At 40.9% G+C, this 57,671-nt stretch carries 50 protein-coding genes and 2 tRNA genes (2 of these 52 cut by a window edge); 38 read left to right on the top strand and 14 right to left on the bottom strand.

Translation table 11 applies throughout. The annotated features are described in order from the left end of the window. The 15 genes from PR699_RS09755 to PR699_RS09685 all read left to right on the top strand — a co-directional run. Positions 1 to 211, top strand: the 3' end of a protein-coding gene (locus PR699_RS09755) for a helix-turn-helix transcriptional regulator (protein ID WP_014656847.1). Its footprint begins 560 nt before the window's first position; the window shows 211 of its 771 coding nt (coding positions 561–771); its start codon lies beyond the left edge, outside the window; the stop codon is at positions 209 to 211. A 236-nt stretch (positions 212 to 447) separates the two neighbouring features. Next, positions 448 to 1,752: an FAD-binding oxidoreductase gene (locus tag PR699_RS09750; protein WP_004926527.1), complete on the top strand. Its 1,305-nt coding sequence runs from the start codon at positions 448 to 450 to the stop codon at positions 1,750 to 1,752. Between the two features lie 46 nt (positions 1,753 to 1,798). Beyond that, the gene (locus tag PR699_RS09745) at positions 1,799 to 2,167 is read left to right on the top strand and encodes a cupin domain-containing protein (protein WP_004926531.1); all 369 of its coding nucleotides are present in this window, start codon (positions 1,799 to 1,801) and stop codon (positions 2,165 to 2,167) included. A 27-nt stretch (positions 2,168 to 2,194) separates the two neighbouring features. Beyond that, positions 2,195 to 3,688 (top strand): aldehyde dehydrogenase family protein, encoded by a 1,494-nt coding sequence (locus PR699_RS09740; protein WP_004926533.1) that lies wholly within the window; start codon positions 2,195 to 2,197, stop codon positions 3,686 to 3,688. A 1,258-nt stretch (positions 3,689 to 4,946) separates the two neighbouring features. After that, a complete protein-coding gene (locus PR699_RS09735) occupies positions 4,947 to 5,234 on the top strand; it encodes a helix-turn-helix transcriptional regulator (RefSeq protein ID WP_004926536.1) in 288 nt (95 codons plus the stop codon). A gap of 265 nt (positions 5,235 to 5,499) precedes the next feature. Continuing rightward, positions 5,500 to 6,042: a fimbrial protein gene (locus PR699_RS09730; protein ID WP_004926539.1), complete on the top strand. Its 543-nt coding sequence runs from the start codon at positions 5,500 to 5,502 to the stop codon at positions 6,040 to 6,042. Positions 6,043 to 6,100: 58 nt separating this feature from the next. Next, positions 6,101 to 6,643 carry a fimbrial protein gene (locus tag PR699_RS09725; RefSeq protein WP_004926542.1) on the top strand — a complete coding sequence of 181 codons (543 nt, stop codon included), beginning with the start codon at positions 6,101 to 6,103 and terminating at the stop codon, positions 6,641 to 6,643. Between the two features lie 14 nt (positions 6,644 to 6,657). Further along, the gene (locus tag PR699_RS09720; RefSeq protein ID WP_272572888.1) at positions 6,658 to 9,132 is read left to right on the top strand and encodes a fimbria/pilus outer membrane usher protein; all 2,475 of its coding nucleotides are present in this window, start codon (positions 6,658 to 6,660) and stop codon (positions 9,130 to 9,132) included. 9 nt (positions 9,133 to 9,141) lie between these two features. Beyond that, positions 9,142 to 9,849 (top strand): molecular chaperone, encoded by a 708-nt coding sequence (locus tag PR699_RS09715; RefSeq protein ID WP_014656845.1) that lies wholly within the window; start codon positions 9,142 to 9,144, stop codon positions 9,847 to 9,849. A 28-nt stretch (positions 9,850 to 9,877) separates the two neighbouring features. Next, complete coding sequence (locus tag PR699_RS09710) at positions 9,878 to 10,276, top strand: hypothetical protein (protein WP_014656844.1); 399 nt, start codon at positions 9,878 to 9,880, stop codon at positions 10,274 to 10,276. Then, a complete protein-coding gene (locus tag PR699_RS09705) occupies positions 10,269 to 10,769 on the top strand; it encodes a fimbrial protein (protein ID WP_004926555.1) in 501 nt (166 codons plus the stop codon). The genes PR699_RS09710 and PR699_RS09705 overlap by 8 nt, the downstream gene beginning before the upstream one ends. 14 nt (positions 10,770 to 10,783) lie before the next feature. After that, positions 10,784 to 11,317 carry a fimbrial protein gene (locus PR699_RS09700; RefSeq protein ID WP_004926558.1) on the top strand — a complete coding sequence of 178 codons (534 nt, stop codon included), beginning with the start codon at positions 10,784 to 10,786 and terminating at the stop codon, positions 11,315 to 11,317. Positions 11,318 to 11,335: 18 nt separating this feature from the next. Continuing rightward, on the top strand, positions 11,336 to 12,358 hold the full coding sequence (locus PR699_RS09695; protein ID WP_014656843.1) for a PapG chaperone-binding domain-containing protein: 1,023 nt from the start codon (positions 11,336 to 11,338) through the stop codon (positions 12,356 to 12,358). A gap of 600 nt (positions 12,359 to 12,958) precedes the next feature. Further along, entirely contained in the window at positions 12,959 to 13,756 is a 798-nt protein-coding gene (locus PR699_RS09690; protein WP_014656842.1) for a methylenetetrahydrofolate reductase, read from the top strand. A 140-nt stretch (positions 13,757 to 13,896) separates the two neighbouring features. Then, complete coding sequence (locus PR699_RS09685) at positions 13,897 to 14,667, top strand: N-acetylmuramoyl-L-alanine amidase (protein ID WP_014656841.1); 771 nt, start codon at positions 13,897 to 13,899, stop codon at positions 14,665 to 14,667. A gap of 239 nt (positions 14,668 to 14,906) precedes the next feature. Here PR699_RS09685 and PR699_RS09680 read toward each other — a convergent pair whose 3' ends face one another. Continuing rightward, a complete protein-coding gene (locus tag PR699_RS09680; RefSeq protein WP_014656840.1) occupies positions 14,907 to 15,578 on the bottom strand; it encodes a LuxR C-terminal-related transcriptional regulator in 672 nt (223 codons plus the stop codon). A gap of 398 nt (positions 15,579 to 15,976) precedes the next feature. Here PR699_RS09680 and PR699_RS09675 point away from each other — a divergent pair, with 398 nt between their 5' ends. From PR699_RS09675 to PR699_RS09645, 7 genes are all read left to right on the top strand, one after another. After that, complete coding sequence (locus PR699_RS09675) at positions 15,977 to 17,470, top strand: APC family permease (protein WP_014656839.1); 1,494 nt, start codon at positions 15,977 to 15,979, stop codon at positions 17,468 to 17,470. After that, on the top strand, positions 17,445 to 18,050 hold the full coding sequence (locus PR699_RS09670) for a DUF3156 family protein (protein ID WP_060560948.1): 606 nt from the start codon (positions 17,445 to 17,447) through the stop codon (positions 18,048 to 18,050). Before PR699_RS09675 ends, PR699_RS09670 begins: the two co-directional genes overlap by 26 nt. Positions 18,051 to 18,106: 56 nt before the next feature. Next, entirely contained in the window at positions 18,107 to 19,693 is a 1,587-nt protein-coding gene (locus PR699_RS09665; protein WP_237713179.1) for an alpha/beta hydrolase-fold protein, read from the top strand. A gap of 201 nt (positions 19,694 to 19,894) precedes the next feature. Beyond that, complete coding sequence (gene phoA / locus PR699_RS09660; protein WP_014656836.1) at positions 19,895 to 21,334, top strand: alkaline phosphatase; 1,440 nt, start codon at positions 19,895 to 19,897, stop codon at positions 21,332 to 21,334. 415 nt (positions 21,335 to 21,749) lie between these two features. Beyond that, on the top strand, positions 21,750 to 23,402 hold the full coding sequence (locus tag PR699_RS09655; protein WP_004926590.1) for a Na/Pi cotransporter family protein: 1,653 nt from the start codon (positions 21,750 to 21,752) through the stop codon (positions 23,400 to 23,402). Continuing rightward, entirely contained in the window at positions 23,386 to 23,919 is a 534-nt protein-coding gene (locus PR699_RS09650; protein ID WP_004926592.1) for a GNAT family N-acetyltransferase, read from the top strand. The genes PR699_RS09655 and PR699_RS09650 overlap by 17 nt, the downstream gene beginning before the upstream one ends. Before the next feature lie 112 nt (positions 23,920 to 24,031). Next, complete coding sequence (locus PR699_RS09645; RefSeq protein WP_004926595.1) at positions 24,032 to 24,292, top strand: DUF1435 family protein; 261 nt, start codon at positions 24,032 to 24,034, stop codon at positions 24,290 to 24,292. Positions 24,293 to 24,372: 80 nt separating this feature from the next. Here the strand turns inward: PR699_RS09645 and PR699_RS09640 are convergent. The 3 genes from PR699_RS09640 to rsmC all read right to left on the bottom strand — a co-directional run bounded on the left by PR699_RS09640 (position 24,373) and on the right by rsmC (position 25,782). Then, positions 24,373 to 24,458 (bottom strand) — tRNA-Leu (locus PR699_RS09640). A 69-nt stretch (positions 24,459 to 24,527) separates the two neighbouring features. Next, positions 24,528 to 24,613, bottom strand: a tRNA-Leu gene (locus PR699_RS09635). 155 nt (positions 24,614 to 24,768) lie between these two features. After that, positions 24,769 to 25,782, bottom strand: coding sequence for a 16S rRNA (guanine(1207)-N(2))-methyltransferase RsmC (gene rsmC, locus PR699_RS09630; RefSeq protein WP_014656835.1), 1,014 nt, complete (start codon positions 25,780 to 25,782; stop codon positions 24,769 to 24,771). Between the two features lie 208 nt (positions 25,783 to 25,990). Between rsmC and PR699_RS09625 the strand changes: the two genes are divergently transcribed. Together PR699_RS09625 and rimI are read left to right on the top strand one after the other, a co-directional pair. Next, positions 25,991 to 26,401, top strand: coding sequence for a DNA polymerase III subunit psi (locus tag PR699_RS09625; protein WP_004926599.1), 411 nt, complete (start codon positions 25,991 to 25,993; stop codon positions 26,399 to 26,401). After that, a complete protein-coding gene (gene rimI, locus PR699_RS09620; RefSeq protein ID WP_004926602.1) occupies positions 26,370 to 26,822 on the top strand; it encodes a ribosomal protein S18-alanine N-acetyltransferase in 453 nt (150 codons plus the stop codon). The genes PR699_RS09625 and rimI overlap by 32 nt, the downstream gene beginning before the upstream one ends. Positions 26,823 to 26,901: 79 nt before the next feature. Here rimI and PR699_RS09615 read toward each other — a convergent pair whose 3' ends face one another. After that, complete coding sequence (locus PR699_RS09615) at positions 26,902 to 27,954, bottom strand: hypothetical protein (protein ID WP_040132763.1); 1,053 nt, start codon at positions 27,952 to 27,954, stop codon at positions 26,902 to 26,904. Between the two features lie 211 nt (positions 27,955 to 28,165). After that, positions 28,166 to 29,734, bottom strand: a complete 1,569-nt coding sequence (locus PR699_RS09610) for a BCCT family transporter (RefSeq protein WP_004926609.1) — start codon at positions 29,732 to 29,734, stop codon at positions 28,166 to 28,168. 291 nt (positions 29,735 to 30,025) lie between these two features. Here PR699_RS09610 and PR699_RS09605 point away from each other — a divergent pair, with 291 nt between their 5' ends. Genes PR699_RS09605 through PR699_RS09595 form a run of 3 tightly spaced genes read left to right on the top strand, consistent with a single transcriptional unit; the run spans position 30,026 to position 33,599 of the window. Further along, positions 30,026 to 31,153 carry an aromatic ring-hydroxylating dioxygenase subunit alpha gene (locus PR699_RS09605; protein WP_014656833.1) on the top strand — a complete coding sequence of 376 codons (1,128 nt, stop codon included), beginning with the start codon at positions 30,026 to 30,028 and terminating at the stop codon, positions 31,151 to 31,153. Positions 31,154 to 31,168: 15 nt separating this feature from the next. Next, positions 31,169 to 32,617 carry an NAD-dependent succinate-semialdehyde dehydrogenase gene (locus PR699_RS09600; protein WP_014656832.1) on the top strand — a complete coding sequence of 483 codons (1,449 nt, stop codon included), beginning with the start codon at positions 31,169 to 31,171 and terminating at the stop codon, positions 32,615 to 32,617. 28 nt (positions 32,618 to 32,645) lie between these two features. Beyond that, positions 32,646 to 33,599: a PDR/VanB family oxidoreductase gene (locus PR699_RS09595; RefSeq protein ID WP_004926619.1), complete on the top strand. Its 954-nt coding sequence runs from the start codon at positions 32,646 to 32,648 to the stop codon at positions 33,597 to 33,599. Between the two features lie 32 nt (positions 33,600 to 33,631). Here the strand turns inward: PR699_RS09595 and PR699_RS09590 are convergent, their stop codons facing one another. Next, positions 33,632 to 34,531, bottom strand: a complete 900-nt coding sequence (locus tag PR699_RS09590; protein ID WP_004926622.1) for a helix-turn-helix transcriptional regulator — start codon at positions 34,529 to 34,531, stop codon at positions 33,632 to 33,634. Positions 34,532 to 34,552: 21 nt separating this feature from the next. Beyond that, positions 34,553 to 35,476: a LysR substrate-binding domain-containing protein gene (locus PR699_RS09585; protein ID WP_004926625.1), complete on the bottom strand. Its 924-nt coding sequence runs from the start codon at positions 35,474 to 35,476 to the stop codon at positions 34,553 to 34,555. A gap of 108 nt (positions 35,477 to 35,584) precedes the next feature. Between PR699_RS09585 and PR699_RS09580 the strand changes: the two genes are divergently transcribed. The 10 genes from PR699_RS09580 (at position 35,585) to deoD (ending at position 47,704) form a co-directional block, all read left to right on the top strand. Next, entirely contained in the window at positions 35,585 to 36,652 is a 1,068-nt protein-coding gene (locus PR699_RS09580; protein WP_004926627.1) for a tartrate dehydrogenase, read from the top strand. Positions 36,653 to 36,922: 270 nt separating this feature from the next. Beyond that, the gene (prfC, locus tag PR699_RS09575; protein ID WP_004926630.1) at positions 36,923 to 38,512 is read left to right on the top strand and encodes a peptide chain release factor 3; all 1,590 of its coding nucleotides are present in this window, start codon (positions 36,923 to 36,925) and stop codon (positions 38,510 to 38,512) included. 279 nt (positions 38,513 to 38,791) lie between these two features. After that, on the top strand, positions 38,792 to 39,202 hold the full coding sequence (locus PR699_RS09570) for a BON domain-containing protein (protein ID WP_004926633.1): 411 nt from the start codon (positions 38,792 to 38,794) through the stop codon (positions 39,200 to 39,202). A gap of 201 nt (positions 39,203 to 39,403) precedes the next feature. Continuing rightward, complete coding sequence (locus PR699_RS09565; protein ID WP_014656831.1) at positions 39,404 to 40,558, top strand: patatin family protein; 1,155 nt, start codon at positions 39,404 to 39,406, stop codon at positions 40,556 to 40,558. Beyond that, positions 40,551 to 41,333: a metal-dependent hydrolase gene (locus tag PR699_RS09560; protein WP_014656830.1), complete on the top strand. Its 783-nt coding sequence runs from the start codon at positions 40,551 to 40,553 to the stop codon at positions 41,331 to 41,333. The genes PR699_RS09565 and PR699_RS09560 overlap by 8 nt, the downstream gene beginning before the upstream one ends. A 304-nt stretch (positions 41,334 to 41,637) precedes the next feature. Then, positions 41,638 to 42,912: a NupC/NupG family nucleoside CNT transporter gene (locus PR699_RS09555; RefSeq protein ID WP_169342151.1), complete on the top strand. Its 1,275-nt coding sequence runs from the start codon at positions 41,638 to 41,640 to the stop codon at positions 42,910 to 42,912. A 477-nt stretch (positions 42,913 to 43,389) separates the two neighbouring features. After that, positions 43,390 to 44,169 (top strand): deoxyribose-phosphate aldolase, encoded by a 780-nt coding sequence (gene deoC / locus PR699_RS09550; protein WP_004926644.1) that lies wholly within the window; start codon positions 43,390 to 43,392, stop codon positions 44,167 to 44,169. Positions 44,170 to 44,222: 53 nt separating this feature from the next. Further along, complete coding sequence (gene deoA / locus PR699_RS09545; RefSeq protein ID WP_004926646.1) at positions 44,223 to 45,545, top strand: thymidine phosphorylase; 1,323 nt, start codon at positions 44,223 to 44,225, stop codon at positions 45,543 to 45,545. Positions 45,546 to 45,606: 61 nt separating this feature from the next. Next, a complete protein-coding gene (gene deoB, locus PR699_RS09540) occupies positions 45,607 to 46,830 on the top strand; it encodes a phosphopentomutase (protein ID WP_014656829.1) in 1,224 nt (407 codons plus the stop codon). 157 nt (positions 46,831 to 46,987) lie between these two features. Continuing rightward, positions 46,988 to 47,704 (top strand): purine-nucleoside phosphorylase, encoded by a 717-nt coding sequence (deoD, locus tag PR699_RS09535; protein ID WP_004926652.1) that lies wholly within the window; start codon positions 46,988 to 46,990, stop codon positions 47,702 to 47,704. Positions 47,705 to 47,798: 94 nt separating this feature from the next. Here the strand turns inward: deoD and PR699_RS09530 are convergent, their stop codons facing one another. The 6 genes from PR699_RS09530 to PR699_RS09505 all read right to left on the bottom strand — a co-directional run bounded on the left by PR699_RS09530 (position 47,799) and on the right by PR699_RS09505 (position 57,404). Next, positions 47,799 to 48,302 (bottom strand): GNAT family N-acetyltransferase, encoded by a 504-nt coding sequence (locus PR699_RS09530; protein WP_169342152.1) that lies wholly within the window; start codon positions 48,300 to 48,302, stop codon positions 47,799 to 47,801. Between the two features lie 159 nt (positions 48,303 to 48,461). Continuing rightward, the gene (locus tag PR699_RS09525; RefSeq protein ID WP_014656828.1) at positions 48,462 to 51,251 is read right to left on the bottom strand and encodes a pitrilysin family protein; all 2,790 of its coding nucleotides are present in this window, start codon (positions 51,249 to 51,251) and stop codon (positions 48,462 to 48,464) included. Then, a complete protein-coding gene (locus tag PR699_RS09520; RefSeq protein WP_004926661.1) occupies positions 51,241 to 52,947 on the bottom strand; it encodes an ABC transporter ATP-binding protein/permease in 1,707 nt (568 codons plus the stop codon). Before PR699_RS09520 ends, PR699_RS09525 begins: the two co-directional genes overlap by 11 nt. 48 nt (positions 52,948 to 52,995) lie before the next feature. Then, positions 52,996 to 55,764, bottom strand: a complete 2,769-nt coding sequence (locus PR699_RS09515) for a secretin and TonB N-terminal domain-containing protein (protein WP_036941908.1) — start codon at positions 55,762 to 55,764, stop codon at positions 52,996 to 52,998. Positions 55,765 to 55,881: 117 nt separating this feature from the next. After that, positions 55,882 to 56,868, bottom strand: coding sequence for a FecR domain-containing protein (locus tag PR699_RS09510; protein ID WP_004926667.1), 987 nt, complete (start codon positions 56,866 to 56,868; stop codon positions 55,882 to 55,884). Next, positions 56,868 to 57,404: an RNA polymerase sigma factor gene (locus tag PR699_RS09505; RefSeq protein ID WP_272577837.1), complete on the bottom strand. Its 537-nt coding sequence runs from the start codon at positions 57,402 to 57,404 to the stop codon at positions 56,868 to 56,870. Before PR699_RS09505 ends, PR699_RS09510 begins: the two co-directional genes overlap by 1 nt. Before the next feature lie 179 nt (positions 57,405 to 57,583). On the opposite strand from PR699_RS09505, the gene PR699_RS09500 reads away from it, so the two are divergent. Beyond that, positions 57,584 to 57,671, top strand: partial view of an energy transducer TonB gene (locus PR699_RS09500; RefSeq protein WP_004926672.1) — the beginning only. It continues 695 nt past the right edge of the window; only the first 88 of its 783 coding nucleotides appear in the window; its start codon is at positions 57,584 to 57,586; the stop codon falls past the right edge of the window.

The following is a 57,671-nucleotide window of genomic DNA, read 5'->3' as shown; positions in this document are numbered from 1 at the left end:
TTTAACGCCAAGAGAGTGTGAAATAGTGGAGCTGATCCTTGAAGGTAAAGGCTCTCCGCAGATTGCGCAGTCTCTCTTTATTAGTTTAGGCACAGTAAAAAACCATCGTAAGAATATCTATCAAAAGTTGGATATTAATTCTCAAGCAGAATTGTTTAACTTATTAATGAATCATCGAAACCACCCTTCTTATCGTCGCTGTTTGTGTTGAAATTTCTAACATCAAGCATGACTTTAAAATTGTGATTATTAATATAAAAATAATACGTAATATTATGATTTAATTTGTTTTTGTTCTATTTTTAAATTAGTTGTTTATATCGAAATATTCTACCTGTGTCACAAATGTTAAATCAATGTTTCAAATATCCCTAAAGGGCTATGTAAATGTTAAAGCAAGGTTAAGATAATCGAGGTTATCGAAAGATACTAAATAGGGTATCCATTATGAATAACCAAGTAGAATCATTAACTTATTACGCTGCTACTAAAAAGTATGACCTACGTTTTCCAACATTGAGAGAAGACTTAGATGTTGACGTTGTGATCATTGGTGGTGGCTTTTCCGGTATCCATACGGCACTTGAATTATGTGAAAAAGGCATCACCAATATCGCGATTTTAGAAGGGCGTTATTTGGGATATGGCGGTTCAGGGCGTAACGGTGGACAAGTCATGGCGGGAATCGGTCATGATATTGACGCCATTAAAAAATATGTTGGCAAGGAAGGTTTAGAAACTATTTTTAAGCTTAGCAACATGGGGGCGGGGATCATGCGCGACCGTATTGCTAAATATAATATTGATGCCGATTTTTGTCGTGGTTACGCCTACTTAGGGAGTAACAAACGCCAAGAAAAAACGTTACGCAGTTGGTTGAATGATTTTAAAGCCGTCGACCCAGATGAGGAAATTGAGTTTTACTCAGGCTCTGATCTTAAACAGATCATTGGTTCGGATGCATATACCTGTGGCATCAAACATATGGGCGGTGGTCATGTTCACTCCTTGAATTTACTCTTGGGTGAAGCAAAAGCTATTAGCGAAGTCTATGGCGCGAAAATTTTCGAAAACAGCCAAGTCGTCAATGTGGAATATGGTAATACCATCACAGTGCGTACGGCAATGGGATCTGTGCGAGCGCAAAAAATGCTATGGGCTTGTGACTCATTCCTTAATGGTCTTGAACCCACAATTTACCCAAAAACCATTAATACCTACGCTTATCAATTAATGACAGAAGAGTTACCTGAAGAACTCATTGAGCAAATTAGCCCTATTCGTGGTGCTTACAGTGATATTCGCCCTGTCATTGATTATTACCGAGTGACAAAAGAAAACAGGCTGCTGTTTGGTAGCTCAACGCATTTTCTTGAGTATATCCCGTCTGATCTAAAAGCTTGGAACCGTAATTTGATGCTAAAAGTTTTCCCCTATCTAAAAGATGTCAAAATCGAATTAGCATGGGGCGGACCGATGGCATGTAGTGCGAACCTATTCCCGCAAATAGGAACATTGCCACAACATAAAAATGTATTTTATGTACAAGGCTATTCCGGTTTTGGTGTGACGCCGAGCCAGATCGTGTGCAAAGTGCTTGCAGAAGGTATGGTCGAAGGGTCAAGCCGTTATGACTTAATGAGTTCTATTCCTCATGCCAACATCATTGGTAAGGACAAACTGCGTAATGTCATCGTATCACTGGCAAAAATTATGCACCAAACATCGGGTTACTGGCAGGGGCGCCGCTAACTCAACTATTTTGTACCATCGTGTTAATAAATAAAAAGGTGAAGTCATGATTAGTCCACTACTGTTAAACAAACCACTTCCTGATTTACTGAATATTGGTAGTGTAACCAATTTAGGATCAGAGGTTGTTGAAGGTGACCCACAAGCTAGCGTTGCGATGATCCATGGTGAGCCAACAGATAACCTAACGTGTGGTATTTTTGCCTGTACTAAAGGTAAGTTTAAAATGGTTTACCCATTTGATGAAATGGCGACAGTATACGAAGGCTCAGTCAAACTGACTGATGTCAAAACAGGTAAGACTGTTGAATATCATAAAGGTGACACTTGGTTTGCTGCTAAAGGCACTGAAGTCCTATGGGAGATCACCGCTGAGCGTTTTGTTAAGCATTATCTTGCTTGTGTAAACGCATAATTTATTTTTAAAAGTGGAGTGATAACGATGAATCAATTAGCCCTATTGCCGGAAGTTAGTGCGTTTTTGCAACGTCAACATGGACATTTTATCAACGGCCAGCCAGTTTCCGGTGAGGGGGATGCCTTCTTTGAAGTCGTTAACCCTGCCACAGAGCAAGTTATCGCGAAAGTGAAAGAAGGCACTAAGGCCGAAGTGGATGCTGCTATGCAGGCTGCTTACACCGCTTTTCGTGGTGCTTGGGCAAAAACAACGCCGATGGAGAGAGGTAACTGCCTCAATCGCTTAGCGGACTTGCTCGAAAAACATCTTGAAGAGCTGGCGCAGTTAGAAACCTTATGTTCAGGGAAAACCATCCAATTATCGCGTTTTCTTGAAGTTGGCTCTGCTGCTCAGTTCTTACGTTATTTTGCAGGTTGGGCGACAAAAATTAGCGGTGAAACACTGAATGTCTCTCTACCATCATTTAAAGGTGAACAGTATTCAGCCTTTACCCAGCGTGAACCAGTAGGGGTTGTTGCCGGCATTATTCCGTGGAACTTCTCAATTATGATTTCCATTTGGAAGTTGGCAGCGGCGCTGACTTGTGGCTGTACTATTGTTTTAAAACCGAGCGAATTTACACCGTTAACTATGCTGAGAGTGGTTGAATTAGCCAAAGAAGCTGGGATCCCTGATGGTGTTATTAATATTGTTAACGGCGGTGGTCGTGAAGTTGGCCCAGCGTTAATTAGTCACCCATTATGTTCGAAAGTGACCTTTACGGGGTCAGTACCCACAGGACTTGCCGTAGGCCGAGCTGCAATGGAAGGGAAACTCACCCGTGTAACCCTCGAATTAGGCGGTAAGAATGGGGCGGCTTTCTTGGCTGACCTGCCTGTTGAAAAAATTGTTGATGGCATTATTGAAGCGGGTTACCTCAATCAAGGCCAGATTTGTGCGGCAGCGGAGCGTTTCTATATCCCATCTTCTTTGATGGATGAAGTATTAGCTCAGCTTAAACAGCGTTTATCTACCTTGAAAATTGGTTCTCCGTTGGATGAAACAACCGAAATGGGGCCATTGGCGAATAAAGCCCATTATGAAAAGATTTTAGGGTTATTTGAGAAAGCGCGTAAAGAAGGCAATGAAATTGTCTACGGTGGTCAGCCGATAGCTGGTGCGGGTTATTTCGTACCGCCAACCATTATCCGTGCGAACAGCCCAGATGATGCGTTAATGAAAGAAGAAACATTCGGTCCAGTGGGTACTTTCTTAAGTTACGATGATGAAGAAGAGTTGATCGAACAGATGAACAGTACGCCATTTGGTTTGGCCGCGAGCCTTTGGACTAACGATCTGAGTAAGGCGATGCGTATGATTTCACGTATCGAGGCAGGAACCGTTTGGGTCAATATGCACACATTCCTTGACCCTGCCGTACCTTTTGGTGGGATTAAATCCTCGGGTATCGGTCGTGAATTCGGCAGTGCGTTTATTGAACATTACACAGAACTGAAGTCGGTCATGGTTCGTTATTAATTGTTAATGTTGTTGTATTCAGCATGCCTCCAATGCAGTGTTGCCAGTAGTTGTATTTGGACGTGTTGTATCGAGTATTTTTTGAGTCAATTTTATAGTGGTTGCCCAGCTAACGCTGGGTTTTTTTTATCTCCAAAAAGTCAGGCGCAGCTTTTCTAACATTAGCCTTAAAGGGACGTTGAGACTCGGCTGGAGAAAATTATCAGTGGAGGTCACTCATGAAAACCCGTGCTCCCTGAGCTTTTGTTATCTTTTTCCTCTTGGTAACGTCGGTATCACAATCTTCGAAGAGAGTGCCTTAACAACGTACATAACCCAGTGTTAGGTAGGGCACAGAATGCCCTTTAGATAGGTTAGAACGTTTTCTGATATTGATTGTGAGACGATGCAGGATACCGCTTATCCATTAATTATTTTTAGTCTAAAGATAGATATCAAATCGCCGTAAACTCATTTTAGTTTCAGTGTCACGTTCAAAAGCCACCTAGCAAGAGCGAGTTATCAATGTACAGGTAACCGATTTGAAGGTTATTTGTAACGGCATTCACTATTAACTCTCAAACGACAAATTCTCGATATGGTTTTGTGTTGGTTTTTGGGAAACATATTAAAAATTAACACGAAAAGAGAGTTTACTTGAATTTACAAAAATCGATGAGTGAGATACAAGATAATTTAGTAGATAATGCTTTGATGGTAGGGGTAAATAATCATAAAGACAATTAAAATGTTTATTTTTTAATTTTAAATATTATAAAAAATAATGAAACTCATTTTCGTTGTTTTTGCTTTTGGTTATTTTATTTACGATAATGTTATTAAGTTTGTTTTTGTCTAAAAAATTATTTTAGCGAAAAACATGAGAAAAGGGTATACGTATTTTTTAATGTTTTCATATGTAAAAATTTATTTTAATAATAATATGTAAATATACGTATATTGATTTAATGGGATTATTAAAATATAAAGTAATCATTTAAAGTGTATTATTCAAAAAGTCTTTTTAATCATTTGGTTAGTTGTGAAAATCCAGTAGTTGTATTTATATTATTATTTAATTCATGGAACAATTTACGTCACTTGATAGGTCTAACCTATCGTAAGTGGTTTGTTCGATCGAAATAAACTTCTTTAATCGAATATAGATAAGAGTTAGATTACATGCAAATAAAGAGTATTTAATTATCTAATAATTTATTTCTATTTGGTTTTTCATTTTTTTTATTCTGATAAATACTTGCACTAGAGAGATTGTTTTATGGTTTCACAAGAAAAAGAACATTTTGATGTGATTAACTCTGAAATTGGTGAATTTATAAGAATGATTAGAATAAAAAAAGGGTTAACGGGAGCTGAGCTTGGTAAATTAATAGGTGTAAGTCAACAGCAAATTTCACGGTATGAAAGAGGTTATCATACACTCTCATTATCAGATTTTACATTTATACTATCAGTGATGAATGTGTCATTTTTAGACTTTATTTCATATTCGTCATTCTTTAAGTCTGATGATTGCCATATAACGCCAAAAGACTACATGTTATGAAATGATAACCTATTTCTGTTTAAAGAATCTTTATAGTATAGATAAAAGTTAAACTAGTTTTAGCTGTATTTTCTTTCTAATATATTAAATTAACCTATTAGCTTTATAGCTAATGAGGATGGACTTCGTGAATTTTTATGTATTAGAAAGTGTTTTATCTAAAATGCTTTCTAATACAGATATGTTTATCTGTGTTGAGTAATTAAATAGTCTTAATTTTATTATTCAATTTATAATTAAACTTAAAACATCGATAGGAAATAGTATGAAATTAAATAAAGCTATGGCTGTATTAGCAGCGGCTATGTTAACCACATCTTTCGCTTCACTTGCAGACGTTAACTCAGGCACCGTGACTTTCAAAGGTGAAGTTCGTGATACTCCTTGTAACCTAGATGCGGGTCAAGGCGGTACGGCAACGGTTGTTGATTTTGGTCAGCTATCTCTAAGCCAATTAAATGCGGGCGATTCAAAATACAAAAATTTTGAATTGAACCTGAAAAATTGTTCTTTGACTTCTATTGACGATACAGATCCACAAAACCCAGTCACAGTTACTAAGACCGCAACGATTACTTTTGATGGTGTTAGCAAAATTGCAGGTCAAAATCTTTTAGCAACATCAGGTAGCGCAGCAAACGTTGCAGTTGGTATCCAAGATATTACTTTTGGAACCCCTGCGGCACTGAACCTACGTGATGGTGATAATACATTGACTTATTCTGCTTTCGTTAAGAAGGTGGGTGCTAATGCTGTAACAGCAGGTGATTTCTCAACGATCTCTACTTTCGAAATCGCATACCAGTAAGTTATACAGGCTCCTTCACTATTAGGCGAAGGAGCCTATAATTTGAAAAATTAATACTATGAAAAGCTTGCTGATTATTACTCTGTTATTCTCACCTATTTTCAGTATGCCAGTCTTTGCTGCAATGAATTGGGGACAGGCAACAGTAAAAGGAGAGGTACTCGCTTCTGGTTGCTCAATTCAATTGACGAGTAAAGACCAAATTATTGATTTTGGTGCCTATGCCTTAAGCAAGTTAGAAGAAAATAAGATAAAGAAACCATTTAAAATAATTTTAAATAATTGCCAATTATCAAATTCTTACTTCAATGATGAAAAATCGCCTGTACGAATAAAGTTTACAGGTCCAGCAACAAATAATTTTAATGGCTTTAAATTTAATGATGCCGATGGTTTAGCTATTTATATATTAAGTGGAAACGATGTTGTTAAACCTAATCAATACTACCCAATTTATAAATTAAAAAGAATATCCGGGAAAACAAAATCGATTAATGAACAGCAATTAGACTTTTTATCTGAGGTTATTGTTGTTGATAAGCTAAAGCCTCAATTAGGAGAATTCTCAAGTATCATTACATTTGATATCGATTACTATTAATCTAATGAGTATTTATGATGTTATCAACAAAAGAAAAAATAACGATATTCATGGTATCGATGCTTTGTTTGACTAAAGTGTCTTACGCTGTAGAGTTTAATACCGATATACTTGATAGCGAAGATAAAGCTAACATTGACGTCTCAAGATTTAAAAATCCTAATTTCATTCTACCGGGAACTTATTTCTTTAACATCATTATAAATAGTACTCAATTGACGCAGTCTACAGTTCCTATTCAAATTATTGGTGATAGTACAGATGCCTCTGTCAGTGATGTGTGCATTGATAAGTCATACATTAATAGCTTAGGTATTAAAGAAAAGTATATTGACCAATTAACCTATTGGAATGATGGGGCGTGTATTGATTTTTCGGCATTAAAAGGGGTCAGTGTTGTCCCTAATTTATCCGAAGGCACTGTGACGCTGAATATACCACAATTATATCTCGAATATATGGATAATAACTGGTTACCGAAATCATTGTGGGATGAAGGTATCAGTGGGTTGTTATTAGACTATAATGCAAACTATCAATATAGTGATCGGGATAGCTTAAAGAATCAGATTGCTTCCATTAGTGGATATCTTGGCGCCAATATGGGAGCATGGCGCCTACGTAGTGAATACTATGGTAATTATCAAAGACAAAATTCCAATGGTAAAACATCGACAATACGTAATTTTTTATTTAATGCCATTTATTTATATAGAAATATAAAAGCGCTAGATTCTAAATTAGTGATTGGTGAGAGTACAACCCCCTCACAAATTTTAGAGCCAATTAAATTTACAGGATTATCATTATTCACTAATGATTCCATGTTACCACCAAGGTTACGTGGATATGCACCAGAGATAACAGGTATAGCTAAAACGAATGCACGAGTTGTCATTACACAACTTGGACGTGTATTGCACGATGGAAATGTACCTGCTGGACCATTTAAGATTCAATCATTAAACAGTGGAACTTGTGGTGAGCTTAACGTAAAAATTATTGAGCAGGATGGTACTGAACAACAATTTACAGTGAGTAGTTCGAATGTTCCGTATTTAACGCGTCCGGGCACCACACGATATAACGTATCTGCGGGGCAACCGACAAAAGTGGATCATTCGGTATATCGTGGTGTGTTCTTTTTTAGAGCAGAGGCTTCTCACGGTTTAAATAACAATTGGTCGTTAAACGGTGCAACAGATATTAGCCAAGGCTATCAACAGGTTTCATTAGGTGTTGGTCGTTTTATGAATCGGTTTGGTGCACTTTCTGTGAACATTACGCGTTCGTTCGCACAATTAGATCATGATAGTCCTTCAGGTAACTCATACAGTGTTAATTACTCGAAAACATTCGATGACTACGATATGGACTTAACTTTTGCAGGGTATCGATTTACTGATAGAAAATACTATACATTATCCCAATATTTAGATTTAAGAGATGATAGGGTTGTTGATAGCGAAAAAGAACGTTATCAAATAACGCTTTCTAAGCGCTTAGGTGAGTTTAATATAAACTTAAATTATCAATTGCAACAATATTGGGATAGAGGTCAAACTCATCAATATGGTCTTAATATAGGTAAAAGTATCAATCTTCCTTACTTAAAACTACAGGGAGGAAGCATTACATTATCAGCAAATAGAAGCTATTATCAAAATAAATATGATGACCAAATTAGCTTAATGCTTTCTGTGCCATTTGGTAAGCAGTTTTATACTTTTGATACAATGAAATATAACGATACTTATAATTCGCGTGTTTCAGTGTCTAATTTAACAGATGATAATGACTACTATAATATAAGTGCATCGACAAGCTACGGTAAAGATGCCAAAAAACAAAGTACACTTGCTGGAATGTATGATTTACCGACACGCTATGCATCTATCAATAGTAATATGTCTATCTCGGATAAAGGGGATAGTAGTTTAGGCTTAGGACTCAATGGTGGGGTGACATTAACGCAACATGGTGTAGCTTTACACAGTTCATCATATTCTTCTGCCTCAAGGTTAATGATAGACACAAATAATATCGCGGATGTTCCTTTAAATAATGGTACAACCGTGACGAATGGATTAGGTATTGGCGTTATTCCTAACATGACTAACTATTATAAAAATAGTTACAATGTGGATATGAGTAAATTACCAGATAATATTGAATCATCAAATACAATTTATGATATCGCCTTAACAGAAGGCGCTATTGGATATAGAAAAATAAGTGCAGATAAAGGTTTTAAATTATTTGCAACGATTAAAATGTCTGATAACTCAGGGGCACCACCATTTGGTTCTCAGGTATTAAATGAAAAAGGGAGAGAGGTCGGGATTGTAAGCGATAATGGATTAGTTTGGTTAACAGCGGTTCAATCAGAAGAAAAGTTAAATATCAACTGGTCTAATAAAATACAATGCAGTACGACCTTACCAACCTTAGATAATGTAAATCAAATTATTTTAATTTGTGAGAAATAGAGAGTTTTTATGAAATATAAGTTATTGTTAATTCCACTATTATTTATAGCACATAACAGCATGGCCGCGGTTTCTCTTGATAGAACAAGAGCGATAGTAGAAGGGAGCTCTAATCCAGTTATTATTAATATTGAGAATCAAAGTGATACTTTGCCCTATTTAGCTCAGGCTTGGATTGATGATAAAGATGGTAATAAATTAACAACAGGGCCGTTAATTGCAACACCATTGGTTCAACGTTTGGAACCAAACGTAAAAAGTATGATTCGAATCTCGACGACGGATGTATCTCAGTTACCGAAAGATAGAGAGTCTGTTTATTACTTTAATTTAAGAGAGATCCCGCCTAAAAGTGATAAACCGATTGTTATGCAGGTCGCATTACAGTCAAGAATTAAATTATTCTATCGCCCAGAGGCGATTTTAGATAAGGCAAAAACCAATTGGGCTTTAGATTTAGAATTACAATCTGTCAGTAATGGTTATGTGGTTAAAAATACATCACCTTTTTATTTGACCGTGATAGGCTTAGCCGGTGATAGAAATAAGTCAGAAAATGGTGCCTTTGATTCGTTTATGATCGAACCTTTTGGTTCTTATCAAGTCAAGACTGCTCATTTTCAAAAGCCTTATCTTACTTATATTAACGACTATGGCGGAAGGCCAACAGTTTCATTTAACTGTGATGCATCCGTCTGTAAAGCAGATAAACAATAAATTTCAGAGCTAACAAAGTGAGAGTACAATGAAGTATTTTTATTTAGTGTTTTACACTTTATTTATTTCATTTAGTAGCATGGCCACTCAGTATGAGGAAAACAATTATTTTCCTTCGAATGATGTGACATCTGCAATGAAGATGAATGAATTAAGTGGAAAACTGAATTTTAAAATAAGTTTAATGTACTCTCCGTGTGTCATTTTAGCTAATGAATATGTTGGAAGTTTCTTTTTTATTGAGTTAGATAAATGCTTGTTTAATGATAATAATATAAAAATTCCATTACAGGCAAAAGCGAAAGTGTTTGAAGGTAATCAGCAAGTGATGGCATCTCAGAAGCTATTCTCAGGTAGAAATAATGTTTATCTACAGACTAAAAAAATTAAGGGTAGAGCAGTGATTATGGAGCTAGATTATGATTAAAAAAATACTGGTCATATTACTTAGCTTGATGGTATCTCCCGCTTTTGCCAGTGAATTGGTTATTAATTTTAATGGTAATTTAGTTGATAAAAAGTGTGAAATTAAACAATCAGATATAACAGTTCAATTCATACCTTATTCATTAGGCTATATTGAAATCGGTGGCAATATCTCGGATAAAAAATCATTTGCAATTGAATTTCAAAATTGTACGCCAACACTGATGAATAAGATTATAAAAATTTCATTAGACTCTACTAATGTATATAGGCGAAATGGCGTTGATTATTTGAAAACGCAAGGTGGAACCGGTCTCATTGTCGGCCTAGAAAGCATGAGTGGAGAGCCTATATCATTTAATCAACCTTTAGAAGTACAGGTTACTAATGATAGTAAAGCAGAATTAGTTTTAAATGCATTTTTAACTAAAGGTGATTTCGCTAAACCTGGCACTATTCATGGCACAGCAAGTGTTATGGTTAATTATAATTAATAAGAGGAAATAATATGATAAAGACAAGACAGCTACTCTTATTATTATTGTTTCTATCCAATTGGAGTCTTGCCGCTGATTTTAATAGCGGTCGTGCAGATGTCAGAATAAATATTAGTGCAACGATTGTTGCTCCGGTCTGTACCGTTTTAGGCAATAATAATCAATCACCCTTGTTTGTGAACTTTGATAACATTGATTTTTCTGACGTAGAGAGTGGAACTGCTTATCAAGATATTCAACTTAAATATAACTGCGCTGGTAGTTCAGTACCCGCTAACAAAGTGATGAGCTTATATTTATATCCGACAAAATATGGCATTTATACACAGGTAGGTAATAATGTATTACGCACATCAAAGGAGGGATTAGGAATTTCGTTGACAAAAGAAAATACTAATCTTGATTTAAATAAGTGGATCCCTTTTGGGAGTAATGAGCTAGAAGGCTCATTTATTCTTCGTGCATCTTTAATTACACCTGATAAATCACTATTAACTGAAGGTAGCTTTGACAGTACGGTGGCTATTTTGATGAGTTATTTATAATCTGAATTAGGTCTTATGATGAAAAAATTTTTTTCTTTACTACCGGTCGTATTATTTGCTTTTTCAAATATTAGCTCCGCTGGAGACCCTGATGATTGGACTGTCATGGGATATAATGGCACTCAGTTTACCGCAAATACAACTTGGACAGGGGCTAATTTTAATGGTGTAAACTTAACGTTGAATGCCATTTTAAGTAGCTCTGGCGGGAGAATGACAGAATATGCTTGGGGGACTCGTGCCTGTGCTCCTTATGGTGGTTCTCCTAATTCAATTAACGTGCAGTATGTTATCGTACCAAATACAGTGAGATATGTTGATCCTGTAACGCGGAAGGCATTTGATTTTAGAATTGTTTTACCTCAATCTTTGGGATCAATTTCGGGATATCCTAATGCTCAATACGCAAAAATAGGTCAAAGTGCAGGTAATGTCGGGCGTGCAACGTGCAATTCAGTACCTTATACACCGATGGCTTTTAGTGGGCAAACGGCAGTAACTTTAATTAGTAATACAAATTTACCGATTAGAAGTACACCGCATATTATTCAAGTGGATACAACTTTGTTTGGGGTAAGGAATCCGGAGGTACCTAGTAAATGGTTAAGTTCTGTTGCGCTAATCCAGCCTAAAAACTCAGCAAGGTTAAACTTTTATGTCACGGTGGTGAATACGTGTCGAGTCGATAAAACTCAATTAGATTTTAATTTTGGTACATTACCTCAGTCATTAGCAGAAGGTAAAAATTTGACTAAAACAATAACGGTTAGTTGCACTCATCCCGGCAATATTAAAATGACTTACCGACCATCAAAACCAATTGATAGTGCTAATCCAACTCGTACTAGTTTAGATTTAGGTAACACGTCATCGGGTTGGTATGGTGAGCTATCCGTGGATAATAAAAAACAGTTAATTACCACTTTACAAGGCATTACAAATAAAACATTAGATATTGGTATGACATTAGGAAAAAATAGGGCTAATGCATCGGTAGGTAATATGAGTGGTGGTGGTGTATTAATTTTTGAGTATATTTAATTTGAATTACGTTTGGCGATGGTGAAAATCAATGGATTGATTTTTACCATTTTTTATTGATGTTAACACGCATAATGAGTCATTATACGTGTTAATATATGCTTTGTTTTATGATTCTCTTCATCTTCTGAGTTCACTATCACCATTTTTAATTCTCAAAATAATAAGCATCAATAATAATGAAATTAATCGTTTGATTTCCTATATCAACCTCGTAATCAATTAAATATTGATTGATTCTGTCTGTTCGATGAGTTCGTGAATATGCGCCATGACTGAGTTGATAGAAAAATACCACTCGTTTTATGCGTATTTTGTTTGTTGAAGTATTTTAGTTGTTCTCCTATGATGAACTATAATTTAAATAAAAGGATAAAGTTATTGAATATAAAATTAAAATAATTCAGTGTTTTCTCTATAGAATAGTGAGTTGAGGAACCGTGGTTCAAGTCATCTATAAACGTTTAATAAAATGATTAAAGGTATAAGATGTCCTCTATTTTAAATGTTCGATTGTTTTGTTTTTTGGGATGCTGTTACTTATGATTAATGAATGAGTGAAGCTTTAGTGGCGAAATGTTAGAGAGCGAGGGTATGTATATGGAAACAGCCTTGAGCTTTGAAATCAGTGCTATGTCTAAAATAGATAATACATTAGAACATTTGCTAAAAAATACTGAAGAGCTAACGCCCTTATTCTATACAGTGAATACTGAGATAGGTAAAACTGAATGGCGAGATACCTATAATACGTGTTGTGAATTAAAGAACCTTACTCATGTAAATGTGGTTCCTCATATTGCGATTAATAATAAAGATGAATGTGAGTTATGTTTTATTATTGAAGAGTATTTGAAGAATGATATAACAGAATTGTTTGTTATTAGGGGGGATAGACACCGTTTTGATGAGGAACTCCCATTTAATTATGGCATAGAACTTATTGATTTTATTCGGAGGAGATACCCTGAAGTGATGATAAAATCCAGTATTTATCCTGATTATCACAAAGAGAGTATCATACCTGAAATAGAAATTGATTGGCTAAGAAAAAAATTGCAATTAGGCGTTACAGAGCTTATTAGTCAATTATGTTTGAATAAAAATGCATTTTCTTATATGAAAAAGCAATTGGGGAATGATATTCCTATCACAATATCAATGATGCCTATGCTTAACTTTAGTTTTATTGAGTCGTTTTTTAAAAATAATGCGATCGATTATCCATTATGGATAAAGAAACACATAAGGCCGAGTAATATTAATAACCATAGGGCATTTGGTATTCAGCTTACTCAATTTCTCATCGGAGAGTATATAAAAGAAAACAAGCGATTGCATTTTTTTACATTAAATAATGCACAGATGGTCAAAAAGCTATTTGATAAATTGAGATGAATCATCTGAATATCGCTGATAGATTGAACTATTTTTTCCAGCGAAATTAATATTGGTTTTATCCCGACAACAATAGGGGATGATAATCAGTTTTAATTTTATCCTTGTTAGGCTAATTCAGTATCAATGAGGGTATGATAATGTTAAAAGTCGATTACAATGCGTACCGTTCAATAAAAGGTTTTAATCGTAGAGTAAGGTTTTTAGTCATGCATTACACTGCTTTGAATTTTCAAGGTTCAGTTAATGCATTATCAGGAAATGCCGCTGTAAGTGCTCATTATTTAGTTCCCGACCCAACAGATAAAATGTATACAGATGCTGGGTTTAAGGAGATGAGAGTCTTTAATTTAGTTGATGAAAATGAAAGAGCTTGGCATGCAGGCGTGAGTGCATGGGCTGGTAGAACTAACTTGAACGATACTTCGATAGGTATTGAAATTGTTAATGAAGCTCAAGATAACAACGGGAATTTTCTTTTTCCGCCATATAATGAAGTGCAAATTGAAGCAATCAAACAATTAGCATTAAATATTATCGAACGTTACCCTGATATTATTCCTACCAATATTGTCGGGCATGCGGATATTGCACCTGATGGGCGTAAAAGTGATCCCGGTGCAGCGTTTCCTTGGAAACAACTTTATGATGCAGGAATTGGGGCTTGGTATGATGAGGCGACTAAATCTTGTTATATGCAGAAATATAACGGGGGATTACCAGAAAAAGCAGAAATTTTAGAGAAGTTAAAACGCTATGGGTATGACGTTTCAAAAGCGAATACAGATAATGGCTATAAAATGTTAATTCGAGCTTTTCAGCTTCACTTTAGACCAGAAAACTATGATGGTATTGCGGATGTTGAGACGGTTGCGATCATTTATGCCTTAGTTGAAAAGTACTTCCCTTAATGTAATTACGTTAGTTGAATAACAGGACTTTGCCTAATACTTCATTGAGTGTGATAGTGAACGTATTTATTTAAGAATGAAATGCATTGGTGTTCAATCCTATTTGGAGAGCAATGTAATAGGGGCGTTGCCAATGCATTTACTCCCAGTTGTATTATTAAATAAACAAATAATTATATGGTTAATGAATCAAATATATTGGTTTTTCCATGAATTTATTAAGGGCTGTGTCTAAGCACTCACAGCATCTTTTCTTGGCGAATAATAAAACCGGATGAAACCAGTTCTGTGCGGTTGCTGACATTCGCCTTAGTAAAAATATTGCGTAAATGGGTTTTCACCGTAGACAGTGAGACCCCAAGTTGCAAAGCGATACGTTTATTGCTTGCGCCTTCTCGGACTAAGTGAATGATCTCTTGCTCCTTCGGGGTATAAGAAACCAGAGAATCAGGCAAAATGTCAAAAGTCATTAATTCAGCAATAGGTAAAATCGCGTTAAGCCGCATAACTTCTTGTTGTTGAAAGGGAGCATCCCGCAATACGGAGATCCCTGCGATGATCTTGTTTTTACGACGGATAAAAATCTCTGCCATATCTGTAATATTATTTGGCCTCATAAAGTCGTTATAAAACTCTTGGCTTTGTTGTTTCATGTCAGGTGCCATTCTGACTAATCGTAAATCATCACCTCGGAATTTATCGGGGTGTAACGGATCTAACTGATAAAAATGCTTTAAATAATCTTGATGCATACGTGAGCTAATACCATAGAGCACATGGTTATCAGGCTGCCAAAAATCATCCACCAAGTAATAAACGGATGCCGAAACAGGAATAATATGAGCAATTGTGTTCAAGCAACAGTTGATTAATGTTCGCTGGTGGTAGCACAAAGGGGGTGTCTTCATCATATTACCTTCCGTAGTGGGTCCAATCATTATCATGCAACTAATTTTTGTTAACATAAAATAAACATGTTAATAACGTGAGCTTGATTACAATATTTAAACTTCATCGGTGATAAGCCAACTCACTCAATTCGCCAATCTGTATCTTTCGTTACTACTTTATTAACATATTAATAATCTAGCTGTCTGTTATTTGTTGATTTTTAATGTGTTATTTGTTTTTTTTGCAATTTATCCGGTACTTTTCGCGGCTATCCCCTTTATTCCCTCCCCCTATGGGTATCGTCCTTTAGGACGATAGCGGCAAGATTATGCTTATTTCTATAGTGGCAATGCAGTCACTCTATTTTTACAAAAAATTCACAATCATGACTGTGTTCTGAGAAAGAGAGGGAAGCAAAATGAATATATCCTCAAAATTAACCTCACATATTGAAAAGGGGAAAGTAGGGTTTCCAACGACCCTAGCTAGCTCTGTGGGTGTAATTATGGCAAGCCCTGTCATCTTGACGGTGACAAGCGGTTTCGGGATCGGCGGTGATACTTTTGCGTTAGCCGTACTGCTGAGTTTTATCATGATGCAAGCTCAGTTGACGACATTCTCTGAAGCAGCGGCGATTTTGCCAACATCAGGTTCTGTCTATGATTATATTTCATGTGGTATGGGGCGTTTTTGGGCAATTACGGGGGCATTATCAGCCTATTTGATTGTGCATGTGTTTGCAGGAACGGCGGAGACAATTCTGTCGGGTATCATGGCATTGGTAAACTTTGAAAGTCTCAATACCGTGATGGAAACCAGTAATACTTCTTGGATGGTTGGGGTTGGCTTAGTGATCACATTCGGCCTACTCAATGCCTTTGGTATCGAAGCTTTCAGTAAAGTGGAAGTGGTGCTCACGTTTGCGATGTGGAGTACTTTAGTCATATTTGGTATTGCCGGATTATTAATGCCATTCCATGCATCAGCTGAAGGCTGGTTTGGTCTTGGATTAAATATTTCAGACCCAACACTCGTGTTAAGCTTTGTGGGGATGGCGATGTTTATGTTTGTCGGTTGTGAATTGGTCACACCGATGGCCCCTGAAATTAAAAATTCAGCAAAAGTTATTCCTCGCGCCATGGCAACGGGGCTGTGTGGTGTGGCTTTTTGTATGTTCTTATTTGGTGCTTCAATGACACACCAAGTTGAAAACATCATTGTTGATCCCGCGAACAATGTTAGCTTGTTAGAAACACCAATGGCGATCCCTGCTTTCGCGGGGCAAGTGTTTGGGGATATTGGTAAATATTGGATTGGTATTGCGCTGTTATTAGCGGGTGGTGCAACGATTAACACATTGATGGCGGCGGTGCCACGGATCCTTTATGGTATGGCTCTTGATGGCGCATTACCTCGCATCTTTGCTTACCTGCATCCACGTTTTAAAACACCAGTATTTGGTATTTTTGTGGCGGTGATGATCCCTTGTCTACATACTTTCGCGATCCAAGGTGATTTAGACCGGATCATTCCATTAGTTTTAGCGGCAGTATGTTCTTGGGGAACGGCGTATTTGTTGGTGACTATCTCGGTTACTCTATTACGTATTCGTCGTCCTGATTTACATCGCGCTTATCGTTCACCGTTTTTCCCACTTCCACAAATTATTTCTAGCGTCGGCATTATCTTGGCGATTATTTATATTACGCCGCCGGGAATGAATAAGTCTGATGTCTACATTCCTTTTATTATTATGTTAAGTCTGACAGCAAGTTACGCTTTAATTTGGACTGTCTTTGTGCAGAAAGTAAATCCATTTAAACCTGTTCCAGTTGAGCAAGTGCTATCAAGCACCTTTACTGAGGAAGAGTTGAAGGGGGTGAAAATTGAGCCACTACGCAACCTCGCCTAAGGGCAACATTTGGCAGCGTTTAAATAAAAAACGGTTGCCAGCAGGTTATCAACAAGGGTTAACCTTGAATAGGGTAGAGCGTGATATTTTACCGTATCAATGTGAATGGGGAGCTCCAGGGGAGCTCCTAATACACCCGCAGGCGTCATTGACTATTCGAGTGACTGAACGTGTTAAAACCTTATTTATGGCGTTTATTGTATTTAGCCGTTTTTCTGTGACAGGGCGCTGTGGTTCAGCTATCAATGCAAAAATTACGGTGAAAACCCGCGGGAGCTTAAAGCAAAAACATGTTCATTTCATCTCGAAGGATGAAGAAGGGCAAGCCGTCGTTAATTTATTGAAAGAGTACCCCATTATTGCTCAAACACTTGAAGAGTTAGACTTTAATTATTTTCACTTAGTGATCAAAGATGGGGTTTGGCATTGTGAAATAGAGCCTTTTACCGCTTCCGAGATGGTGTGTCGAATGCCAGCAATCCGCCGTTATTTACGTTTAACACCAGAACAAAGGCACCGCCTATTAAGTGCATTGCAATTATTCCAGCAATTTATGGAAAAACATTATGGTAATCATTGAGTTTGAAATGTTAATTTGATAGTAATGTTTGCTATTGAAACTCTTTCTCAATGGAAATGGATGTGAAATCGTTACCGTTATTAGGCTGTATCTTACTTTCATCGGCAGCTATGGCAGCCGTTCCAGATTGTATTCGCTTGGATGAATTATCTCCTTCTATTGAGGGGATTCATAATAGCGAAGGTCATAGCTGTTTGCTGGTTGAAATCTCAAATAAACAGTACATTCGCCAAGAGGGGGATGGTATTTCAGAAGCTGTGCTTTCAGGGAATGATAAGCAACCCATTCGCGTGTTAGTACAACATTTACCACAAACAGAGCCGCATTCTGTCTCTTATATTGTGCCCAAGCAGGGGCAATATTACCTCAATTTACAAGGTGCACCGGAGCAGCCTTGGCATCTCAAATTTAATTTAACTGACTATCAACCATTAGTGATTGAAGCGGAACATAAAATTGATAGCCCTAAATTACAAGCTTTACTTGATGCACATAAACAAGAGAAAACGACAGACGCTTTTTGGCGAGAGGTAAAAGCACAGGGAACCCCCTTAGTTGAAGAGTATAAAAAAGGACAAAAGAAGGTCACTTTTTTATGGCGTGGTGCAACCGCTAATGCTTATATTTTAGGTGCGCCTTCAGGGAATCATGAAACCATGGCCCATATCCCGAATACGGATATCTGGTATCGCACTTTTATCGTTCCGAAAGACACTTTGTCACAATATAAAATCGCCCCTGATGTGCCGAAAGTGACAGAAGGTGGGTTCGCGCAACGCAAAGCGATTTTGGCGACGGCACAAGCCGATCCATTCAATGCGCATGGGATCCCGTCATTTGCGACGGATCGCTATAATCGCTTTTCATTATTGTCATTAGCGCCAGAAAAACGTCAATGCGACTTTGCCAAGATTGAGGGGCACCAACGTAAAGGCCGCTTAGAATCATTTAATTTTCACAGTAACCTGTTAAATAATGATAGGCAGATTTATCTGTATCGCCCTGCGGTCGCAATGAGTAAGCCATCGGTGTTGGTATTATTAGATGGGCAAACCTACTTGCATACATACAAAATGGCTGACTTTTTTGATAAGTGGATGTCGGAGGGCGCAATACCACCAATGTATGTGGTGTTCCTTGATAGCATTAGCTCCGAGCGCCGCAACGTCGAGTTACCACCAAATCCTGATTTTCCGAAGATGCTGTCAAAAGAGCTGATGCCTGTCTTAGCAACAAAAGGCATCCAAGCACCTGCACAGTCAACCATTATTGCCGGATCGAGTTATGGAGGATTAGGCGCGACTTGGAACGCCCTCTCACATCCTGAATTATTCGGCAATGTACTCAGTATGTCAGGCTCTTATTGGTGGGCACCTAAAGGAAAAGAGCCTGAGTGGCTGATCCGTGAAATAGAGCAGATGTCGAAAAAACCATTGCGTTTTTACCTTGAAGCGGGGCTATTTGAGCAACGTGGTAGTTGGGGCGGTATCATTCAAAATCATTATCGATTATTGGATGTATTGAAGCATAAAGGTTATCAGGTGGAAGCGACTGAGCTACCAAGTGGACATGATTATGTCTCTTGGTGTGAAACGCTCTATACAGGAACTCGTTACTTAATGGCGGAACCACCGAAACAATAGTGTCATTTAATTGACCCAAAGAAAAACAATAATGGAAGCAGCCACCGTGTCGTTAGGCTGCTTTTTTTATTCTTAATGACAATGATCTTTTTTTCGACATAAAAGCGTCATGCAACTGTCATCTGACTCAATTAGCATGCCTGTCATTATTTGAAGCAATTACATATTTAATTTCTTTTTATTATTGGCAAGGAAATGGTTATGACAGGTCATTGCATGAAATCGATTTTAGCTGTTGCTGTAAGTACAATGATTTTTGGTAGTGCTATCCCTGTATATGCGGCAACGCCGACAGATGCGGTTTCACAAAATCGCGCAGCACAAGGTGATATCACTAAATTTGGCGGTGCTCGTCGCCTAGCACAAGAGCAAACCGATATTATGAAAGCGGCGCTCCATAATGGGCAGGCGAAAAACGTCATTCTGTTTATTGGTGATGGTATGGGCGACTCTGAAATTACGGTGGCACGTAATTATGCAGAAGGGGCAGGCGGTTTCTTTAAAGGTATCGACGCATTACCTATTACTGGTCAATATACTCACTACGCATTAGATAAAAAGACGAAAAAACCTGATTACGTAACAGATTCAGCCGCTTCAGCGACAGCTTGGTCTTCTGGCGTGAAAACCTATAACGGTGCTTTAGGTGTTGATGTGTTTGATAAAGACCATGAAACCTTACTTGAAATCGCTAAGCGCCATGGTAAAGCGACAGGTAACGTGACGACCTCTGAAATTCAAGATGCGACCCCAGCCGCGCAATTTTCCCATGTCACAGCGCGTAAATGTTATGGGCCAGAAGAAACCTCCGCAAAATGTGCGAGCAATGCCTTAGAGAATGGCGGTCGTGGTTCAATCACTGAGCAACTGCTGGTTACCCGTGCTGATGTTACATTAGGTGGTGGTGCGAAAAGCTTTAAACAAGTGGCGAAAGCCGGTGAGTACAAAGGTAAAACGCTAGAGGAGCAAGCAAAGGAGCGTGGTTTCAATATCGTGCGTGATGCCAAATCCTTAGATGCGGTTACTGTTGCAAACCAAGATAAACCTGTTTTAGGCCTATTCCATGATGGCAATATGGCGGTTGCTTGGGAAGGCCCTAAAGCAACGCATTATGGCAATATCAATAATCCACCGCTTGAGTGCAAACCGAACGCTAAGCTAGATCCAAATGCACCGACATTGGCTCAAATGACACAAAAAGCAATCGATCTGTTGCAAGTCAACCCGAATGGTTTCTTCTTGCAAGTTGAAAGTGCTTCGATTGATAAACAAGACCATATGGCTAATCCATGTGGCCAAATTGGTGAGACGGTAGCTTTGGATGAGGCCGTACAAGTTGGCTTAGAGTTTGCGAAAAAACACGGTGATACATTGGTGATTGTCACTGCTGACCACGCGCATTCCAGCCAAATTATCCCTGAAGGAACCAAGTCTACTGGGTTAACACAAGCATTGATCACAAAAGATGGTTCCGTCATGGTGGTTAACTACGGTAACTCTGAAGAAGAAGATTCACAAGAGCACACCGGCGCACAGTTACGCGTTGCAGCGTATGGCCCACATGCCGCTAACGTCATGGGGTTAACTGACCAAACCGATTTGTTCTTTACCATGCGCGATGCCATGGGATTGAAACAATAAACCAACCTGTAAGTGGAATCCTCTGCGATAGGAGATTGCGGAGGATTTTTTATTGCCCCTTCTTTTTAACCTCCCGCTATTTACGCTCTCTTACATTAACTTTTTTGCGTTAACTCAGCGATTCAGGTATAAAAAATGATTAGACGATTGAGCCTGCTTGATGCGTATTGTGGCATAGTGGGGAGAGTTTAATCGCTTATTCATACCATCCGCATTAAGGTTTATTGTTAACTTTTTGAATAATAATAAAAATAATGTATGATTGTATGATTTCACTTAATTCGGCAACGTTTTAAGTTATCTAATTAATTCATCCATCAAGAGTGAAAAAGGCGGTCTCCTTCCGTTTGAAATCACTCGTACAGTTTTATCACCATTGTCTTAAATATAACAAATATAACGTCATAGGGTTTCAATGCTGGCACTTTTACATCTTTTATCATCTGTCGCATTGCTAGTTTGGGGCACACATATTGTCCGTACTGGTATTATGCGGGTTTTTGGTGCAGATCTACGCCGTATTTTAGGAAAGAGTGTTAATAAGAGAACAAGCGCATTTCTTTCCGGCGTAGGGGTAACTGCGCTCGTGCAAAGTAGTAATGCAACGGCATTACTGGTTATCTCTTTTGTTTCTCAGGGGCTGATTTCATTAACGCCTGCCATGGTTATCATGCTTGGTGCCGATGTCGGGACAGCGTTGATGGCGAGGGTGTTAACGTTTGATCTCTCTTGGTTATCACCGCTGCTGATCCTTGTGGGTGTTTCAACCTTTTTAAGCCAAAAGAAAAATCGCACAGGGCAAATTGGTCGTGTCGGTATCGGGCTTGGGCTTATTTTATTAGCGTTACAGTTAATTGTGGCATCGGCAGAGCCGATTACCCATGCTGATGCGGTGAAAGCAATTTTTACCTCGTTAAGTGGGGATGTTGTTTTGGCACTGCTGGTGGGTGCTCTGTTTGCCATGGTGAGTTATTCAAGCTTAGCAGCGGTGTTATTGACTGCCACATTAAGCGCAACAGGCTTGGTGCCTCTTTATATTAGCTTGAGTATCGTTATTGGCTCTAACATTGGTAGTGGCTTACTCGCCATGATGAGTAGCCGCGGGCAAAATGAAATTTCACGACAAGTCGTTCTGGGGAGTTTGCTATTTAAACTAATCGGCTGTGTTGTCGTATTACCTTGGGTGAAACCACTGGCAGAATGGATTGGGGGCTACGGCTTTAATGAAGCCGAAATCGTGATCTATTTTCACGTGTTTTATAACCTAGCTCGTTGCCTTGTCATGTTGCCTTTTGTTGGGCCAATGGCGAGGTTATGTAATAAATTAATCCCTATTGTTCCTTCGATGGAGCAAGAGGTTGCCCCGCGTTATTTGGATAAAAGTGCATTAGAGACGCCATCACTGGCAATCGCTAACGCCGTACGAGAAACATTACGTATGGGGGATCTACTTGAATTAATGCTTCAACGTTTTACAGATGTTCTTAACGGTAATAAAGAGCAGAAAAGGGAAATTAACCGCTTGGATGAAGAGGTCGATATGCTGCATAGCAGCATTAAACTCTATTTAGCACAGTTACATCAAAGCGAACTCAGTGAGGAAGATTCAAGGCGTTGGGCTGAAATTATTGATACTGCTTTTAATTTGCAGCAATCATCGACTATCATCCACCGAATGACTTCTGAGTTAGTCAAAAAATCGATTGATAATCGCCGTTCCTTCTCTAATGAAGGTTATAAAGAGCTACATTCTTTACTTGAGCGATTACAGACGAATTTGAATCTAGGGATGTCTGTTTTTGTTTCGGCCGATATTGATAATGCGAAACGTCTACGGCGTGCAAAACACCGTTTTCGTCTTATTAACCAACGCTTTGCTTATGCGCACGTTGAAAGGTTACACAAACAAAATATGCAAAGTCTAGATACTAGTAACTTACATGTTAGCCTGCTAGGCGATATGAAACGGTTGAATTCATTATTTTGTGCCGTTGCTTATCATGCGCTAGAAGGCGTAGCAGAAAGCCGTAAAGAACAATTGAGTTTAGAAAATGAGAAAAATACGTGAATTAACAAGGGATGAAGTTCCTTCGGTTTGGTCAATTGATAGAACAGAATTAATCGAAAATTTATATCTTCACCAAAATGGGAAATTAGTGTTATCCGCGCAACGCTTTGATATGAAAGGTTGGCCGGAAGGTGAACCTGAGGCATATACGCCACATTTACTCGAAAGCTATGATAACGGAGCGGTATTTATTGGCGTGTTTGATCATGACACACTAATTGCCGCTGCAAGTTTAGATAATGTATGGCGTGGTGAAGAGCGTAATTTACTTCAATTGTCATTCTTACATGTTAGCCACCGCTATCGGGGTGAGGGCTTAGGGGGCATGTTATTTAATCAGTGCTGTGAATTAGCCAAAGAGAAAGGGGCAGCTGGCTTATATGTATCAGCAACGCCTTCTGAAAATACAGTCCATTTTTATCAGTATATGGGGTGTGAACTGCTGGATAAGCCAGACCCAGAGCTATTTGCCTTAGAGCCTGAAGATATTCATTTTGTTTATTTATTTAATCAATAAATAGCTTTTATTTTTTCTTAAATCGGCATGGTTTCCTCAATAAAAAATATTGTATTTTGCCAAAAACAAGATATGATTGATAATCATTATCATTTAGATTGTTGAGGTCGCTATGCCAACTAGCGTAACAAAAAGCACTTATCTACGTCGCTCTACAGCAGGGTTATGGGGTGTTTTCGCGGTTATTTTGTTGAGCGTGATTTATCTACTCAGCAATATGGGGCTAAATAGCCTTAAAGCTGTCACGATAGTGACTATGCTAACCACCGCCGCAATGTTATTCAACCGCGGCTCTCGGCGCTTATTGATTATCCCCGCCGTGATAGCACTGTTATGCAGTCTAATGGCTTTAGTCTCACAACATAGCGTATAAGATAACCGTAGTTTACACGCCTACAGCGAATCTTCGGGTTATAGGGAAAGGGTTCGTTGATCGAGATAGGAAGTTAACAGTGGTGCGAAAGGGGGGACTTGAACCCCCACGCCCGAAGGGCACTAACACCTGAAGCTAGCGCGTCTACCAATTCCGCCACCCTCGCAGGTACTGTCAATTCATTGAAAGCTATCGATTTAATTTTTAACTTGGTGATTAAAAATTGTAGTCTGTATGGTGCGAAAGGGGGGACTTGAACCCCCACGTCCGAAGGACACTAACACCTGAAGCTAGCGCGTCTACCAATTCCGCCACCCTCGCAATATCAGACTCTATTTTGTGTCGATAGTACGCAGCGGATTTTAGGCTAATTTAGCCGCGCGTCAATAATTTTTTTATTATGCTTTTATTATTTGATGTAAAAACGGCCAACCATTTCTAGGTTAGCCGCGATAGAAATCATGGAGGTTTATGGATTAGCGTTTAATTGCTTGATAAACCTTAAATTTACCTGTTTTTGCTAATACTTCATGGTTGCCAAATGCCTTATCAAGCATGTCTGGATAAGGTAAAAAAGCATTGGCCACAATACGGAGTCGCCCACCTTTTTTCAGGTATTTCGGGGCTTGGAAAATCATATTTTCAGCCGCACTGTAGCTGGTATTTAACCCATCATGGAAAGGGGGGTTAGAGATAATCCAATCAAAGGTGTCATTGATATCTGAGTAGGCATCGCTTGCAAGTACTTTGCCAGTTAACTGATTGGCTTGTAATGTGGCGATAGAGGAGGCAATAGCAGCCGCGCTCACATCACTCAGTGTCAATGTTACATTAGGGTTGTGGCTTCCGACGACGGCAGCTAAAACGCCATTACCGCAAGCAATATCAAGTAGATTACCTGTAATAGGCTCATTCAGTGTAGAAAGTAGGAGTTCACTACCAATATCTAATTCATTGTGACTAAACACGCCAGGTAAGGCTTGGATCTGTACGTTCTCTACTTCATAGCGGCGCCACCAACGAGTTATATCAAAATCCGTAGGTTGTTCTAACTCACCATAATACAGCCCACAGCGTCTTGCAGAGTCAATTTTTTGCAATGTCGCGATGCCTTCCATGATAGATTCGGCACTTTTTACACCGCTACGGTTTTCGCCAACAATAAAAATTTGGCTACCTGTGGTCAGGTGAGTGCATAAATCATCCAGTTGAAAGCAGGCTTCTTGTTTATTTTTAGGCCAGAAATAGATCAAGGTATTGCAAGGACGTACAAAATCAGCATCTGCTACCGCAGCAAATTTCACACTGTCGCCCATTAAGGAGTGCAAATTTTGCCAACGATGGTATTGATTAGTGAGAACACGTACGCTCGCAGCTTCTAAGGTTGCTGCTAATTCATCTTGGATGTCACCCGCTAAAATGACATGGCGATCGGTAAAATGCTCAAGGTGGCGTTGGATAACTTCGCTAGCCGGTGTCAGTAGTGACATACTTTGTTGATCTCCTAAAATACCCTCAATCTTTCGAGCCATCGCGTTTTAGCGTCTAGCTACAATGCAAATTGTTTATGGTATGTATGTAAGCCTAATTATTTTGTGCACACTTTATCAGAAAATGGGGAAATAGCATTGCTCTGTTGGCGCTATTGATCCGCTTTGATAAGATGTCGTTGTTAACATAGCGACTGGAATGAAATGAATGGCACGACGTGACAGACTTTTAAATCAAATGGGTATCACTCAATGGGTAGTGAGAAACCCTGCTGTATTACGTGGTGAACGTGGTGTAAGAATTCCAGATTCGACTAAGCTTATTATTATTACTGATGAGAACCTTGATTTAAACAACCGTCTGTTAAAAGATATTTTTCTGGCGATGAAAATTTATCCAACGGATGTGGTTTGTATTAATTCAGAGCAATTGGCAATGCTTCCAACACCAATAACAATAAATTGTTGGGTCTTAGGCGGCCAATCTCATCCAGAAGGGTTAAATACAACCTTTATTTCTCCTGTATTAGATGAGCTGGCAGCCAGCAATAGCGCTAAACGGGCACTTTGGGAGCAGATTTATCAATATGACGAAAATTTCAGCACTAAAGCAGTCTGATCTTGCGACAGCTTTCTTAATCGAAAAGTTAAGTCATGATTTTCCTTGGACTGAGCGTGTTTTTTATGGAAACCAAGGGGAAAAGTATCATAACATCAAAATTACTCTTAATAATCAGATCGTTGGTTTTGCTATAACACAGTGTGTTCTTGATGAGGCAACACTCTTTAATATTGCCGTGCACCCCGATTATCAAGGAAAAGGGTATGGGCGTATGTTAATGGAGCAACTGATTAAGGATCTGGTTGATAAAGGGATTTTGACATTATGGCTTGAAGTTCGTGAATCGAATGCACCGGCGCTGCACCTGTATGATAAATTAGGGTTTCATCAAGTGACGGTACGTAAAGATTATTACCCTGCAAAGCAGGGGCGAGAAGATGCGCTTATTTTGGCATTAACCCTGTTTAATGACGCATAATGTGATTATTAAACCACGGCCGAATATGGGTCGTGGTAAATTTGCCTGCCGATTATTTAATACGAATACTTAAGCCATATTAGCCTTTTACAATGAGTGGGTCTTGGCTAACCATATTATATTCAGCATCTTTTCGGTAACCAAAAAGCCGAACCAGTGTACGGCGGTTATCTTTTACAATATCCCGACTATGTAAGCTTAATTTATTATTAATCACTATCATCCTATATGGCTGCAAATCGACGGCATCAAATTCCATATTTTCGGCAATAGAATTAAATTTATTATACGTTTTTTGGACGAATTCTGAAGCCGCGGGATTGAGTGAAAAACGCTCTGAATTATAATTCATATTCAATTTTCCATGCTTATCAAGTTCAAGGATAGAAATACATTTTCCACCGATACTTTTTCCTTCACTGGCTGTTTTCGCTTTACGGAAATCAAAGCTGGCTGTGGTTAAAGCAACGATTTCTTCAGGTGATAATTGGTCAATGATGCGCTTAATGGGGGCTACTTTTGTTGTTTCTGATAAAGGGTTCCACCTTGCAGTGAGTATCAGCGATGACGGTGAAGGGGAGTGCCCATCGATAACGTTAATTGCGGAGTAATAAGGGTCTTCAGTGTGTGGTACGACCGCTTTGCCCGAATGGGAACTGGCATCTGGGGCTTCATTTTGGCGTTTTTCAGCACCACCGCCATTAAAGTTAGCTACAATTCTAATAATATTTCCTAGGTTTTCAGTATCATAAGCAAATGTGGTTTCATTTAATAATGCTAAAATAATTTGCTCTTGTGAGGCCAATTTTAAAATTTCGATATCACTTTCTAATTCTTGGAGGGTCGGTAAGGCGCTTTTATTCGGAAGGTTAATCGGTTCACCATTAACGTCCGTATTCACAAACCCTTCAAAAACTAAATAAGGAATTTTTTCATTCCTATAGTCATCCAGTAGTTTCTTATCTTCATCATTGAATAAGTTGTATAACTGAGTTGCAACCTGCTCTGCTAATTTTTGACTTCCTGATATTTGAGGCCCACCATTTAAAGCGAATTGATAGGACTTTTCCTGTAAAAGCGTGGCGATCTCACTGCTGAGGAAAATGTGATTAATGGTTTTATTGTCTGGCATAATTTTATTATTCCTATAATTCAATTTGTTAGATAACGATTTTTAATGAATAAAAACTAATTCATTAATTAAGGAATAATAAAAAAATATTATTTTTTTTCGATTTCTTAATCTATTAGTGTTTGATCTTATAATCGGATGCTTTTTATTTGACGGCATGAAAAACCACAGTATCCAAACTGTGGTTTTATTCTAATAGGCTTTTAGAGGGTTATTTAGATAGCTTTTCAGATGCAGGTAGAATAGGGGGATTGATCACAACTTGGCTTTTTTTGCGGTACTTCTTTTCTGCTTTTTCTGTGCGGACCTCTTCATTAAGGCCTTTGTATGTCGAATAACACATCAATAGCATTAATATGGAAAGCGGGATAGCAGTGGCAACTAAAGCAGATTGTAAACCGGATAATCCACCTGTGATGATCAATACGATAGCAATAGCCGCGATAACCACTCCCCAAATGGTCTTCGTCGTATGGGTTGGATTTGGGTTACCATTTTCACTGACCATTCCCAATACGAATACGGCTGAGTTTGCTGAAGTAATAAAGAAAACCATCACTAAAACCATGGCCAATACGCATAAGAAGGTGCTTGCAGGGAAATAGTCTAAGAATTTAAAGAAAGCAGAAGTCACATCTGATTTCACCGCTTCTGCAAGTGCTTTTTGTCCCATGTTTTGGATAAGATGGATGGCTGAGCCTCCCATCACGGCAAACCAAGCGAATGAGCCGAACACAGGAATAAAGACAGCGCCAATCATAAACTCTTTAATGGTACGCCCTTTGGAAATACGCGCCACGAAACTGCCTACTAAAGGCGCCCATGCAATCCACCAGCCGAAGTAAAAGAGAGTCCAGTTCGCAATCCAAGCACCATCATTATAGGGTTCAGTACGGAATGACATACTGACAAAGTTTTGTACATAGTCACCAATACCTTGAAAAAGAACTTTAAGGATCGTTTGTGTCGGGCCAGCAAAGAGAATAAAACCCATCAAGGCGAATGCTAATAGCATATTTAAGTTAGATAAATGCTTAATCGCACCTTGTAAACCAGAGATGGTCGACATGATATAAATGATGGTGACCACTGCAATAATCGCAATTTGGATCCAGATACTTACAGGGATCCCCCATAAGTAATTCATGCCACTGTTAACTTGCAGTGTGCCAAAGCCTAGCGAGGTCGCAATACCAATAACGATCGACAATACCACTAATACATCGACCCATTTCCCTATCGAGCCTTTGATACGTTCACCGATCAGTGGGTAAAACACAGAGCTCAGCGATGAAGGTAATTTCTTTCTAAATTGGAAAAAGGCTAATGATACACCGACTAAGGCATAGCAGGCCCAAGCTGAGACCCCCCAATGTAAATAGACATATTGCATGGCGGTTTTTGCTGCTTGTTCGGTATAGCCTGTACCAACTGGAGGGCTGATATAGTAAGAAACAGGCTCGGCAACTCCCCAAAACACGAGGCTAATCCCAATCGATGCACTAAATAACATTCCAACCCATGTTGCGGTACGATATTCGGGGCGATCACTGTCCTCTCCAAGCCGAATATGACCAAACTTTGAAAAACCGAGATACATACAAAAACTAAAAAAGATAAAAACGGCTCCGAGTATAAACCAACCTAAATTGTTATAGATAAAACCCAGAGAGTAATTTGAAAATGCTTCGAGTTTGTCAGGTATAAAGGCGCCTAAGCTGATTAATACCAGACTAAAGGCGAGTGATACGTAAAATACAGATTTCTTATTATTCATCATACCTCTTCTCCAGTTGCTCACTTATTTTTATGTCTTTTAATGAGAGTTGGTTTGCAGGGAATGCTACTTTTGGTTTACAGAGAATATCCATGAAAATATTGCGTGGTCAACAATTAATTAACCTGCAATTAACAAATGTATTTCACGGTATGTTGTTATCTATATGTTTTAAATAGATAAATTATTATTGTTATAATAATGTTTAATATTTTGTTTGATCATTATTGAGATCTAGATTAACATTCCCAAAAAACATGTTAACTATAAGTTTACATAAGTGAGGCAATAATGATGAGCAATGCAAAAAAAGTCATTTCGATTAATGATCACCTTGATATTGATAATGCGTGGACCATTCCTGCACGCTATTACACGTCAGATGACGTATTTGAGTTCGAAAAAGAAAATATCTTTGCTAACTCTTGGGTTTGTGTTGCTCACAGTAGTGAGGTGAAAGAGAAAAATGCCTATATCACTCGCCAGTTGATTGGCGAAAGCCTTGTTATCGTTAGGGGGCGAGATGATGTTTTGCGGGGCTTTTATAATGTCTGCCCGCATCGAGGCCATCAGTTGATCAGTGGTGAAAGCGGTAAAATGAAAAATGTCATCACTTGCCCTTATCATGCTTGGGCATTCAAATTGGATGGTCAATTGGCACATGCGACAAACTGCGAAAACGTAAATAACTTTGAAGCCGATGCCATGTCATTGAGCAGTTTTCATGTGATTGAGCACGCAGGGTTTATTTATATTAATTTGACAGAAGGCGAGCCTCAACCTATCGAGGAGCAACTGCCTGGATTAGCGGCAAAAATGGAAGAAGCTTGCTCAGTGATCCGTGATCTGAAATTAGCGGCACGCTTTGTCAGCCATACGCCAGCTAACTGGAAGACGATTGTTGATAACTATATCGAATGTTATCACTGTCCAACAAACCATGTCAGTTTTGCTAGCTCGGTCGATGTGAATGTGTATGAGCACCAGTTGAATGAAAACTGGACGGTACAGATTGGTCAAGCCAAACCTTCAGAGTCGTCATATCAATTTGATGAATCAGTAGTCAATCCACGTTTCTTCGGCTTTTGGATTTGGCCTAGCACCATGTTTAATATGCCGCCAGGTGGCGATTTTATGACCGTCATTTATGAGTTTCCGGTTAGTGCGGGAGAAACGTTGCAGCATTACGATATCTATTTCTTAAACGAAGAATTGACGGAGTACCAAAAGAACTTAGTGGAGTGGTATCGGACGGTATTTCGCCCAGAAGATCTACGCCTCGTTGAGAGTGTTCAAAAAGGGTTACGTTCCCGTGGCTATCGAGGGCAAGGGCGGATCATGGCTGATAGGCAACGTAGTGGGATCAGTGAGCATGGCGTCGCACACTTCCATAAGCTGATTGCAACGGCACACACTGAGTGACGGGAGAAATAGCACATGAATAGGTTAAATAACCCAGCGCTATTCCGCCAGTCTTGCTATATCAATGGTCAATGGGTGGATAGTTCGAAGACTATTTCAGTATTGAACCCTGTGGATCAATCGGTGCTGGGTACTGTACCCAGCCTTTCACCAGAGCAGGTGAATGATGCGATTGTGAAGGCACATCATGCGATGGAGGCTTGGCGTCAGTTCACGGCAAAACAACGTGCTACGATTTTACATCGCTGGTTTACATTGATTGAAGCCAATATGGATGACTTAGGTTTGCTGATGACATTAGAGCAGGGCAAACCGTTGAATGAGGCTAAAGGGGAAATTCGTTATGCCGCCTCGTTTATCGAATGGTTTGCAGAGGAAGGCAAGCGAGTTTATGGTGAGACGATCCCGCAAACCGTAGCTAGCAACCGTCTTTTAACCATCAAGCAACCGATTGGTGTGTGTAGTGCCATTACGCCATGGAACTTCCCCGCCGCAATGATCACGCGCAAAGCCGCTCCCGCATTAGCAGCGGGCTGTAGCATGATTATCAAACCCGCCAGTGAAACACCGTTTACGGCTCTCGCACTTGCTGAGTTAGCGCAACAAGCTGGCGTGCCTGCTGGGGTGCTGAACATTGTGACAGGGGAATCTCGTGTTTTAGGGGAATTACTCACACGCCATGAATTGATCAGTAAATTTTCTTTTACTGGCTCTACGCAAGTTGGACGTCAACTGTATGAGCAGTGTGCCTCAACGATCAAAAAAAGCGCTTTAGAGCTTGGGGGAAATGCCCCTTTTATTGTGTTTGATGATGCGGATATTGATAAAGCGGTAAACAGTGCAATACAGGCAAAATTTCGTAATGGTGGGCAAACCTGTGTTTGTGTGAATCGTTTTTATATTCATGAGTCCATCTATGCGCCATTTATCGAGAAATTCACCGCAAAAGTAAGCCAGTTACGTGTTGGAAATGGGTTGGATGAGGGTACTGATATTGGGCCTATGATTACATCTCGAGCCATCGATAATATGAATTTATTAGTTAAAGATGCACTTGCTAAAGGTGCCAAGCAGCTAACGTTGGGGAATGAAATCACTGAGCAAGGTAATTTTATCAATCCAAAAGTGTTAGTGGATGTGGATGATTCAATGGATATCGTACACGAAGAGATTTTTGGCCCTATCGCGGTACTTATTCGTTTTCGTGATGAAGATGAGGTTATTAAGCGAGCGAATAATACGATCTATGGTTTAGCCGCCTATTTCTTTTCAAAAGATATTGGTCGTGTTTATCGCGTGGCAGAGAAACTGCAAAGCGGCATGGTTGGGATTAATACAGGCCTGATCTCCAATGAAGTTGCTCCATTTGGTGGTGTTAAGCAATCGGGCCTAGGCAAAGAAGGTTCCCGATATGGCATAGAGGACTACCTGACCGTGAAATATCTGTGTATTGACATCGCTTAGCCAGTAATCAGTAAAAGAGGGAATTGTGATGAGCCAACAAAAAATAGCCGTAAATGTTAGCCGCATAGAGCAACTTAGCCCAACCATTAAAATGTTCGAGTTCGTTGCAAAAGAGACCTTGCTTGAACCGTTTAGTGCGGGGAGCCATATTACGGTACACATGAACGAAGAGCTGGGATTACAGCGGGCTTATTCGTTAATTAGCGATCCTAAAGATTGCCATTGTTACCGTATTTCTGTGCTACGCGATGAGAACTCGAAAGGCGGCTCTGCTTATATGCATGAACAGTTAGCGGAAGGGGATTTAGTTTATTTATCGCCTGCTCAAAACTATTTTTCATTGAAACATGACAGTTCTTGTAAGCATATTTTGATTGCGGGAGGGATTGGTATTACCCCGTTCCTCTCATACCTTTATGAATTAGAGCAAACGGGTATGGAATTCGAGCTTCATTACTGTTTTCGCGATCAAAATACGGCTGCTTTTGTTGAACAGCTTCAAGAGCGATTGGGGGAGCGATTATATCTTTATGATAATGCGAAAGCGCAGCGCCTATCTGTCGAGCAGTTGGTTAAAGCGCAACCCAAAAATAGCCATGTTTATGTGTGTGGCCCTGAATCATTAATTAATGCGGTTATCGAACATGGCAATGCACATTTAGGTGAATCTCAAGTTCATTTTGAAAACTTTGGTGAAGTAGCAAATGAAGGCGAGGCTTTTGAGGTTTATTTCCAACGTTCAGGGTTTAGCTTAAATATCAGCGAAGATGTCTCCATTTTGCAGGCGATCGAAGCAGATAAACGTATTCAGGTTGAATGTTTGTGCCGCAATGGCGTGTGTGGCACTTGTGAAACGGCAATTTTAGAAGGCGAGGCAGATCATCGCGATCACTACCTTGATGATGATGAGCGTGCGGAGCAGAAGACCATGATGTTGTGTGTTTCGCGTGCTAAGACTAAACGGTTAGTGTTAGATTTGTAATGTATGCTAGCCCCGATAATGGGGCTTTTGTGTTATTTAAGCTGAAACATGAGGAATGGCTGCTGCTCATCATTGAGATGATAAGAGGCACTAATTTCACGGTCTTGAAAGTGAATGTGACCGTGACCTTTACTATACACCCCTTCTAACCACGGTTTATGATTGATAGCGAGTTGATAGAGTAAGCGCTGTAATTCCAAATAATCGATATCCGCAGTTTGGCTTTCGAGATTACTGGCAAGTATTTCCCCCGCTTTATCGGTAAACACAACTAAATGGTTAAAGTGAGCGAGTAAGACATCAAAGTAGCACTTAATTTTACGTAGCCGTAGTTCTGTATTTTTACGTTCGGTGTTATCTAGGCTGATCCCCACCAATTTAGTCACTTTACCATTTGGGCCTTTAACACCGGTTGCTCGTGAGGTGATCCATCGGTAGCCATCATCCCACGCAATTTTAAAATCCATTTCATGGGCGCCACCTTCACGAATGATCTTTGAGTAACCATTCACTAATTTATCTTTCGATTCTTGGTTCATTAAAGCCCAAAAATCATCATTAGTGGTGATTTTGATGCCGTAAACATCTTCAACATTATCCGAATAGTTCAGTTCGCCCGTGAGTAAATCCCATTCCCAAGTAACGATCTCAGTGGACTCTTGAAGATGCACTTCATTGATATTACGAACAATGGCTGGGTGTGAAGCGGTAGAGGCGTGATTGGTGTATTCACCATATTTGAGCCATATTTTATCAACATTCAGTAATTGTGCTAATTTCTCAAGGTTGTTTTCATCAATCATACCGCCTTTTGTCCACTTGTTGACGGCAGTCCGAGAAACACCAAGTGCTTCAGCGGCTTTTAACTGGCTCATTTTTTGTTGTTTCAATAAGGCCAGCAAACGTTGTCCAAATGTTTGCGTGTCTTTCATCGGCTCATGTCCACCTTTTGTTTATTCATCCTGAAATTGATGCGGTAAATGTTTTGATAAGTATTCTGTTAAATTTTCAATAAAAACGCGCAAGTTTGCATTATTGCGGGCGGTGCGTGAATAAACGGCATACACATCAGCAGGTTGGCTCCATTGTGGAAGTACGCGAATTAATTTTCCGCTCTCTAACTCCGGTAGTACACTCCATAATGAACGCAACAAAATACCTTCACCGCCGATACACCACTGTTTAGCGACATCACCATTGTTCACCATGAGCTTACTATTTGGTGCCACCGTCATACTTTCTGTTTGATGTTGTAGTTTCCATTGTGCAGGTGCTTGGTTGCGCTCTTTAATCGTAATGCAAAAATGTTGTTTTTCTAGCTCTTGAGGATGATTAGGGCTGCCATGCTGCTCTAAATAAGCAGGGGAAGCGCAGAGAATGCGTTTATTTTTGGCGATTTGCTTCGCAATGTAATGATCGGGGATTGTGCCACCAATATAAATATCGAGATCAATGTTTTCGCTGATAATATCAATGGAACGATCGGTTAAAGTAAGGTCGATCCCTAAGAGTGGATAGTTAGCACGTAATGCTAGGATAAAGGGGTTGAGATAGGCGCTACCAAAGCCTGTGCTGCAACTGACCCTTAACTCACCACGGATCTCCTCTCGACAGGCGTTTAACGCATTGTGCATATTGTCGAGTTCGTGTAATAGCCGCTCACCACTGCTCAGAACAATGCGTCCTTCATGAGTTAAATTAATTGAGCGGGATGCTCGCAGAAATAGCGTCTGCCCGAGATTTTCTTCAAGTAATTTTATGCGTTTGGAGACATAGGCGGGTGAAACAAGCAGTTGCTCCGCGGCTCGTGAAAAACTCATTAAGCGAGCAACAGTGACAAATACTCTAATGTCTTCCAATGCGGGTAGCTTGTTCATAGTTTGTAAACCCAAAGATTACACTTCGACGCTATACTTTATCACAGCAACCCATAAACTGGAGATCTTACTTACTCATAAAATTTATTGTTGTGGGAGTGCCGTGACATGTCACAATTTAATATCGCAGTCATTCCAGGTGATGGTATTGGAACAGAAGTTATACCTGAGGGATTAAAAGTCTTAGAGGCCGCAGCAAGTCAACATCAGGTAAAGCTTAACTTTACCCATTTTGATTGGTCCTGTGAAACTTACCATCGTACAGGACGCATGATGCCTGAAGATGGTTTAGAACAGTTAAAAAAATTTGATGCCATTTTCCTTGGCGCAGTCGGGTTCCCTGGTGTGCCTGACCATATTTCACTTTGGGGGCTGTTGTTACCCATCCGCCGTGCTTTCAACCAATATGTTAATTTGCGTCCGGTACGCCTATTTGAAGGGATCAAATCCCCTTTAGCCGATAAAAAACCCGGTGATATTGATTTCTATGTGGTACGTGAAAACGTAGAAGGGGAGTATTCGGCTATTGGCGGCATTCAGTATGAAGGTACTGAAGATGAAGTGGTGTCTCAGCAAAGTATTTTTACCCGTAAAGGTACGGATCGGATATTAAAATATGCGTTCGAATTGGCACAATCACGGGAGAAAAAACATTTAAGTTCGGCAACGAAATCAAATGGCCTTTTTCACTCAATGCCTTATTGGGATAGCCGTTTTGCGGCAATGGCGAAACACTACCCTGATGTGAAAGTGGATCAATTCCATATTGATATTTTCGCCGCCAACTTGGTCAGAATGCCTGAATTTTATGATGTGATTGTAGGCTCCAATTTGTTTGGTGATATTTTGTCGGATTTAGGCCCTGCCTGTACCGGAACCATTGCCATTGCACCTTCTGCGAATATTAATCCTGAAAAACAGTTCCCATCTATGTTTGAGCCAGTACATGGTTCAGCGCCTGATATTGCGGGGCAAAATATTGCTAACCCAATCGGCACTATTTGGGCGGCCGCAATGATGATGCAGCATCTCGGCTGCCCAGCAATGCATGATACCATTATGGATGCGGTTGAAACGGTGATCAAAGAGCGCCATCACTTGACTCGCGATATGGGCGGAAATGCAAGTACACAGCAACTTGGGCAAGCCATTGCTGATCTGATTTTAGCCAAATAGTCACTCTTTTTGGGGAGCCTATTGAGGCTCCTTAGTGGCTTTGGCATGTCGTCTGTTCTGTTTTAATTAGTTTAATGGCAGTAACAAAAAGAGTCTCTTTCTCGGTAACAATCGCTATCAATTAAGTGACCTTTGATTGTTTATGACCCTAAGATCTGAGAAAATAGCCGCCAATTTCGATTAACAAGACGGATTTGCTGAGCTAAGAGCCACCTATTGCCTCTCCTAATGCATGTACAAATCTGTATTCAAACAAAAAAGAACGGTTAAATGGCAGATCAGAATTTTCTACATGAAGTCAACGCGCGCAGGACGTTTGCGATCATCTCTCACCCTGACGCAGGTAAAACCACCATTACTGAAAAAGTATTGCTATTTGGGCAAGCGATTCAGCGTGCGGGAACGGTAAAAGGCCGCGGTTCAAATCAACACGCAAAATCAGACTGGATGGAGATGGAAAAGCAACGTGGTATCTCAATTACCACATCGGTGATGCAATTCCCTTATCATGATTGTTTAGTTAATTTGTTGGATACTCCGGGGCACGAAGACTTCTCTGAAGATACTTATCGTACTTTAACGGCGGTTGACTGCTGCTTGATGGTCATCGACTCCGGTAAAGGGGTTGAGGATAGAACTCGCAAATTGATGGAAGTCACTCGCTTGCGTGATACGCCGATTTTGACTTTTATGAATAAACTTGACCGTGATATTCGTGACCCAATGGAGTTAATGGACGAAGTTGAAAATGAGCTGAATATCGCATGTTGCCCAATTACGTGGCCCATTGGTTGCGGTAAGTTGTTCAAAGGGGTTTATCACTTATTACGTGATGAAACGATCCTTTATCAAACAGGCCAAGGTCATACAATCCAAGAAGTCCGTATTATTAAAGGGTTAGATAACCCTGATTTAGATAAAGAAGTCGGTGACGAATTAGCGGCTCAGCTACGTGATGAGTTGGAGTTGGTAAAAGGGGCCTCTCATGAGTTCGATCATGATGCTTTCCTTGAAGGCGAATTGACTCCGGTTTTCTTTGGTACTGCACTTGGTAACTTTGGTGTGGATCATATGTTAGATGGTTTAGTCCAGTGGGCGCCATCGCCTCAGCCACGTCAAACCGATGTGCGTGAAGTTGAAGCTACAGAAGAGAAATTTACCGGTTTCGTCTTCAAAATTCAGGCGAATATGGATCCAAAACACCGTGACCGTGTTGCTTTCATGCGTATTGTTTCAGGAACTTATGAAAAAGGTATGAAGCTGCGTCAGGTGCGTACGAAAAAAGATGTCGTCATCTCTGATGCGCTGACCTTTATGGCAGGTGATCGCTCTCATGTCGAAAATGCGTATGCGGGTGACATTATTGGTTTACATAACCACGGTACGATCCAAATTGGTGATACCTTCACACAAGGGGAAGATCTGAAATTTACGGGGATCCCTAACTTTGCACCTGAGCTGTTCCGTCGTATTCGTTTGCGCGACCCATTAAAGCAAAAACAATTGCTTAAAGGGTTGGTTCAGTTGTCAGAAGAAGGGGCTGTACAGGTTTTCCGTCCACTGACCAATAATGATTTGATTGTTGGTGCTGTGGGGGTGTTGCAGTTTGATGTCGTTGTATCTCGTTTGAAGAGTGAATATAACGTTGAAGCCATTTATGAAGCGGTTAACGTATCAACGGCACGTTGGGTTGAGTGTGATGACGCGAAGAAATTCGAAGAATTTAAGCGTAAGAACGAGCAGAACCTAGCACTTGATGGCGGCGATAATCTTTCTTATATCGCTCCAACCATGGTTAACCTAAACTTGACCAGTGAGCGTTATCCGGAAGTCAAATTCCGTAAAACCCGCGAACACTAATTTTATTTTCAGGCTAAGCCCACTACAGAAAGGCCTTTTTTGTAGTGGGTTTTCCCAAATTAACCATCCATTTTCGAATACTCTCCTGTTTTTTTATCTAAATATTGCAGATTACTCTGTCTTTTGCGTTTGAATACTTTATTTCAAGGGGCTTTTCCCATAGTCTATAGTTATCAATTGAAATAGCGACAGCGCTTAGGCATATGGCGTATGACGTCGATTATGGCGATACAGTGGGTATTTCAATACTTAAAACAGTAGTTGATAAGGAAGGTACCGATGAAACATTCAGCACTTTTACGTTCTTTAATTGTTATTGGGTTAAGTGGGACCTTATTTGCGTGTAGCTCATCGGCAAACTCCCCATTGAAAGAGCAAGCTGCTGAAACTTGGGATAGCGCAGTTAAAACAGCAGATATTGCAGGGAAAGATACCAGCGAAGCGATATCCAGTGGCGCGAAAAGTGTCGATAACTATATGGATGATTCCTCCATCACTGCTAAGGTCAAAAGTAAGCTGCTAACAACCAGTGGTATCGACAGTAATTCGATTTCGGTGAAGACAGTTAACGGCGTTGTTTACCTCTCTGGGTTTGTGAAATCGAATAACCAAGTCGATAAAATTGTTCAGGTTGTCTCGATGGTTGAAGGTGTAAAATCAGTACAAAATGGTTTAGTTGTGGCGAATTAATCGATAACGGCCAGCACAATAGCTCAAGTCAGCACATATTGGGTGAGTTGAGCGACTAAAATAATTTGCTCAAAGTTAAAAACTGAACCTCACTGAGAGGTTCAGTTTTTACATTGTTGATTCGTGACAATTTACTTTATGGGGCTGTGTTTATACATAGGCATCCTATCGCTATGTGTAGAAGGTTGTCAGGGGACGAAGATGGGAAAACATGTATCAGTAACACTTGGCAGTATTGAGCCTTTGGCTTTTTATGATGAGCTAAATAAAGGAAAAACAGCGCTTATCTGTGAAGGTGGAGGGCAACGCGGTATTTTTACGGCCGGTGTTTTGGATGAGTTTTTAAAAACAGGCTTTAACCCCTTTGATATCATGATTGGCACATCGGCGGGAGCACAAAATCTCTCTGCTTATATCTGTGGTCAATATGGCTATGCTAGGCGAGTGATCACGCGTTATACGACAAGCCCACTCTTTTTCAACCCACTGCGTTTTATTCGAGGGGGGCATTTAATCGATTTAGATTGGTTAGTGGAAAGCACCTCGAAAGAGTTTCCTCTGCATATCTCCTCTGGCATTGAGTTAATGGAGGCGGGGCGTGAGTTTTATATGGGGGCAAGCCGTAGCGATGATTTTGAAGCCGAATTTTTAAAGCCTAATGCGGATACATGGCTCGATATCATTCGGGCATCCAGTGCGATCCCCGGTTTTTATCGCATGGGGGTTGAGTTTGAAGGGACTTTGTATCACGATGGTGGGATCAGTGCGGCGATACCAGTTGAAGAGGCATATCGTCAGGGCGCTGACACGATTGTCGTCATCCGTACGGTGCCTTCACAAATGTACTTTACCCCTGAATGGGTCAAGAGAATGACTCGCTGGCTAGAAGGTGAAAAGTATGGTCTACAACGAATGGCAACCATGCTAAAAGTTCATCTGAAAAGTTATCGTCGTACTCAAGAGTTTATTGAAAATCCACCGGGTGATTTACAGATTTTTGAAATTTATCCACCGACACCGTTAAAAAGTAGTGCATTAGGAAGCCGCTTATCAGCACTTAATCAGGATTATCATGTCGGTCGTCGTTGTGGGCGCTATTTTATTGCCGCATTGGGTCACTGCTTTACAATGAATAATGATGCCGTCAATCGCTTTAGTTTTGAAAGTGCAGCCCATGAAGAGATGCAGATCCTCCAAGATTATGAAGAGGCGATATCTGATGCGCAGCATGATGGTGAATTAGTCGCTCAACGTAAAGCGAAAAAAGCGACCGATACAGCACAAGCCATTATGACGGGCGCAATTGTGGCAGCCAATGAGGAGCCGGCGCAACAGATCAACGAGAAAAATGACTAACCGATTTATTGATACACATTGCCATTTTGATTTCCCACCTTTTATTGGTGATATCAATAAAAGCCTAGAGGCTGCTCAAGCGGCAGGGGTCACTGATATTATTATTCCTGCTGTCAGTGCCGATAATTTTGAGCGTGTTTGGGGGTTAGCACATGATCATCAACAACTGCATGCCGCTATCGGCTTGCACCCTTTGTATTTAAATGTTTTTCAAGAACACCACTTGGAAACATTGGTTGAATATCTCCATCAACATAGCCCAAAATGTGTTGCAGTAGGGGAAATCGGTCTTGATCTCTATATGCAAGAGCCCTTGTTTGATTTACAACAACGTGTCTTGATTGCACAGCTAAAATTGGCGAAGCAATATGATCGACCTGTTATTTTACATTCGCGAAAAAGCCATGACCAATTAGCGGCAATATTGCGCCGTTATCCTGTTCCTGCATGTGGGGTTATTCACGGGTTTGCGGGGAGCTTATCTCAGGCTCAAGCCTTTATTAAATTGGGTTATTCGATTGGAGTAGGGGGCACCATCACCTACGAACGAGCTAATAAAACTCGCCAAGCGATAGCTCAGTTACCTCTTACTTCACTGGTGTTTGAAACGGATGCACCAGATATGCCTGTCTCTGGTTTTCAAGGCGAACCCAATCGCCCTGAGCGCATTCAATGGATTTTTCAGTCGTTATGTGAACTACGCCACGAAAGTCCAGATGAAATTGCGCAGCAACTTTACATAAATAGCCTATCATTATTTAATCTGCTCAAATAAAGGCCATCAAAATTCACTTAAGTGAACAGTTGGTTTATATTCCTCCATCGGCATATCTCGTTCGATTTTTCACCTATTTTTTGTGTTCTACGATGCTTTCCAGACTAAACTGATAATTAAATGTGACTTTGGTCACAAGAACTGAATTTTTGTTACTTTTTACACTGCGTATTTGTGACGTAGGTTGCGGGTTCTTGGAAGGGACTAGGTATAATCATCGCACAAAGAGTCAAGGGAACTTATGGGTTCTCTTTCTACATCAATCTAGCATTAAGTGAACAGGGATACTTCCATGCAACTCATTATGAGTCTGGTTGGGATGGCAGTACTGATTGGTATTGCCGTACTATTTTCCAGCAATCGTCGAGCGATTAAACTCCGTACCGTTGGCGGGGCTTTCCTTATCCAAATCGTTATCGGTGCATTCGTGCTTTATGTACCAGCAGGTCGTAGCGTATTACAAGGGATGTCTGATGGCGTTTCTAAAGTCATCAGTTATGGCCAAGATGGGATGAACTTTATTTTTGGCGGCCTTGTTTCTGACAAAATGTTTGAACTATTCGGCGGCGGCGGGTTTATTTTCGCACTACGTGTACTGCCAATTATTGTCTTCTTCTCCTCTTTAATTGCCGTTCTTTACTACCTTGGCATTATGCAGCTGGTTATCAAGATTCTTGGTGGTGGCCTGCAAAAAGTACTTGGCACATCAAGGACGGAGTCTCTATCTGCAACAGCGAATATCTTTGTTGGGCAAACGGAAGCACCATTAGTTGTACGTCCTTATATCTCTACCATGACCAACTCTGAGTTATTCGCGGTAATGTGTGGTGGTTTGGCCTCTGTTGCTGGGTCTGTACTGGCAGGCTATGCTCAAATGGGTGTTCCAATGGAATACTTGATTGCAGCATCATTCATGGCGGCGCCAGGTGGGTTACTGTTTGCTAAACTCTTAGTGCCAGAAACGGAAAAAGCGTATGATAATGTCAATGCGACAGAGCTGATTGCTGAAGATGAACGCCCTGCAAATATTATCGATGCAGCCGCTTCAGGTGCTGCTTCCGGTATGCAATTGGCCTTGAACGTAGGTGCGATGTTACTGGCATTTATCGCTTTAATCGCCCTAATTAACGGTATCTTAGGTGGTATTGGTGGCTGGTTCGATTACCCTGAACTGTCTCTTGAATTAATTCTAGGTTGGTTGTTTGCTCCGATTGCTTATTTGATCGGTGTGCCATGGAGTGAAGCAACAATTGCAGGTTCATTTATTGGACAGAAAATTGTTGTCAACGAATTCGTGGCCTTTATGAACTTTGGTGAATACATGAAAGCCGATGCGGATGTACTTGCAGCCGGTAAGCAAGTTCTGTCTGATCACACTAAAGCCATTATTTCATTTGCACTGTGTGGGTTCGCTAACCTATCTTCTGTGGCTATCTTACTTGGGGGGCTTGGGGGCATGGCGCCAAACCGTCGTGGTGATGTGGCACGCTTAGGTATGAAAGCGGTTCTCGCGGGTACACTCTCTAACTTAATGAGTGCAACAATTGCTGGTTTCTTCCTAACACTCGCAATTATATAACCTCAAATCTTTGAGAAAGGGCAAATGCCCTTTCTCTTTCATTATTATTTCATTATTTTCAGCTATATTCTTTCTTACTTTTTATTTCATCCTTCTATTTTTGAACTACGCTTAATCAAGTGTATTTATGGCGTGAAGTGACAAAAAAAGTCATAAAAAGCCATTTGAGAGAATAAAATTGAGACTAATTAGCGTATAATTGAGACATTGTTCACAAATATGTATTTAACAATGTAACTTTCAGGCAATTAATGTGATTTGTGGCACATAAAATAGCCGAGTTCCATGGTCAAATAGGTATAAATTAGCTGCTATGGACTGCTAGTTCTCAGAGTGCATACACTCTAGGGCATTGTGCGGTGAGAAGGAATTCAGCTGCTACATTCGGGTTTTCGAGTAGCATCTTTAAGGAACCAAGCCCGCTCGCCAACAAAGAACGTGTTGTTCTGACAGAATTCACAAAGTTGGAGAGTTTTTATGACTGATTTAACTGTAGCTGCGCAACGCGCACTAAATCTAATGGATTTAACCACCCTGAATGATGACGATACTGATGAGAAAGTGATTGCACTGTGTCATCAAGCGAAAAGTCCTGCGGGGCAAACGGCTGCCATCTGTATCTACCCTCGTTTCATCCCTGTTGCCCGTAAAGCACTACGTGAGCAAGGTACGCCAGAAGTGCGTATTGCAACAGTGACTAACTTCCCTCACGGTAATGACGATATTGATATTGCACTGGCTGAAACGCGTGCGGCTATCGCTTATGGTGCAGATGAGGTTGACGTGGTTTTCCCGTATCGTGCATTAATGGCTGGGAACGAAAAAATTGGTTTTGATTTAGTGAAAGCCTGTAAAGAAGCTTGCGCTGCTGCAAATGTACTTTTGAAAGTCATTATTGAAACGGGGGAGCTAAAAGATCCGGCTCTGATCCGTAAGGCTTCTGAAATTTCAATTAAAGCAGGAGCAGATTTCATTAAAACATCAACAGGTAAAGTACCTGTTAACGCCACCCTTGAAAGTGCTGAGATCATGATGCAAGTGATCCATGATATGGGCGTAGCAAAAACAGTGGGTTTTAAACCGGCTGGTGGTGTGCGTACCGCTGAAGAAGCTGCTCAATACTTAGCATTAGCAGATAGAATTTTAGGTAAAGATTGGGTTGATGCTCGCCATTTCCGTTTTGGTGCATCAAGCCTGTTAGCTAATTTGCTGAATACGCTTGGTTTTGAAACTAAAAAATCAAGCAGTAGTTATTAATTAGACCGCGCTTAAGCGATTACCTAGATTCTGTTTGAATTAAGGAGCATACCGTGTTTCTGGCACAAGAAATTATCCGTAAAAAACGTGATGGCAAACCACTGAGCGAAGAAGAAATTCGTTTCTTCATTAATGGTGTACGCGATAATTCAGTTTCTGAAGGTCAAATAGCCGCTTTGGCAATGACCATCTATTTTAATGATATGACCATGGCTGAGCGTGTTGCCCTGACGTTAGCAATGCGTGATTCAGGCACCGTTTTAAATTGGAAATCATTAAACTTAAATGGCCCACTCGTCGATAAACACTCTACGGGTGGCGTTGGTGATGTCACCTCATTGATGTTAGGTCCAATGGTAGCGGCATGTGGCGGCTATGTTCCGATGATTTCGGGGCGTGGTTTAGGCCATACCGGTGGCACACTGGATAAGCTTGAAGCGATCCCTAATTTCGATATTTTCCCTAATGATGAGCGTTTTCGTGACATTATTCGTGACGTTGGTGTTGCAATTATTGGGCAGACGAGTTCACTCGCACCTGCGGATAAACGCTTTTACGCAACACGTGATATCACTGCAACGGTTGACTCTATTCCACTGATTACTGCCTCTATTTTAGGTAAAAAATTGGCAGAGGGCCTTGATGCTCTAGTCATGGATGTTAAGGTGGGTTCAGGTGCATTTATGCCAACCTACGAAAAATCAGAGCAACTGGCTGAGTCCATTGTTAAAGTCGCTAATGGTGCGGGGTGTAAAACAACCGCACTGTTAACCGACATGAATGAAGTACTCGCTTCTAGTGCCGGTAATGCGGTTGAAGTACGCGAAGCCGTTCAGTTCTTAACGGGCGAATACCGTAACCCTCGTTTGTATGAAGTGACGATGGCGCTGTGTGTTGAAATGCTGGTGTCTGGTTCATTGGCGGCAAATAGAGAAGAAGCTCGCCAAAAATTACAAGCAGTCTTAGATAACGGTAAGGCAGCGGAAGTCTTTGGTCGTATGGTTGCGGCTCAAAAAGGCCCAAGTGACTTTGTTGAAAACTACAACAAATATTTGCCTACTGCTGTACTGAGCAAAGCGGTGTATGCAGAGAAAGCGGGTATAATTACCGCGATGGATACACGTGCGCTCGGCATGTCTGTTGTGACATTAGGTGGTGGTCGTCGTAAGGCAACGGATCCGATTGATTATAGTGTTGGTTTGAGCGATATCGCCGCGTTAGGTACTTCGGTTGATAATCAAACTCCACTAGCAATTATTCATGCTAATAGCGAGAAATCGTGGGAAGAAGCGGCAAAAGAGGTGCGTGCAGCCATGGTTATTGGTGATCAAAAACCAGAAACAACGCCAATGGTTTATCGCCAAATTAGTGAATAATTGACAAACAGTTTTATCAGTGGCACTTCCTAATTAGGAAAGATGACGCAGGAGAGAAGTTATGAAACGTACATTTATTATGGTGTTGGATTCTTTTGGGATTGGTGCAGCCGGTGATGCGCACAAATTTAATGATGAAGGTTCAAACACATTAGGTCATATTGCAGAGGCCTGTGCACGTGGTGATGCAGACAAAGGTCGTCAAGGTCCACTGCATTTACCTAACTTAACCAAATTGGGTTTAGGTAAAGCGGCTGAAGCATCTTGCGGTAAATTCCCTGCTGGCCTTGATCCCAATTCAGAAATTATCGGTGCTTATGCTTACGCGAGCGAAATCTCGTCTGGTAAAGATACACCATCAGGCCACTGGGAAATTGCGGGTGTGCCTGTGCTCTTTGATTGGGGGTATTTCGCGGATGAAGAAAATAGCTTCCCACAAGAGCTGTTAGATATCATTGTTAAACGTGCTAATTTGCCGGGTTACTTAGGTAACTGCCACTCTTCAGGTACGGTTATCTTGGATAAACTGGGTGAAGAACACATGAAAACGGGTAAACCGATTTTCTACACCTCTGCTGACTCCGTATTCCAAATCGCCTGCCATGAAGAGACTTATGGCTTAGACAAACTGTATGAGCTATGTGAAATCGCTCGTGAAGAGTTGACAAACGGCGGCTATAACATTGGTCGTGTTATCGCACGTCCATTTATTGGCGATAAAGCTGGTAGCTTTGAGCGTACCGGTAACCGTCATGACTTAGCCGTTGAGCCACCATCACCAACGATGCTGCAAAAATTAGTTGAAGAAAAACAAGGTGAAGTGGTTTCTATCGGTAAAATTGCGGATATCTACGCACATGTAGGTATCACTAAGAAAGTCAAAGCAACAGGGATTGATGCGCTGTTCGACGCAACTGTGAAAGAAATGAAACTGGCTGGTGATAAGACTATTGTATTTACTAACTTTGTTGATTTCGACTCCGCTTATGGTCACCGCCGTGACGTACCGGGCTATGCAGCAGCGTTAGAACTCTTTGACCGCCGTTTACCAGAACTGATGGAACTGGTCAAAGAAGATGATATTTTGATCTTAACCGCAGACCATGGTTGTGACCCAACTTGGCATGGTACTGACCATACCCGTGAGCACATTCCTGTTCTGATTTATGGTCCGAAAGTCAAACCAGGCTTTTTAGGTCATCGCGAAACATTCGCGGATATCGGTCAGACAGTCGCTAAATATTTCGATCTATCACCGATGGAATACGGCAAGCCAATGCTGTAATTGGTTAACATAAAAATTAAATAAGGCAGGAAACTGCCTTATTTATTGTTGATAGTATTGGGTCATTTGCCGTAGACAGCGAGTATTATCAGTCGCTACTATTATCAGGTAATGATGTTAAACCCTTTAATTTAATGATTTATAAGGAATAATAATAATGGCAACTCCTCATATTAATGCAGAAATGGGTGATTTTGCTGACGTCGTATTGATGCCAGGTGACCCGCTGCGTGCAAAATATATCGCTGAAACTTTCCTCGAAGACGTGCGTCAGGTGAATAATGTTCGCGGTATGCTAGGTTTCACTGGTACTTATAAAGGTCGTAAGATCTCCGTGATGGGTCACGGTATGGGTATCCCTTCTTGCTCTATCTATGCAAAAGAGTTGATCACTGATTTTGGTGTAAAAGTGATTATTCGTGTGGGTTCATGCGGTGCGGTAATGGATGATGTGAAACTGCGCGATGTTGTGATCGGCATGGGGGCATGTACTGATTCGAAAGTAAACCGTCAACGTTTTAAAGATCACGATTTCGCGGCAATTGCTGACTATGAACTTGTTCATAATGCGGTAGAAGCTGCGAAGGCAAAAAATGTTAATGTTCGTGTCGGTAACTTATTCTCTGCTGACCTGTTCTATTCTCCTGATCCAGACATGTTCAAAGTCATGGAAAAATACGGCATTCTGGGTGTTGAGATGGAAGCTGCGGGTATTTATGGTGTGGCTGCGGAGTTCGGTGCTCGTGCGCTGACCATTTGTACTGTTTCTGACCATATTAAAACAGGTGAGCAAACAACCTCAGCGGAGCGCCAAACAACGTTCAACGAAATGATTGAAATCGCATTGGATTCAGTGCTATTAGGCGATAAATAATCATTAAATGATTTTTAATTGAGTAATGCCACGTACATCACGTGGCATTTTTATTTGGGGAAAAATGAAGCTCATGGCACCCAAGTGGGTTTGATTACCCTCGATTTTTATTAATCCTACTCATCATAATCGCATCGACATATTGGCCATCGCGGAAAGCGTAATCACGCATCACACCTTCTTGTTCAAAACCAAACTTTTTATAGAGCCCCAAGCCATTGTCATTAGTGGCATACACTTCTAATTCAATACGGCGGATGTTTAACCAGTTATCACAGTAGTCGACCATCACTTGCATAAGCTTCGAACCAATACCTTTTCCTTGGTGCATTTGACTGACCGTAATGCCAAAACTCGCGGCATGTTTACGCCGTTGTTGACTTGGTTGATGAAGAGTGAGGATCCCAACGACAGTATTATCAAGAGTAGCAACAAAATGCGTGACGAGAGGATCATTGGTAGCTAGACGCGCCTCCCAAGTTTCTGTCGATGGGTAGGGTAGCTGTAATGTATTAGCGTATGCCGAATAATCAATATGCATTTGAGTGACGGCGGGAATATCGTCTAAGGTTGCTCTACGGATAACGATGTCGTTCATCATGCTATTTCTCTTTTTTATTTGAAAACACGATCATTAATCATATAAGCCTAGTGAACGTCAAATAATTAAATGATCGTATTTTCGTGAGGCAGCGTTTTATCAGACCGTATTTTAAGCGAATAAAAAGGGGGGATTAACCCCCTTCAATAGCTACGGTTATGGTGTCATCGTAAATACTTTCGGGTTTTGCCCCAGATATTGATTGGCGATACGGTTGAGATCATTGACCGTAAGTTGCTGGATAATGGCACGCTCTTGGTTTAGACGCTGATATTGTTGGTCATCGGCAGCGACCTGAGCTAACGCCTCGGTCCAATAACCTGAACTGTCGGTTATTTGTGCATTTTCCGTAAGCCAAATATTTTTTGCTTCAGTTAATTCTTTACTATTTACCCCTGAGTGACGTAGTTGATTAATTGTCTTTTGGGCGATCTGTGACATCTCCTCAGTACGTTCTGGTGAGGTGGTAAAGTTGAGGCGTGCAAAATAGTAAGGCTGCGGTTTTTTCGCCAGCATTTGTGAAAAACCAAGTGCATAGATACCGCTGGCTTTTTCGCGTAGTTCGCCGCGTAGACGTTGGCTCACAATGGTATCTAGCAGTTGCATTGCTAACTGATCTTGCTGTGTCCATTGTGCAGGGGCAGCAAATTGGATGCTGACCATACTTTTATCACTACTGCTGATCGGGTAATTTTTATTGAAGCTCGCCATTTTAGGCATGATCCCCTGATCACGCCATGCCAGCTGATGATGACTGGCAGGGATAGAAGCAACCCACTGTTCTAATAATGGTTTTAAGTCACGGGTATTCACTGCTCCGCTAATTACCAGCGTCATATTCGCCGTCGAAGTGAGTAACTGGCGGTTAGCTTGCTGTAATTGGCCCGCGGTGAAATTTTTCCAGCCACCTTGTGGGTTAATGACTAACAGTTCACCGTGCTGGTAGCTTTCCTTATTAATATTATCAAGGAAGGTGCGCTCAACAGGTGTTTTGGCAAGGTTCAACGCAAATGACTGTTTCTGCTGCTCTAATTTTTCACCGCTAAATTGCGGAACTGTCAATTTTAAGTGCAGTAATTGCAGGGCGGTTTCGAGGTTATCAACAGGGGCCTTACCGCGGAAACCATGAGTGAGCAATTCACTATAAGGGCGAAGCGAAATCTGATTTTGTTTCGCTAATAATGCCAAATCACGTGCGCTATATTCACCATAACCGCTACTTTCTGGTAGCTTTAATGCCCAATCTGTTAGCCCCGCAGTTTGCATGGTTTCAAGTGAACGGCCGCCGGGTAGCTGTAAATTAAACTGAATATCTTCTTTAAGATTTTTATCAGCTTTGACGATGACCTGAATACCATTGCTAAGTAGCCAACGTTCGGTTTTTGCGACAGGAAGTGCAGTCTGCTCAGTGATTGTGCCTTTAGCCACTTTAGGCAATTGCAGAGTGATCGCTTGAGAGCGTAAGGTGAATGGCCCCGGTGAACTTAGGCGGGTATTTTGCCACTGCTCACTAAAGTCTGCATGATTGACTTTATTTGCGTCAGTATCAGGACCAATTAGGGCTAAGCGTGGTGAAGCTTCATTTAAAAAGTTAGCAACGTGCTGCTGTAAATCGTGCGGTTTAACTTTTCCAATCAGTTGGTAGCTCTTATCCAATTGTTGGCGTTTATTCCACATTGGCATCTCATATTCAAGCGCGGTGGTTAATTGGCCTGCCAAATAATCATTGCCATAGCGCTGTTCAGCGGCGGCCTGCTGGCTGAGTTTTTTCAATAGATTTTGACGAGCGCTATCAAGCTCTTCTTGTGTTACCGGCTCAGTCGCTAATCGCTGTAGCTCAGTAAATAAAACCTGAGTGGCGCCAATATAATCATCTCCTTTAGGGTGGATAATCATTAATTGTTGTAAGCGCTGGTTATCTAACATCGAGCCTTGCTCATTAATACTAATGGCGGGTAATACGCCATTATCCACTAAGACAGAGAAACGTTGATTTAGAATGGCGAGCCATAAGCTATCCATTAAATCTTCGTATTGCCCTTCTCGTGTGTTGAGAGGGGCGATAATGTCTTTTTGCAAAGCAAATTGAACATAACGAGCGCCTTGCTCTTTATCAAACACAGGTTGAACTAACAGCAAATTAGAGTGAGCAAACTGCTTCCATTCTGGATTGTCTTGAGACAAGGTCTCTGGCTTTGGTATGGCGAAAAGCGTATTGATTTCGTCACGTACTGTAGATTGATTGAAATCCCCAATCACCAGCAGGGTCATACGTTGTGGCTGATACCATGTCGCATAATACTCTTTTGCCAGTTCAATCGGTGCTTGGCGAACGATATCGAGTTCCCCTATTGGGTTACGCTCTGCATAGCGGCTACCGTGGTAGCGTAAATGCTCAAGGCTATCATTAACACGAGAGCCCATCCCTTGGCGCAAACGCCACTCTTCAATAATCACTGGGCGCTCTTTTTCAAACGCTTGTTGATCAAATGAGATATTGGATGCCCAATCCGCCATCACTTGTAGGGCTGTTGAGACTTGTGCTGGTGTGGCGTTCGGGAGTGATAGCTTATATAAGGTTGAATTGAGGCTAGTGATCGCGTTGACATGACTGCCAAGCTTCAATCCTTGCTGTTCTAACTGTTTAAAGCCTGTTGTGCCTGGAAAATGTTTTGTACCTTTAAAGGCCATATGTTCAGTAAAATGGGCCAATCCTAGCTGTTGTTCGTTTTCTTGCAACGAGCCACTTTTCACTAATAAGCGTAGCTCAACACCTGGTTGAGAACGCGGTAATAGGTAAACGTTTAGGCCATTATCTAATTGATAATGTTGCAAATCAGTACGGATAGGCAATAAATTCTGCCCCATCGTACTGGATGAAGCAGACACCCCGCAGCCTGTGAGGCTGAGGCCAATAAAAGCGGCGAGTAATATTTTACGAAGCATATTCAGGCAATCCTGTGGTTATATTGGCGCGAGTTTGCGCTTCTTGAAGCGGAAGAGTGTGTTCGGCAACTTGTGATAGGAAACGTTGATGGGTAACCAACACAATAGCGCTATCGTGTAGTTCATGTTTAATGAGTTGAATTAACTCAAGGGCGCTATTTTCATCAAGTGCTGAAGTGGTTTCATCCAAAAGTAATAATTTAGGGCGATTCAGAAGAAGTCGAGCAAACATAATGCGTTGTTGCTCACCACCTGATAATCGGTTATGCCAGTCTGTCTCTAAACTTAATTGATAGTGCAGTTTCTCTAGACCCACTTTGCTAAGTGCGAGTTTAAAATCAGCCTCTGTAAATTGCTTAGCATCTTGAGGGTATGCCAGTAAGCTGTCTAAACGGCTGATAGGAAGATAAAGGCGTTGTGGGATCCACATTAGGTGGTTTGTACGTTTAATCGCACCTTCAAAGAATGGCCAATGGCCACTTAAAGTACGTAATAGGGTTGATTTACCAATGCCGGAGCGCCCAGAAATTAAAGTGACTTCCCCTTGTTTAGCCACGACATGCACATGCTCAATTAAAGTGCGATTATCTGAGGTAGTCACTTTAACAGCGGCATCAAGTAAAGGTGGTTCTTCGGTGATTTCTACCTCAGCCGCTTTATCATTTTCCAATAAAATCACAAAATTATATAGACGTGAGACGGTAGCCTGCCATGCCGCTATTTCTTTATAGGCGAAAATAAACCAGCCTAATGAAGTGGCAACACTGCTAAAGGCTTGGCGTAACTGCATCAAACCGCCTAACATAATTTCGCCAGCGAGGAATTTGGGCAGCGCCAATAATACAGGGGCGAGAGCGGTCACTTGTTGGTAGCCAACGGTGTAAAAAGAGAGGTTCCGTTCGCAACGAATTAAACGGTTCCAATTACGAATAATTTCACCGAAGCGCTGCATGAGCTCTTTTCTATCTTGCGTCTCACCACGTTGCCCTGCTATTGCATCGCCATGCTGACGGCAATTGATCAAGGCGCTACGGTAATCGGCTTCACGGCGCTGCTTATCCATATTTAAGCGACGTAGAGGGAAACCTATCCATTGCGTTAAGGCGATACCAATAAGGGTGTAAATAATACAGGCCCAAAACATATAACCGGGGATAGACCAATCAGTACCCACCAAGTTGAATGAGAGGCTACCTGACAGTGTCCAAAGAATAGTGGCAAAGGAGACCAGTGTTAACATTGAGTGCAGGAAGGTGACCAGCAGATTCAGTGTCGATTCAATCAGTAATCGAATATCTTCTGCAATACGTTGATCAGGGTTATCTGGCTCTTGTGAGGTTAATCGTAGCATGTAGTGTTTACTGTTTGGAGAAAGCCAGCGATTGAGCACTAACTCTGTCATGCCTTTACGCCAACGAATGATCAGCATTTGCTTGAGATAGTTCCCCATAACGACCACGAAAATTAATCCGCTTACTAACACCACAAAATATTGCAAGAGGCCATAGAGTGCCTGACCATCCAGTTTCTGTAACGCATTATAGAAATCACCGTTCCACATGTTCATTTTGACATTGAACCAGACCGATGACAGGGTTAGCCCCAGTGAGGCGGCAAGCAGTAGCCAGCAGAAAAGGGCAGCGCGCTGCCCCCAAAAAGGTTTAACTAAATAGAAAAATTGTTTCAGTGTCTTCATGACGTTCTTCGTATTGTTGTTGTAGATTGCTCACATTGCTAACAAGATTTAAAGGTCGTAATTGACCTGTAGCCAGAATTGGCGACCTGGATCGTAAGATTTCAACACCCTATCTTCGAACACAAAGCGGTCTGCGATATTTTTGTTATTCAAGATATTGTTCACTTCAACAGAGAAACCAAAGCCATAGGCAAAATCAGGTTTCCAGCCAAGGCGGGTATCCCATGTGTATTTACTGGAGAAGTGCTGTTTGGTGTATTTACGAACTTGCCCATACTCGGGATCAAATGCGTAGGCATTGTCATAGCGAACAGCTTGGTCGCGTGCGCCCCACCATTGCAGGCGGTTATACCAAGTTAGGTCGTAATCATCCCAAACACTGGTCAGTTCTAAGTTTAATTTGAATGGCGAGTTGAAACTGGTGGATGGCAGTTTCGAGGCATCGATGACTTTACCGTCATACCATACCTTGTTGAGGTTCACTTTATTGGCAGGATCAAACGAGTTATAGCCTGCATCTTTTGGCGTATTACTTTCACTTTGCTGCCATGTCAGTGAAGCGGTCATCACATGAGAAGCTTCTGCCCACTCCCAAGGTTGGCTGTTATTAACGGAAAGTGTCACGGTGTCATGTGAACTACGACCGCCATTATCAAAGGTGCGAATGCTACGTTTACTTGCATCACGAGTATCGTATTTGGTACGCGTTCTTACCTCATCATAACCTTCACGGTGGACATATTGTAGGCGCCATGTGGTTGATAAGATCTCCTGTTGCAGTGCAAGGGTTAGCTCATCGTTATAAGGGGTTTTAAGTGAATCAAGTCCTTCATAATCTTTTTTGTTATCCCAATCGTTTTTATTAGGATCTAGGGAGCAGCCATCATAACTATTGCATAATTGCATCCCATCATTTTGTGCGCCATATAAGGCATAGGTGAGCATTGAGCGACCGTAATAACGGTTCGCACCTGCAATAATCTGTGTTTTGCCATCGCCAAAGACGTCGTAGTTACCGGATAAACGCGGTGCTATATTGGTACGATTAACGAAGTCGTCGCGATCTAAACGGATCCCCGGACGAATGGTTAACTTGCCGTATTGAATATTGTCATCAAGGAATACAGCATAATTAGTGTAGTCCGCAGCGTGGCTTCCTGCTTGGAATCGAGTGACATTACTGAGGTAACCGTTATACATGCCACTGTCATCTATGCTACCTGTGTATGTATAACGGAAGTAGTCTTTATCTCGTCGATAAGTGCCTTTGGTGTAATTGAGCTCTGCGCCTAAAGTGGGTTTATGAGTGAGGCCTATGCCATCTTCCATGGTATTAAAACGCATCACCCCCTTTAACCCATGATTTTTCTGTTTTGAGGTGAGATCGCCTAAACCGCCGCTGCTACTTTCCGTGGTTTGATAGGTGGAATAGTCAATAGCACGGACTGTGAGTGAATATTTTTGGTCATCAGTACGATCATCTTTGAGTGTTTGGGTGTTAGCGGTTAACTCGAATTGGCCAATATCAAATTGATGTTTAAAAACCGCGGTAAAACCCAGTCCATCATGGGTTGAATCATAACCTGAATTCATGACTGAAGCAGAAAATAGACGACTATCGTAAGAGGCATAGTTAGCTGAGAGATCTAATGTGCTTTTATCTGATAGGTCGAGCGAATATTTCAGGAAGTAGTTATCCGATGTACGGTGCTGCTTCTTTTCACCTGAAGCGAAATTAACCATTTCCACTTGATTATTTTCATCAAAGATAACGGAATCGCCGCCAGTTACCGTCATTGGTATCGTGGAACTGCGGCGTGACGCTGAAAATACGATACCTGAATTTTCACTGACACCTAATTCGAACCAACCACCAAAATCATCTTTATCGTAGCGATTTTGGAAACGAGCAGGGTTAGCGGTGTCATTCTTGGTCGTATCGATCCCAAGCGAGGAATCATGAAATAAATTGTTCCAACCGGAGCGGGTTAACCGATAATAGGCGTGTGCGCTGTTTTCACCTTGCCAACGGCGGCTATTAACCTCAACGGTTCCCCCCGTAAAGCCACCAAATTCGACAGGAATATTATTGTCATAGACTGCCATACTATCGATAAGACGACTATCGATATAGATCCCCTGATCGCTACTGCTTAAGCGGGTTGCTGTTTCACCAAGGCCATTATCTGCGGGGTCAAAGTCATTGTTGAAGCTAACGCCATCAAGACGATAAGCATTTTGATAACTGCTGGAGCCGTGAATTGAAATACGCGAAGGCTTTATTTCCCCTTGGTTCATTGAGTTGCTGTCATTATTAGCAAATTGAACGGCAGGGTTGGTTTTCATCAGATCCGTAATATTGCCATCGCCCGTGTTACGTTGGCTGATCTCTTCCGATGTCACATACTGTGGCGCAGACATAACATCTGTCGCTGGGTGATTTTGTTGTACGACCCCAGAAACCTGTGTTTCGGGGAGGACTAATGTACCTTGATTAAGGTTCTGTGAACGGATCACGAAGATGCCATTATCACTGACTAACTCTAATCCGCTACCGATAAGTATTTTTTGTAATGCGGTTTGTGCGGTGTAGTGACCTGATAATGCAGGCGCGCGTAGGCCATTGAGTTGGCTCTTGTCATACAGTAATTGGATATTTCCTTGCTGGGTTATCTGTGCCACAGAAGTGGCTAGTGCTTGTTCTGGAAGTGAGAAAGCGACTTCTTGCGCAGCAGCAGATTGGCAAACTATTGCGCTACTAACGGCAACGAACAGTGCAAGCGGCTTAAACCGTTTGTGGGTGAATCGAATAGACATGAGTATCCCTTATTCTTAAGCGGCACAAAAAGTGTGCTAAAAATGGCAAAATAAATAACAACTGCTTAAGTAGAGGGGGAAATGAGAATTATCCTCACCTGTAAATCGAAATAATTTTCATTTATTTTTTTTATTTTGAATAATCAATATGTTATTTTTGTCTTGATAAACGACTTGTACAGGTAAAAGCATTGGAAGTGCTTGGAAAAATGACTCAGGTTGACGTAAATTGATCCGACCAGAGATTTTACTTTGCGCTAAAGAAGGCGGTGATAATTCAATGTTGACGGGTGAGTAAGCGTTAAGTTCAGAGAGCACCTCAGCCAATGGTTTATCAGTAAAGCTCAACTCACCAAAACGCCACCTTGCCACATCAAGAGGCGCAATTTTATTCATTTTGACAGGGCTATTGATGGCAGAGCTAGTCGCGCTATCCCCAGCAAACAGGTAAGTCGTTGCTTGCTCTTGCCCTGTTTTCAGACTCACTATCCCTTTGCTAACACGGACAGCGACTTGTTGCTGATGTCTATCGACTTCAAACTCAGTGCCAATGACTTGAATGCGCCTTTCATCGGCTAAAATCACAAAAGGCCGATAAGGATTGGATTTGACTTTGAAATAAGCGTTACCTTCATCTAGATATATCCGCCGAACCTCTGTTTCATAGGCTACCCGCACGCGTGTCTGGCGATTGAGAAATAATGCAGAGCCATCTGATAGAGTGACCTCTTTTGGCATATTAGTTGCGACGAGAGTCATATTGTTGAACAACATTGAGGGTAGCTGACTATAGGGTAAGAATAAAATAGCGGCAATAAATAGTGCTGCTAAGGTATTTCCCAATGGGCGCCATAACCGGAAAAAGAGCTGTTTTTTCGGGGGGAGTTCAATAGACGCTGGCCGTGGCATTGAATCGAACTCGCGCCAAACCCCTGCAATCGCTTCATAGGCTTTCGCATGCTCAGGAGATGCGTGTAACCAGATATCAAATTGCTTTGCTTGTTCAGCGCTCATCTGCTGACTGTGCTTGCGGGTGAACCACAGCGCTGCTTGCTCATCAATAGAATCTAATGTATCCGGCTCAGAGTGTGTTGTACGTGTCATTAATTATTATTGCTCTGATTATCAAGGTGTTTTTTACAATGTACCAAAGCTGCTGCTATATGCTTTTCGACCATACTAATGGAAATTTCCATTCGTTCAGCAATCTCACTTTGTGACAAACCATCAAATCGGTAGAGCAAAAAAGCTTCGCGACGCCGTGGAGGGAGCGACTCGATCGCCTCACTAAGCCACTGGATACGTTGTTGATGCTCCAGTATTTCACTGGGATCAGCTTGTGTCTCTTCGAGCTGCTGTTCAAGTAAAGCATCATCAATGTTTGTTTCAGACGTGGATTGGCGTTGATGACGTCGCCAATGGTCAATTAACACATGATTGGTGATTTTGAACAAATAAGCACGGCTCTCTTTAATCGGAGATTGCTCTTTTCGATTAAGCCATAGTGTAAACACATCCTGAGATAAATCATCAGCATCGTTACTATTACCTAGCCGATTGCGGAAAAAGCGGACAAGTTGGCTATACGTTGACTGATATGCGCCGCTAATTTTACGGGCAAGGGATTTATCAATAGTCATTTTTCGCTGGTGTTAAAAGTTAAATTACACGCTTAGGCGTGATAAAGATTTGCTCAAATCGCTTTATTGTTTTATTTCAAATAGTTATTTTAACTTTAGAATGTTATTAATAATAATGAATATCATTTTTGTTTGTATTATGCCTATAATCTGCAAAAAATAAAGTCGTGAGGCAGAATATGAGCAGTATCGCGGGTAAGTTAGAGCGCCCGATTTTCCGTCCACTGGGCGGTTTATTTTTAAGTCTTCTTTTCCACGGAACACTCG

The sequence above is a fragment of the Providencia sp. PROV268 genome, assembly GCF_028477805.1.
GTDB lineage: Bacteria > Pseudomonadota > Gammaproteobacteria > Enterobacterales > Enterobacteriaceae > Providencia > Providencia stuartii.
Note: the sequence above shows the minus strand (reverse complement) of the source record. Positions and strands in the feature narration are given on the sequence as shown.

Coding starts and splice junctions, on each gene's coding strand:
- PR699_RS09750 (WP_004926527.1), top strand. CDS start 448: ATGAATAACCAAGTAGAATCATTAACTTATTACGCTGCTACTAAAAAG.
- PR699_RS09745 (WP_004926531.1), top strand. CDS start 1,799: ATGATTAGTCCACTACTGTTAAACAAACCACTTCCTGATTTACTGAAT.
- PR699_RS09740 (WP_004926533.1), top strand. CDS start 2,195: ATGAATCAATTAGCCCTATTGCCGGAAGTTAGTGCGTTTTTGCAACGT.
- PR699_RS09735 (WP_004926536.1), top strand. CDS start 4,947: ATGGTTTCACAAGAAAAAGAACATTTTGATGTGATTAACTCTGAAATT.
- PR699_RS09730 (WP_004926539.1), top strand. CDS start 5,500: ATGAAATTAAATAAAGCTATGGCTGTATTAGCAGCGGCTATGTTAACC.
- PR699_RS09725 (WP_004926542.1), top strand. CDS start 6,101: ATGAAAAGCTTGCTGATTATTACTCTGTTATTCTCACCTATTTTCAGT.
- PR699_RS09720 (WP_272572888.1), top strand. CDS start 6,658: ATGATGTTATCAACAAAAGAAAAAATAACGATATTCATGGTATCGATG.
- PR699_RS09715 (WP_014656845.1), top strand. CDS start 9,142: ATGAAATATAAGTTATTGTTAATTCCACTATTATTTATAGCACATAAC.
- PR699_RS09710 (WP_014656844.1), top strand. CDS start 9,878: ATGAAGTATTTTTATTTAGTGTTTTACACTTTATTTATTTCATTTAGT.
- PR699_RS09705 (WP_004926555.1), top strand. CDS start 10,269: ATGATTAAAAAAATACTGGTCATATTACTTAGCTTGATGGTATCTCCC.
- PR699_RS09700 (WP_004926558.1), top strand. CDS start 10,784: ATGATAAAGACAAGACAGCTACTCTTATTATTATTGTTTCTATCCAAT.
- PR699_RS09695 (WP_014656843.1), top strand. CDS start 11,336: ATGAAAAAATTTTTTTCTTTACTACCGGTCGTATTATTTGCTTTTTCA.
- PR699_RS09690 (WP_014656842.1), top strand. CDS start 12,959: ATGGAAACAGCCTTGAGCTTTGAAATCAGTGCTATGTCTAAAATAGAT.
- PR699_RS09685 (WP_014656841.1), top strand. CDS start 13,897: ATGTTAAAAGTCGATTACAATGCGTACCGTTCAATAAAAGGTTTTAAT.
- PR699_RS09680 (WP_014656840.1), bottom strand. CDS start 15,578: ATGATGAAGACACCCCCTTTGTGCTACCACCAGCGAACATTAATCAAC.
- PR699_RS09675 (WP_014656839.1), top strand. CDS start 15,977: ATGAATATATCCTCAAAATTAACCTCACATATTGAAAAGGGGAAAGTA.
- PR699_RS09665 (WP_237713179.1), top strand. CDS start 18,107: ATGGATGTGAAATCGTTACCGTTATTAGGCTGTATCTTACTTTCATCG.
- phoA (WP_014656836.1), top strand. CDS start 19,895: ATGACAGGTCATTGCATGAAATCGATTTTAGCTGTTGCTGTAAGTACA.
- PR699_RS09655 (WP_004926590.1), top strand. CDS start 21,750: ATGCTGGCACTTTTACATCTTTTATCATCTGTCGCATTGCTAGTTTGG.
- PR699_RS09650 (WP_004926592.1), top strand. CDS start 23,386: ATGAGAAAAATACGTGAATTAACAAGGGATGAAGTTCCTTCGGTTTGG.
- PR699_RS09645 (WP_004926595.1), top strand. CDS start 24,032: ATGCCAACTAGCGTAACAAAAAGCACTTATCTACGTCGCTCTACAGCA.
- rsmC (WP_014656835.1), bottom strand. CDS start 25,782: ATGTCACTACTGACACCGGCTAGCGAAGTTATCCAACGCCACCTTGAG.
- PR699_RS09625 (WP_004926599.1), top strand. CDS start 25,991: ATGGCACGACGTGACAGACTTTTAAATCAAATGGGTATCACTCAATGG.
- rimI (WP_004926602.1), top strand. CDS start 26,370: ATGACGAAAATTTCAGCACTAAAGCAGTCTGATCTTGCGACAGCTTTC.
- PR699_RS09615 (WP_040132763.1), bottom strand. CDS start 27,954: ATGCCAGACAATAAAACCATTAATCACATTTTCCTCAGCAGTGAGATC.
- PR699_RS09610 (WP_004926609.1), bottom strand. CDS start 29,734: ATGATGAATAATAAGAAATCTGTATTTTACGTATCACTCGCCTTTAGT.
- PR699_RS09605 (WP_014656833.1), top strand. CDS start 30,026: ATGAGCAATGCAAAAAAAGTCATTTCGATTAATGATCACCTTGATATT.
- PR699_RS09600 (WP_014656832.1), top strand. CDS start 31,169: ATGAATAGGTTAAATAACCCAGCGCTATTCCGCCAGTCTTGCTATATC.
- PR699_RS09595 (WP_004926619.1), top strand. CDS start 32,646: ATGAGCCAACAAAAAATAGCCGTAAATGTTAGCCGCATAGAGCAACTT.
- PR699_RS09590 (WP_004926622.1), bottom strand. CDS start 34,531: ATGAAAGACACGCAAACATTTGGACAACGTTTGCTGGCCTTATTGAAA.
- PR699_RS09585 (WP_004926625.1), bottom strand. CDS start 35,476: ATGAACAAGCTACCCGCATTGGAAGACATTAGAGTATTTGTCACTGTT.
- PR699_RS09580 (WP_004926627.1), top strand. CDS start 35,585: ATGTCACAATTTAATATCGCAGTCATTCCAGGTGATGGTATTGGAACA.
- prfC (WP_004926630.1), top strand. CDS start 36,923: ATGGCAGATCAGAATTTTCTACATGAAGTCAACGCGCGCAGGACGTTT.
- PR699_RS09570 (WP_004926633.1), top strand. CDS start 38,792: ATGAAACATTCAGCACTTTTACGTTCTTTAATTGTTATTGGGTTAAGT.
- PR699_RS09565 (WP_014656831.1), top strand. CDS start 39,404: ATGGGAAAACATGTATCAGTAACACTTGGCAGTATTGAGCCTTTGGCT.
- PR699_RS09560 (WP_014656830.1), top strand. CDS start 40,551: ATGACTAACCGATTTATTGATACACATTGCCATTTTGATTTCCCACCT.
- PR699_RS09555 (WP_169342151.1), top strand. CDS start 41,638: ATGAGTCTGGTTGGGATGGCAGTACTGATTGGTATTGCCGTACTATTT.
- deoC (WP_004926644.1), top strand. CDS start 43,390: ATGACTGATTTAACTGTAGCTGCGCAACGCGCACTAAATCTAATGGAT.
- deoB (WP_014656829.1), top strand. CDS start 45,607: ATGAAACGTACATTTATTATGGTGTTGGATTCTTTTGGGATTGGTGCA.
- deoD (WP_004926652.1), top strand. CDS start 46,988: ATGGCAACTCCTCATATTAATGCAGAAATGGGTGATTTTGCTGACGTC.
- PR699_RS09530 (WP_169342152.1), bottom strand. CDS start 48,302: ATGAACGACATCGTTATCCGTAGAGCAACCTTAGACGATATTCCCGCC.
- PR699_RS09525 (WP_014656828.1), bottom strand. CDS start 51,251: ATGCTTCGTAAAATATTACTCGCCGCTTTTATTGGCCTCAGCCTCACA.
- PR699_RS09520 (WP_004926661.1), bottom strand. CDS start 52,947: ATGAAGACACTGAAACAATTTTTCTATTTAGTTAAACCTTTTTGGGGG.
- PR699_RS09515 (WP_036941908.1), bottom strand. CDS start 55,764: ATGTCTATTCGATTCACCCACAAACGGTTTAAGCCGCTTGCACTGTTC.
- PR699_RS09510 (WP_004926667.1), bottom strand. CDS start 56,868: ATGACACGTACAACACACTCTGAGCCGGATACATTAGATTCTATTGAT.
- PR699_RS09505 (WP_272577837.1), bottom strand. CDS start 57,404: ATGACTATTGATAAATCCCTTGCCCGTAAAATTAGCGGCGCATATCAG.